Source organism: Streptomyces canus, assembly GCF_041435015.1.
GTDB classification, from domain to species: domain Bacteria; phylum Actinomycetota; class Actinomycetes; order Streptomycetales; family Streptomycetaceae; genus Streptomyces; species Streptomyces canus_G.
Map to the genome: position 1 here is coordinate 287,740 of NZ_CP107989.1, position 55,709 is coordinate 343,448.

At 69.7% G+C, this 55,709-nt stretch carries 56 protein-coding genes and 1 pseudogene; 27 read left to right on the forward strand and 30 right to left on the reverse strand.

What is annotated here, in order from left to right:
* Positions 1–314: 314 nt before the first annotated feature.
* The 12 genes from OG841_RS01370 to OG841_RS01425 form a co-directional block, all read right to left on the reverse strand.
* Positions 315–1,334, reverse strand: coding sequence for a dihydrodipicolinate synthase family protein (locus tag OG841_RS01370; protein ID WP_371562692.1), 1,020 nt, complete (start codon positions 1,332–1,334; stop codon positions 315–317).
* Between the two features lie 19 nt (positions 1,335–1,353).
* A complete protein-coding gene (locus OG841_RS01375; protein ID WP_442759705.1) occupies positions 1,354–2,847 on the reverse strand; it encodes an NAD-dependent succinate-semialdehyde dehydrogenase in 1,494 nt (497 codons plus the stop codon).
* Positions 2,848–2,867: 20 nt separating this feature from the next.
* Entirely contained in the window at positions 2,868–3,848 is a 981-nt protein-coding gene (locus tag OG841_RS01380) for an ornithine cyclodeaminase family protein (protein WP_371562697.1), read from the reverse strand.
* Positions 3,849–3,884: 36 nt separating this feature from the next.
* A complete protein-coding gene (locus OG841_RS01385; RefSeq protein ID WP_371570517.1) occupies positions 3,885–4,535 on the reverse strand; it encodes a CoA transferase subunit B in 651 nt (216 codons plus the stop codon).
* Positions 4,536–4,543: 8 nt separating this feature from the next.
* Entirely contained in the window at positions 4,544–5,299 is a 756-nt protein-coding gene (locus OG841_RS01390; RefSeq protein WP_371562700.1) for a CoA transferase subunit A, read from the reverse strand.
* Between the two features lie 46 nt (positions 5,300–5,345).
* Positions 5,346–6,098: an SDR family NAD(P)-dependent oxidoreductase gene (locus tag OG841_RS01395; RefSeq protein WP_371562703.1), complete on the reverse strand. Its 753-nt coding sequence runs from the start codon at positions 6,096–6,098 to the stop codon at positions 5,346–5,348.
* Entirely contained in the window at positions 6,095–7,054 is a 960-nt protein-coding gene (locus OG841_RS01400) for a fumarylacetoacetate hydrolase family protein (RefSeq protein ID WP_328643208.1), read from the reverse strand. Before OG841_RS01400 ends, OG841_RS01395 begins: the two co-directional genes overlap by 4 nt.
* Positions 7,055–7,165: 111 nt before the next feature.
* On the reverse strand, positions 7,166–8,104 hold the full coding sequence (locus OG841_RS01405; RefSeq protein WP_371562706.1) for a VOC family protein: 939 nt from the start codon (positions 8,102–8,104) through the stop codon (positions 7,166–7,168).
* A gap of 22 nt (positions 8,105–8,126) precedes the next feature.
* Positions 8,127–9,176 carry an amidohydrolase family protein gene (locus OG841_RS01410; RefSeq protein ID WP_328643206.1) on the reverse strand — a complete coding sequence of 350 codons (1,050 nt, stop codon included), beginning with the start codon at positions 9,174–9,176 and terminating at the stop codon, positions 8,127–8,129.
* Positions 9,173–10,303 (reverse strand): FAD-dependent oxidoreductase, encoded by a 1,131-nt coding sequence (locus tag OG841_RS01415; RefSeq protein ID WP_371562711.1) that lies wholly within the window; start codon positions 10,301–10,303, stop codon positions 9,173–9,175. Before OG841_RS01415 ends, OG841_RS01410 begins: the two co-directional genes overlap by 4 nt.
* A 67-nt stretch (positions 10,304–10,370) precedes the next feature.
* On the reverse strand, positions 10,371–11,327 hold the full coding sequence (locus OG841_RS01420; protein WP_365115823.1) for a cyclase family protein: 957 nt from the start codon (positions 11,325–11,327) through the stop codon (positions 10,371–10,373).
* Positions 11,324–12,322: a fumarylacetoacetate hydrolase family protein gene (locus OG841_RS01425; RefSeq protein ID WP_328643203.1), complete on the reverse strand. Its 999-nt coding sequence runs from the start codon at positions 12,320–12,322 to the stop codon at positions 11,324–11,326. The genes OG841_RS01420 and OG841_RS01425 overlap by 4 nt, the downstream gene beginning before the upstream one ends.
* A 129-nt stretch (positions 12,323–12,451) precedes the next feature.
* Between OG841_RS01425 and OG841_RS01430 the strand changes: the two genes are divergently transcribed.
* Positions 12,452–13,396: a LysR family transcriptional regulator gene (locus OG841_RS01430; RefSeq protein WP_328643202.1), complete on the forward strand. Its 945-nt coding sequence runs from the start codon at positions 12,452–12,454 to the stop codon at positions 13,394–13,396.
* Between the two features lie 162 nt (positions 13,397–13,558).
* A complete protein-coding gene (locus tag OG841_RS01435) occupies positions 13,559–14,764 on the forward strand; it encodes an MFS transporter (protein WP_371562717.1) in 1,206 nt (401 codons plus the stop codon).
* Positions 14,765–15,180: 416 nt separating this feature from the next.
* Here the strand turns inward: OG841_RS01435 and OG841_RS01440 are convergent, their stop codons facing one another.
* On the reverse strand, positions 15,181–15,789 hold the full coding sequence (locus tag OG841_RS01440) for a TetR/AcrR family transcriptional regulator (protein WP_371562720.1): 609 nt from the start codon (positions 15,787–15,789) through the stop codon (positions 15,181–15,183).
* A gap of 57 nt (positions 15,790–15,846) precedes the next feature.
* On the opposite strand from OG841_RS01440, the gene OG841_RS01445 reads away from it, so the two are divergent.
* Positions 15,847–16,746, forward strand: coding sequence for an alpha/beta fold hydrolase (locus OG841_RS01445; protein ID WP_371562723.1), 900 nt, complete (start codon positions 15,847–15,849; stop codon positions 16,744–16,746).
* A gap of 55 nt (positions 16,747–16,801) precedes the next feature.
* Here OG841_RS01445 and OG841_RS01450 read toward each other — a convergent pair whose 3' ends face one another.
* Together OG841_RS01450 and OG841_RS01455 are read right to left on the reverse strand one after the other, a co-directional pair.
* On the reverse strand, positions 16,802–17,368 hold the full coding sequence (locus OG841_RS01450) for a dihydrofolate reductase family protein (RefSeq protein WP_371562726.1): 567 nt from the start codon (positions 17,366–17,368) through the stop codon (positions 16,802–16,804).
* Positions 17,369–17,621: 253 nt separating this feature from the next.
* Positions 17,622–18,587 carry a helix-turn-helix transcriptional regulator gene (locus tag OG841_RS01455; RefSeq protein ID WP_328643197.1) on the reverse strand — a complete coding sequence of 322 codons (966 nt, stop codon included), beginning with the start codon at positions 18,585–18,587 and terminating at the stop codon, positions 17,622–17,624.
* A gap of 63 nt (positions 18,588–18,650) precedes the next feature.
* Between OG841_RS01455 and OG841_RS01460 the strand changes: the two genes are divergently transcribed.
* Positions 18,651–19,037 carry a VOC family protein gene (locus OG841_RS01460; RefSeq protein WP_365115834.1) on the forward strand — a complete coding sequence of 129 codons (387 nt, stop codon included), beginning with the start codon at positions 18,651–18,653 and terminating at the stop codon, positions 19,035–19,037.
* A 366-nt stretch (positions 19,038–19,403) separates the two neighbouring features.
* On the opposite strand, the gene OG841_RS01465 is transcribed toward OG841_RS01460, so the two are convergent.
* A complete protein-coding gene (locus OG841_RS01465; protein WP_328643196.1) occupies positions 19,404–19,619 on the reverse strand; it encodes a hypothetical protein in 216 nt (71 codons plus the stop codon).
* A 465-nt stretch (positions 19,620–20,084) separates the two neighbouring features.
* Here OG841_RS01465 and OG841_RS01470 point away from each other — a divergent pair, with 465 nt between their 5' ends.
* Together OG841_RS01470 and OG841_RS01475 are read left to right on the forward strand one after the other, a co-directional pair.
* The gene (locus OG841_RS01470; RefSeq protein WP_328643195.1) at positions 20,085–20,435 is read left to right on the forward strand and encodes a VOC family protein; all 351 of its coding nucleotides are present in this window, start codon (positions 20,085–20,087) and stop codon (positions 20,433–20,435) included.
* A 561-nt stretch (positions 20,436–20,996) separates the two neighbouring features.
* Positions 20,997–21,248, forward strand: coding sequence for a hypothetical protein (locus OG841_RS01475; protein ID WP_328643194.1), 252 nt, complete (start codon positions 20,997–20,999; stop codon positions 21,246–21,248).
* A gap of 625 nt (positions 21,249–21,873) precedes the next feature.
* On the opposite strand, the gene OG841_RS01480 is transcribed toward OG841_RS01475, so the two are convergent.
* Both OG841_RS01480 and OG841_RS01485 read right to left on the reverse strand, forming a co-directional pair.
* Complete coding sequence (locus OG841_RS01480) at positions 21,874–22,734, reverse strand: RNA polymerase sigma-70 factor (protein ID WP_365115837.1); 861 nt, start codon at positions 22,732–22,734, stop codon at positions 21,874–21,876.
* Entirely contained in the window at positions 22,731–23,309 is a 579-nt protein-coding gene (locus OG841_RS01485; protein WP_328643192.1) for a carboxymuconolactone decarboxylase family protein, read from the reverse strand. Before OG841_RS01485 ends, OG841_RS01480 begins: the two co-directional genes overlap by 4 nt.
* 543 nt (positions 23,310–23,852) lie before the next feature.
* Between OG841_RS01485 and OG841_RS01490 the strand changes: the two genes are divergently transcribed.
* Both OG841_RS01490 and OG841_RS01495 read left to right on the forward strand, forming a co-directional pair.
* Complete coding sequence (locus tag OG841_RS01490; RefSeq protein ID WP_328643191.1) at positions 23,853–24,434, forward strand: zinc-binding dehydrogenase; 582 nt, start codon at positions 23,853–23,855, stop codon at positions 24,432–24,434.
* A 116-nt stretch (positions 24,435–24,550) separates the two neighbouring features.
* The gene (locus tag OG841_RS01495; protein WP_328643190.1) at positions 24,551–25,120 is read left to right on the forward strand and encodes a nuclear transport factor 2 family protein; all 570 of its coding nucleotides are present in this window, start codon (positions 24,551–24,553) and stop codon (positions 25,118–25,120) included.
* A 269-nt stretch (positions 25,121–25,389) separates the two neighbouring features.
* Here the strand turns inward: OG841_RS01495 and OG841_RS01500 are convergent, their stop codons facing one another.
* Entirely contained in the window at positions 25,390–26,334 is a 945-nt protein-coding gene (locus OG841_RS01500) for an aldo/keto reductase (RefSeq protein WP_328643189.1), read from the reverse strand.
* Positions 26,335–26,435: 101 nt separating this feature from the next.
* On the opposite strand from OG841_RS01500, the gene OG841_RS01505 reads away from it, so the two are divergent.
* Complete coding sequence (locus OG841_RS01505; protein WP_365115841.1) at positions 26,436–27,038, forward strand: TetR/AcrR family transcriptional regulator; 603 nt, start codon at positions 26,436–26,438, stop codon at positions 27,036–27,038.
* 516 nt (positions 27,039–27,554) lie between these two features.
* On the opposite strand, the gene OG841_RS01510 is transcribed toward OG841_RS01505, so the two are convergent.
* Entirely contained in the window at positions 27,555–28,007 is a 453-nt protein-coding gene (locus tag OG841_RS01510; protein ID WP_328643187.1) for a MarR family winged helix-turn-helix transcriptional regulator, read from the reverse strand.
* Positions 28,008–28,070: 63 nt separating this feature from the next.
* Here OG841_RS01510 and OG841_RS01515 point away from each other — a divergent pair, with 63 nt between their 5' ends.
* The 4 genes and pseudogenes from OG841_RS01515 to OG841_RS01530 form a co-directional block, all read left to right on the forward strand.
* Positions 28,071–28,439 (forward strand): VOC family protein, encoded by a 369-nt coding sequence (locus OG841_RS01515; protein ID WP_328643186.1) that lies wholly within the window; start codon positions 28,071–28,073, stop codon positions 28,437–28,439.
* A gap of 167 nt (positions 28,440–28,606) precedes the next feature.
* Entirely contained in the window at positions 28,607–29,062 is a 456-nt protein-coding gene (locus OG841_RS01520; RefSeq protein WP_371562738.1) for a hypothetical protein, read from the forward strand.
* 21 nt (positions 29,063–29,083) lie between these two features.
* Entirely contained in the window at positions 29,084–29,515 is a 432-nt protein-coding gene (locus OG841_RS01525) for a Fic family protein (RefSeq protein WP_371570520.1), read from the forward strand.
* 91 nt (positions 29,516–29,606) lie between these two features.
* Positions 29,607–29,758, forward strand: a pseudogene (locus tag OG841_RS01530) (VOC family protein); the annotation flags it as partial.
* Between the two features lie 5 nt (positions 29,759–29,763).
* On the opposite strand, the gene OG841_RS01535 reads toward OG841_RS01530, so the two are convergent.
* Complete coding sequence (locus OG841_RS01535; protein WP_371562741.1) at positions 29,764–30,678, reverse strand: GNAT family N-acetyltransferase; 915 nt, start codon at positions 30,676–30,678, stop codon at positions 29,764–29,766.
* Between the two features lie 180 nt (positions 30,679–30,858).
* Between OG841_RS01535 and OG841_RS01540 the strand changes: the two genes are divergently transcribed.
* The 5 genes from OG841_RS01540 to OG841_RS01560 all read left to right on the forward strand — a co-directional run bounded on the left by OG841_RS01540 (position 30,859) and on the right by OG841_RS01560 (position 34,849).
* Positions 30,859–31,623, forward strand: coding sequence for a VOC family protein (locus OG841_RS01540; RefSeq protein ID WP_371562744.1), 765 nt, complete (start codon positions 30,859–30,861; stop codon positions 31,621–31,623).
* Between the two features lie 623 nt (positions 31,624–32,246).
* Entirely contained in the window at positions 32,247–32,852 is a 606-nt protein-coding gene (locus OG841_RS01545) for an ABC transporter ATP-binding protein (protein WP_365115846.1), read from the forward strand.
* Positions 32,849–33,673, forward strand: coding sequence for an ABC transporter permease (locus OG841_RS01550; RefSeq protein ID WP_371562748.1), 825 nt, complete (start codon positions 32,849–32,851; stop codon positions 33,671–33,673). Before OG841_RS01545 ends, OG841_RS01550 begins: the two co-directional genes overlap by 4 nt.
* 441 nt (positions 33,674–34,114) lie before the next feature.
* Complete coding sequence (locus OG841_RS01555) at positions 34,115–34,585, forward strand: cytochrome P450 (protein WP_371562751.1); 471 nt, start codon at positions 34,115–34,117, stop codon at positions 34,583–34,585.
* A 60-nt stretch (positions 34,586–34,645) separates the two neighbouring features.
* Entirely contained in the window at positions 34,646–34,849 is a 204-nt protein-coding gene (locus OG841_RS01560) for a hypothetical protein (protein WP_371562754.1), read from the forward strand.
* A gap of 147 nt (positions 34,850–34,996) precedes the next feature.
* On the opposite strand, the gene OG841_RS01565 is transcribed toward OG841_RS01560, so the two are convergent.
* The gene (locus OG841_RS01565) at positions 34,997–35,620 is read right to left on the reverse strand and encodes a TetR/AcrR family transcriptional regulator (RefSeq protein ID WP_328643178.1); all 624 of its coding nucleotides are present in this window, start codon (positions 35,618–35,620) and stop codon (positions 34,997–34,999) included.
* A 148-nt stretch (positions 35,621–35,768) separates the two neighbouring features.
* Between OG841_RS01565 and OG841_RS01570 the strand changes: the two genes are divergently transcribed.
* The 3 genes from OG841_RS01570 (at position 35,769) to OG841_RS01580 (ending at position 38,728) form a co-directional block, all read left to right on the forward strand.
* A complete protein-coding gene (locus OG841_RS01570) occupies positions 35,769–36,764 on the forward strand; it encodes an NADP-dependent oxidoreductase (RefSeq protein ID WP_371562757.1) in 996 nt (331 codons plus the stop codon).
* A gap of 79 nt (positions 36,765–36,843) precedes the next feature.
* Positions 36,844–37,710: an alpha/beta fold hydrolase gene (locus tag OG841_RS01575; protein ID WP_328643176.1), complete on the forward strand. Its 867-nt coding sequence runs from the start codon at positions 36,844–36,846 to the stop codon at positions 37,708–37,710.
* Positions 37,711–37,897: 187 nt separating this feature from the next.
* Complete coding sequence (locus OG841_RS01580; RefSeq protein ID WP_328643175.1) at positions 37,898–38,728, forward strand: enoyl-CoA hydratase/isomerase family protein; 831 nt, start codon at positions 37,898–37,900, stop codon at positions 38,726–38,728.
* 837 nt (positions 38,729–39,565) lie between these two features.
* On the opposite strand, the gene OG841_RS01585 is transcribed toward OG841_RS01580, so the two are convergent.
* Entirely contained in the window at positions 39,566–40,279 is a 714-nt protein-coding gene (locus OG841_RS01585) for an SDR family oxidoreductase (RefSeq protein ID WP_328643174.1), read from the reverse strand.
* A 167-nt stretch (positions 40,280–40,446) separates the two neighbouring features.
* Here OG841_RS01585 and OG841_RS01590 point away from each other — a divergent pair, with 167 nt between their 5' ends.
* Positions 40,447–41,049 carry a TetR/AcrR family transcriptional regulator gene (locus OG841_RS01590; protein ID WP_365115858.1) on the forward strand — a complete coding sequence of 201 codons (603 nt, stop codon included), beginning with the start codon at positions 40,447–40,449 and terminating at the stop codon, positions 41,047–41,049.
* A gap of 405 nt (positions 41,050–41,454) precedes the next feature.
* Here the strand turns inward: OG841_RS01590 and OG841_RS01595 are convergent, their stop codons facing one another.
* Positions 41,455–41,895: a MarR family winged helix-turn-helix transcriptional regulator gene (locus tag OG841_RS01595; RefSeq protein WP_365115860.1), complete on the reverse strand. Its 441-nt coding sequence runs from the start codon at positions 41,893–41,895 to the stop codon at positions 41,455–41,457.
* Positions 41,896–42,004: 109 nt separating this feature from the next.
* On the opposite strand from OG841_RS01595, the gene OG841_RS01600 reads away from it, so the two are divergent.
* From OG841_RS01600 to OG841_RS01620, 5 genes are all read left to right on the forward strand, one after another.
* Positions 42,005–43,102, forward strand: a complete 1,098-nt coding sequence (locus OG841_RS01600) for a substrate-binding domain-containing protein (RefSeq protein ID WP_328643171.1) — start codon at positions 42,005–42,007, stop codon at positions 43,100–43,102.
* Between the two features lie 104 nt (positions 43,103–43,206).
* On the forward strand, positions 43,207–43,488 hold the full coding sequence (locus OG841_RS01605; RefSeq protein ID WP_328643170.1) for an FmdB family zinc ribbon protein: 282 nt from the start codon (positions 43,207–43,209) through the stop codon (positions 43,486–43,488).
* Positions 43,489–43,530: 42 nt separating this feature from the next.
* Positions 43,531–44,778, forward strand: coding sequence for a formamidase (gene fmdA, locus OG841_RS01610; protein ID WP_328643169.1), 1,248 nt, complete (start codon positions 43,531–43,533; stop codon positions 44,776–44,778).
* Between the two features lie 29 nt (positions 44,779–44,807).
* Complete coding sequence (locus tag OG841_RS01615; RefSeq protein WP_371562768.1) at positions 44,808–45,842, forward strand: alpha/beta fold hydrolase; 1,035 nt, start codon at positions 44,808–44,810, stop codon at positions 45,840–45,842.
* Positions 45,843–45,844: 2 nt separating this feature from the next.
* Complete coding sequence (locus OG841_RS01620; RefSeq protein ID WP_328643167.1) at positions 45,845–46,402, forward strand: DUF1097 domain-containing protein; 558 nt, start codon at positions 45,845–45,847, stop codon at positions 46,400–46,402.
* Positions 46,403–46,518: 116 nt separating this feature from the next.
* On the opposite strand, the gene OG841_RS01625 is transcribed toward OG841_RS01620, so the two are convergent.
* From OG841_RS01625 to OG841_RS01650, 6 genes are all read right to left on the reverse strand, one after another.
* Complete coding sequence (locus OG841_RS01625; RefSeq protein WP_371562772.1) at positions 46,519–46,716, reverse strand: hypothetical protein; 198 nt, start codon at positions 46,714–46,716, stop codon at positions 46,519–46,521.
* Between the two features lie 76 nt (positions 46,717–46,792).
* Entirely contained in the window at positions 46,793–49,567 is a 2,775-nt protein-coding gene (locus OG841_RS01630) for a helix-turn-helix transcriptional regulator (protein WP_371562775.1), read from the reverse strand.
* 91 nt (positions 49,568–49,658) lie between these two features.
* Positions 49,659–52,397 carry an ATP-binding protein gene (locus OG841_RS01635; protein WP_371562778.1) on the reverse strand — a complete coding sequence of 913 codons (2,739 nt, stop codon included), beginning with the start codon at positions 52,395–52,397 and terminating at the stop codon, positions 49,659–49,661.
* A gap of 195 nt (positions 52,398–52,592) precedes the next feature.
* Entirely contained in the window at positions 52,593–52,901 is a 309-nt protein-coding gene (locus OG841_RS01640) for a WhiB family transcriptional regulator (RefSeq protein ID WP_365115869.1), read from the reverse strand.
* A complete protein-coding gene (locus OG841_RS01645; RefSeq protein WP_328643163.1) occupies positions 52,898–54,331 on the reverse strand; it encodes a sugar porter family MFS transporter in 1,434 nt (477 codons plus the stop codon). Before OG841_RS01645 ends, OG841_RS01640 begins: the two co-directional genes overlap by 4 nt.
* 143 nt (positions 54,332–54,474) lie before the next feature.
* Complete coding sequence (locus OG841_RS01650; protein ID WP_371562782.1) at positions 54,475–55,464, reverse strand: ROK family glucokinase; 990 nt, start codon at positions 55,462–55,464, stop codon at positions 54,475–54,477.
* Between the last annotated feature and the right edge of the window lie 245 nt (positions 55,465–55,709).

Below are 55,709 nucleotides of genomic sequence, written 5' to 3' on the forward strand. Positions count from 1 at the left end.
GACCCGGGCGGGGATCTGCGGCGGATCACCGTCGATCGGGTCGCCGGCACGGTCGACGCGGGGGGGCAGATGGTCAGGTGCTCGAGGTGGACGGCTGACAGCCGCGGTCGGCACCTGAACGGCGAGCGGTCCAACGGCTCGCCCCGGGCCGGGTAGTAGTGCCGACCGAGAACGTCACGGTCTCCGTCATCACCGCGGCCTGACCCGTGCGCGCATGAGGAAAGCGGACTCGCCGCCTTGGCTTCGACCGTGCGATCGTCAGGTAGGACTCATGCTCACGCAGATGTGCGGCGCTCCTTCGAACCCCCGGCGGATCAGGCCGGGTTGCGGCCGACGAAGAACTCACGGAACGGGTCCATGCTCGGTTCGAGCCCGGCGTCGACGAGGCCCTTGCGCAGGGCGTTCATCTGGGCGTCGTGGATGCGCTGGGTGGGCATGCGCAGCGGGCCGCCGTTGTAGCCCTGGAGCCAGCCTTGGAACTTCCATGCCTGGCGATTGATGAACGCGCCACCGTGCAGGGCCGGGGCGAGGCCCCCCTTGATCTTGCGGGCCGGGTGGAGCTGCCAGTAGATGTCGGCGGCGTCGTCGTACTTGCCCTCCCGCAGGAGCTGGAAGACGCGCGGGATCATCGGGCCGTAGTACTCGTGGTCGCTGGTGGCGGAGAACTGGATCGGCATGATCTGCAACAGCGGGATCAACTCCCCCTCGATGGGCATCGAGATGACGACCTCGTCACCGAAGTGACGGTGGCACTCGATGACGCTCTGGATGCTGGGGAAGCCGCCCTCGGCCTTGATGGCGACGACGTTGGGGCAGTCGTCGAGCAGGCGCCGGATCAGGCGTACGGGGATGTCGGAGGGGTGGATGCGCGGGCTGAAGCCCCACAGGTACATCGGGAAGAGCATGACGCCGAGGTTCGTCGCGTCGCAGACGGCCTTGGTGTAGTCGTAGATCTCCTGCTCGGACTCGGGGTAGAAGTTCGGCGGGTACGACAGCAGCACCAGCTCGGCGCCCGCCTCCTCCGCGCCCTTCACGGCCTCGATGTTCTGCTCCAGGTCGTTCCAGCTGGCGTGGTGGGTGAGCAGCAGGCGGTCGCCGGCCTCGTCCCTGATGACGCGCAGGAAGTCCAGGTACTCGGGGAGCTGGATGGAGACCTCCGAGACGCCGAGGGTGCCCATGAAGCCGTGCTCGATGGCGAGGCGGGTGTCGTGGCGGATCGCCTTCTCGTTGATCGCCTTCAAATCGGCCGTGAAGGACGGGATCGTGCAGTTGACGACACCGACGAGGTTCTCGCGTGCCCAATCGCGAGCTTCGGCGCGGGTGTAGCGGGCCATGGTGTGCTCCTTGCGGGGGTCAGATGGATTCGGGGGCGGAGGTGGGGGTCTTCGCGCCTTCCCAGGCGAGGTACTTGAGCTCCAGGAACTCGTCGAGGCCGTAGACCGAGCCCTCACGCCCGACGCCGGACTGCTTGACCCCGCCGAAGGGGGCGGTCTCGTTGGAGATCAGGCCGGTGTTGATGCCGACCATGCCCGCCTCCAGGGCGGCGGCGACGCGCCAGATGCGCTCGGCGTCCTTGGCGAACAGGTAGGCGGCGAGACCGAATTCTGTGGCGTTGGCCAGGCGGACCGCGTCGTTCTCGTCGGTGAACCGCACCAGCGGGGTCACCGGGCCGAAGGTCTCCTCGCGGGTGACGGCCATCTCGGCGGTGACGCCGGTCAGCACGGTCGGCTCGTAGAAGAGGCCGCCGCGTGCGTGGCGCTTGCCGCCGGAGACGACCACGGCCCCCTTGGCGACGGCATCGGCGACGTGGGCTTCCACCTTCGCCACCGCGTCCGCGTCGATGAGCGGGCCCTGCTGGACGCCCTCGTCGAAGCCGTCGCCGACAGCCAGGGCGCCGACCCGCTCGGCGAGTCTCTTCGCGAACGCGTCGTGGATCCCGTCCTGTACGTAGACGCGGTTGGCGCTGATGCACGCCTGGCCGGTGTTGCGGTACTTGGTGGCGATCAGGCCCTCGACCGCCTCGTCGAGGTCGGCGTCGTCGAAGACGAGGACGGGCGCGTTGCCGCCCAGTTCCATCGATGTCTTCTTCACGGTCTGCGCCGCTTGGGCCAGCAGGAGCCTGCCGACCTCGGTGGAGCCCGTGAAGGTGATCTTGCGGACCAGTGGGTTGCCCGTCAGCTCGGGCCCGATCTCGCGCGGATCACCGGTGACCACGTTGAACACGCCCGCCGGGATGCCCGCCCGGTCGGCGAGTTCGGCGAGCGCCAGGGCGGTCAGCGGGGTCTGTTCGGCGGGCTTGAGGACCATCGTGCAGCCGGCGGCCAGCGCGGGCCCCGCCTTGCGGGTGATCATCGCGGCGGGGAAGTTCCACGGAGTGATCGCCGCGCACACGCCGACCGGTTCCTTCAGGACGACGATTCTGCGCGAGGCTTCCGGCGCCTCCATGACGTCACCGCGGATGCGCTTGGCCTCCTCGGCGAACCACTCCAGGAACGACGCCGCATACGCGACCTCGCCGAGGGCCTCCGGGTACGGCTTGCCCTCCTCCAGGACGATCAGCCGGGCGAGGTCCTGGGCGTGCTCGGTGACCAGGTCGAACCAGCGCCGCAGGAGCCGGGACCGCTCTTTGGCCGGGCGGGCTCGCCAGGCCGGCAGCGCGGTGTGCGCCGCGTCGATGGCCGCGGTGGTCCGCGCCCGATCCAGGAGCGGCACTTCGGCCAGCAGGTGGCCGGTGGACGGGTTGTGTACGGCGAGGGTGGTGTCGGTGGTGATCCAGGTGCCGTCCACATACGCGGCGCTCTTCAGCAGGGACGGGTCGTCGAGTTCTCTGCGCACGGCGTTGCGCACGGCGTTGCTCACTGTCTTGCTCACTTCGAGACCGGGGAGATGGTGACGGGCAGTTCGGTGCCCAGGGACAGTTCGGCGGCCCGACGGACACACATCGCGGCGACGGCGAGGTCCTGCGCCGCGGAGCCGACGGACTTGTAGATCACGACCGCGTCCGGATCGTTCGCCGGTCGGCCGGGCGTGAGACCGGAGACGACGTCGGCGAGCGGAACCACCTTCCCGGCGAGGTCGACGCCCGCCTTCCTCGCCGCGATCAGGTCTCCCGTGTCCTCGGCGACCTCGTCCGCCATGTCGGCGACGATCACGTCGGCGCGGGCGATCACCTCGGTCGCCAGTTCGCGCTGCTCGGGAAGGGTGGAACCGATCGACACGATGGTGACGCCGGCCGGAGTTTCCCGCAGGGTCGGCTGCTCGTCCCGGGAGCGGGCCGCGCAGATCACCAGGTCGGCGTCGGCGACGGCCGCCTCGGGACTCTCCGCGGTGGCGAGCGGCAGCCCGAGATCGGCGAGTGCGCGGGTGCAGCGGGTACGGCTGGCCGGGTTGGGGCTGAACACGGTGACGGACGACAGCGTCCGTGTCGCCGCCAGTGCGCGGACGTGGTTCTGCGCCTCGAAGCCGGATCCGATCACAGCTACGCGCAGGGGGCCTGTGGGGGCCAGCAGGTCGGCGGCGAGCGCCGAGGTGGCGGCGGTACGGAACCCGGTGATGGAGTGGCCGTCCAGGAGCGCGGTCAGCTCCATGCTCTCCTGGTCGAACAACGAGATCAGATACGAGGCGCGCCGGTGCCGGGGTGAGGCGGCGATCAGTTTGGCCCCCATGGGGCCGCCGTCGCCGGGCACACCGCTGAGCGTGCGCAACCACAGACCGTCTCCGCGAGCCATCGTGCGCGACGGGAAGCTTGCCTCGTCGGGGGGTGCGGCGTAGGCGCTGCGCAGGGCCGCGATGGCGTCGACCCAGTCGAAGGCGGCTTGGACGTCGGCATCGGTGAGGAAGACGGTCATCTCGGGGCTCCGTGCGGGATGAAGGGGCGAGGGGGATCAGCAGGCGGCCGTGACGGCGTCGGTGTGCAGCGGCGCGCCGGTGCGGGCGCGGATCTCCTCGACGGTGACTCCCGGTGACGTCTCGACGAGCACGAGGCCTGCCGGCGTGACGTCCAGGACGCCGAGGTCGGTGATGATGCGGTGGACGCACCGCTCGCCGGTCAATGGCAGGGAGCATTCATCGACGATCTTGGGGATGCCGTCCTTGGCGGTGTGTTCCATCAGGACGATGACGCGCCGGGCGCCGTGGACGAGGTCCATGGCGCCGCCCATGCCCTTGACCATCTTTCCGGGAATCATCCAGTTGGCCAGGTCGCCCGCGGCCGACACCTGCATGGCGCCCAGCACGGCGGTGTCGATGTGCCCGCCGCGGATCATCCCGAAGGACAGCGCGGAGTCGAAGAAGCAGGCGCCGGGCAGCACCGTGACGGTCTCCTTGCCGGCGTTGATCAGGTCGGGGTCGACCTCGTCCTCGGTGGGACAGGGCCCGGTGCCGAGGATGCCGTTCTCGGAGTGCAGCACGACATGGACCCCGGCCGGCAGATGCCCGGGGATCAGGGTCGGCAGGCCGATGCCGAGGTTGACGTAGGAGCCGTCGGTGAGTTCGGCGGCGGCGCGGGCGGCCATCTGGTCGCGGGTCCAGCCCATGGGCCTGGTCATACGCGGACGGTCCTCTTCTCCATGTGCTTGTCGGCGGCTTCTTCGGCGGTGAGCGTGACGACCCGCTGGACGTAGATGCCGGGCAGGTGGATCTCGTCGGGCCTCAACTCGCCCGGCTCCACGAGCTCTTCGACCTCCGCGATCGTCACGCGGCCGGCCATGGCGGCGAGCGGGTTGAAGTTCGCAGCGGCCTGGCGGAAGCGGAGGTTGCCGTGCCGGTCACCGCGCCAGGCCCGTACCAGGGCGAAGTCGGTGGTGATGCCGTGCTCCAGGACGTACCGGCGGCCGGCGAACTCCCGGGTCTCCTTCGGCGGGGAAGCGAGTTCGACCGCACCCTCGGCCGTGTACCGCCAGGGCAGTCCGCCCCGCTCCACCTGCGTGCCGACGCCGGCCGGGGTGTAGAAGGCGGGTATGCCCGCCCCGCCCGCGCGCAGCTGCTCGGCCAGCGTGCCCTGCGGGACCAGTTCCACCTCCAGCTCGCCGGCCAGGTACTGGCGGGCGAACTCCTTGTTCTCGCCGACGTAGGAGCCGGTCACCCGGGCGATGCGGCCCGCGGCCAGGAGAACGCCGAGACCGCGGCCGTCGACTCCGCAGTTGTTGGAGACGACCCTCAGACCGTCCGCGCCCTGTGCGTACAGGGCACGGAGGAGGACTTCGGGTACGCCGCTGAGGCCGAAGCCCCCGACGGCCAGTGAGGCGCCGTCCGTGATGTCGGCGACCGCCTCCGCGGCGCCGGCGCTGACCTTGTTCACTTGCGAAGGTCCTTTCTGGTTGCGGCACGGCCCGGGGTGTCGCCGGTCATGGCGTCTCCGGCCGCAGGGCGTCCGAGACGGACTTGACTCCGCCGTGCGCGGTGAGGCCGCCGTCGACGGCGATCTCCGCGCCGGTGATGAACGACGACTCGTCCGACAGCAGGAAGACGATCAGTGGGGCGACCTCGTCGACGGTGCCGGTGCGGCCCAGCGGGGTCTCGCGGATGTTGGCCTCGCGAAAGGCGGGGGCGGCGGAGGCGGTCATCTCGGTCTCGATGTAGCCGGGGTGGATCGTGTTGACGCGGATTCCGCGCGGTCCGAGTTCCAGCGCGGCCGTCTGGGACAGCCCGCGCAGGCCCCACTTGCTGACGGTGTACGCCACCGGGTAGTGGGCGGTGAGCGCGGCGGAGGAGCCGACGTTGACGATCGAGGCGCCGGGCGGCATCAGCGGGACGAGGTGCTGGATGCCGAGCAGCGGGCCGGTGACGTTGACGGCGTGGACGCGGTCGAAGTCCTCGGGGCGTACGTCGCCGAGCCGGGCCCGCCAGGTGATGCCCGCGTTGTTGACCAGGCCGTGGACCTGCCCGTACGCCTCCTTCAACTCGGCGGCGAGATCGGCCCAGTCCTGCTCGCCGGTGACGTCGAGACGGCGGCAGCCGGGTGCCTCGGTCACGTCGGTGGCGATCACCCGGGCGCCCTCGCGGGTCAGTGCCTCGGCCTCAGCGGCGCCCTGACCGCGAGCCGCGCCGGTGACGACGACGACCTTGCCCAGCAGCCTCTTGGCGTGCAGGTCCGTCATGGCCGCTCCCGGCTGCGGCGCCGGCCGGCCGGCAGGGGCACGGGATCGACGCCGTCTGTGACGGTGTTGGTGAGCGTGCCGATGCCCTCGACGGTGAGCGAGACGGTGTCGCCGGGCTCCAGCGGCGGCGGGGTCCGCTCGCCCCGCCGCCCCCACAGCTCGGCGAGGCAGCCGCCGTTCCCGCAGGTGCCGGAGCCGAGGACGTCACCCGGCACGACCCGGGTGCCGCGGGAGGCGTAGGCGACCATCTCCTCGAAGGTCCAGCTCATGTGGGACAGCAGGTCCTGGCCGACCACCTGCCCGTTGACCTCGGCGGTCAGGGCCAGCCGCAGGAAGCCCTCCGCGTCCCGGTACGGCGCCAGTTCGTCGGCGGTGACCAGGTACGGGCCGAGGGTGGTGGCGGTGTCCTTGCCCTTGCAGGGGCCGAGGCCGACCTTCATCTCGGCGGACTGGAGGTCGCGCGCGGACCAGTCGTTGAAGACCGTGTAGCCGACGATGTGCTCACGGGCCTGCTCGGGGGTGAGGTCGCGGCCCTCGCGGCCGATGACGGCGGCGACTTCGAGCTCGAAGTCCAGCACCTGGGACCCCGGGGGTACGGGAATGTCGTCGTACGGCCCGAACACGGCGTGGGGGTTGGTGAAGTAGAAGGTCGGCGCCGCGTACCAGGCGTCCGGCACGCCGCTCGCCCCGTCGACCGAGCGTCGTACGCCCTCGACGTGTTCCTCGAAGGTGACGAAGTCCCGTATGGAGGCCGGTCGCAGCGGCGGCAGCAGTCGCACCTCGGAGACGTGCGGTCCGGCCGGGGCGTCGAGAGCCCTGGCCCCCGCCTCGGAGAGGGCGCCTGCTGTGATCAGTTCGGTGAGCGTGCGCTCGCCGGGGACCGGGCGGAGGCGGCCGTCCTCGCCGACGACGCCGACCTGGCGCCGGTGTCGGTGCTCGTACGCGGCGAAACGCATGTGCGTGCTCCAGGCTCTGGGATACGGGGTTCTCGGGGGCGGGAGGAACCGGGGGCACGGCGGCCGGTCGGCGCGGGACAGGACGTGCCGCGCCCCCGGATCTGAAGGGGGTCAGACCGGCGGGGCGACGAACACGCCGCGGTCGACGTCGTTGAACGACTCCTTGGCCACGAGTTCGTTCATCGGGTTGGCCGTGCCCCACTGGTCGGCGACCTCGGGCTGGGAGAAGTCGTAGACCTGGGGGTGCCAGGTGTCCTCGTCGACGACCTCCAGCTCGGTCGTGTACTCGACGGTGTTGCCGTGCGGGTCGAGGAAGTAGGTGAAGGTGTTGTCGCCCGCCGTGTGCCGGCCGGGGCCCCAGACCTTGTGGACTCCGGCCCGCAGCAGGCGTCCGGTGCCGCGCAGGTACTCGTCGACGCCGCGCATCTCGAAGGAGACGTGGTGCACGGAGGTGTGCGGGCCCTGCGCGACGGCCATCGAGTGGTGCTGGTTGGAGATCCGCATGAAGTGCATGACCTCGCCCATGTGCGGCGAGCTGAGCGTGTCGGACAGGCGGAAGCCGAGGTGGCGCTCGTACCACTCGCGGGTGCGGTTGAGATCCGGGGAGTTGAGGACGACATGGCTCAGCCTGACCGGGATCGACTCCTTCTCCTCGATCCTGCGGTGCTGCCGGGCCTCGACGTCGGCGGAGACCTCGACGGTGCGGCCGTCGACGTCGAAGCAGCGGAAGCCGTAGCCGCCCCCGGGGGTGTCGACCTTGCCCGGCTGGGAGATCAACTGCACACCGCCCGCGAGGAGTTGCTCGGCGAGCGTGTCCACGTCGGCCGGGCTCGCGGCGCCGTAGGAGACGAGGTCGAGGCGCTTCTCCTCGGCCTTGCGCAGCCGGACGACGTACTGCTCAGGGCTGCCCTCGGCGGCCAGGAAGGAGATGCCCGAGTCCTCGGCGACCTTGGTCAGGCCCCAGACGCCGGCATAGAAGTCGAGCTGTTTGTCGTAGTCGGGTACGGCGAGGTCGACGTGACGCAGGTGGGTCAACAGACGTGCACTCATGATGGTTTCCTCCTGTGGGGGGTCAGGCGAGCCGCAGCAGCGCCGCCGCGTTGCCCCCGCGGACGGCGTGGAAGTCGGCTTCGGGCAGGTGGGCGGCGCGCAGTGCCCCGACGGGGTCCTCGGTGCCCATGTCGAAGGGGAAGTCGGAGCCGAGCAGGACCCGGTCCGCGCCCGCGGCGGCGATGAGCGCGCGCAGGACGTGGGGGTCGTGGACGAGGGAGTCGAAGGAGAGCCGCTTGAGGTAGCTGCTGGGCAGCTGGGCGCAGTCCGTGCCCGCGTCGGAGCGGACGGACCAGGCGTGGTCGGCGCGCCCGATGTGGGTGGGGAGGTAACCGCCGCCGTGCGCCGCGACCAGCTTCAGTCCCGGATGGCGGTCCAGGACCCCGGAGAAGATGAGGTGGGACAGCGCCACGGCGTTCTCGGTGGGCTGGCCGACGGTGTTGGACAGGTACCACCGGTCCAGCCGCTCGTCGAGAGTGCAGCCGAACGGGTGCAGGAAGAGCACCGCGCCGGTTTCCTCGGCCCGCCGCCAGAAGGGCTCGTAGGCCGGGTCGGACAGCTCGCGACCCGGTGCGTGGCTGGAGATCTCCACGCCCAACAGGCCCTGTTCCAGGGCATGTTCAAGGGTCGCGACGGCCAGGTCGGGGTGGTGCAGCGGGACCAGGCCCAGCCCTTTGAGCCGGTCCGGTGCGGCCGAGCAGTGCGCCGCCGTGCCCTCGTTGGCCAGTCGGCACACCTTGTCGGCGGTCGCCTCGTCCGTCCAGTGGTGGTAGTGCGAAGGGGACGGGCTGACCAGCTGCACATCGACGCCCTGGGCGTCCATCGCGGCCAGCCGGACCCCGGCGTCGGTGAGCCGGGGGATCCGTTCGCGCACCATGGGCCCGTTGACGGCGAGCGCGGCCGGTCCGTTGCGGCGGGCGTCGAGCGCCCTCGCCTCGGCGAGGCCCGCCGAGCCGTCCACCAGTGCCTCGATCGCGGGCAGCAGGACGTGGGCGTGCACATCGACCGTTGGCCAGGGGTACGGGTCAGTGCTCGTCGTGGGCTGGTGGCCGGGTGACAGGTCGGAGGTCATGGCAGGTCCCTGAGCATGGTCGACATGCGGTTGACCAGGCCGGGCACATCGGCGTCGCGCACCCCGTCGAGCTGCCACTGGCCGATCTGCACGGAGGCGTCCACCACCGGACGCACCCGCGCGATGCGGCGCTCGTAGTACGTCTGGAACAGCTGGTCGTCCCAGTCGTCGGTGCCGGTGAGCAGCTCGGCGAGGACGAGCGCGTCCTCCAGGGACATCGCGGCGCCCTGAGCCAGGGTGGGTGGGCAACTGTGGGCCGCGTCACCGATCAGCACGACCCGTCCGCGATGCCAGGAGTCTTCCACCAACAGCCGGTGGTACCACGTGTAGTTGACCTTCGCCGGATCGTCGATGTGCTTGACGATCTCGGTCCAGTGGCCGCCGTACCCCTGTACGAGGCCGCGCATCTCGTCGGCGTAGCTCTCGGGGGGTATGGACGCGCGATCGCGGTTGGCCTCGACCGCGTAGGCGTAGATGGTGTCCCGGCTGGTGGGGCAGTAGCCGGCGATGTAGGCGGGGCCGCCGTAGGCGAGGTCGGTGCGCTCCAGGCCCTCGGGACGAGGAGCGGCGATGCGCCAGATGGCCATACCGGTCGGCACGGGACGGTCGGTGATGCCGATCGCGGCTCGTGTGCTCGATCCCATGCCGTCCGCGGCGATCACCAGGTCGTAGCGGCCCTCGCTGCCGTCGGCGAAACGCACGCGCACGCCGTCGGCGTCCTGGTCGAAGCTCTCGGCGCGGGTGCCGAGGCGCACCGAGGCGCCGCTCGCCCGGACGGCGTCGATGAGGATGCACTGCAACTGCGGGCGCTGCATGCCGACGGTGGCGGGCAGGTCGTCACCGCCGGTACGAATGTCCTCGACGACGTGCAGGACGGTGCCGTCCGGGCCGGTGATGCCGAGCGATCCGAAGCCGAACCCGGAGGCCTGCACCTGCTCCCACACGCCCAGTTCGCGCAGGACCCGCAGGGCGTTGCCCTGGACGGTGATGCCGGAACCCGCGGTGGCGTTCCAGTCCTCCCTGGCCTCGATGAGGTCGACGGTCAGTCCGGCCCGGCGGAGCAGGATCGTGACGGCGTTGCCGGCCGATCCGCCGCCGACGACCAGGACGGTGCGGGGTGTTCTCATGAGGGAAGTCCTTTGTTCCTCGAGTTGCTCCGGGTGAGGGTGTTCCTCTGGTTGCTCCGGGCGAGGGCTACTTGACGGCGATCGGGTTGACGGGAGAGCCGACGGCTCCGGTGATCGGGAGGGGGGCGGCGGTGAGCCAGAACTCGTACACGCCGTCGGCCGCGCAGTCCGCGGCGAGCCTGTCGAGGTCCCACATCTCGCCGATCAGCAGCCCCATGTTGGGGATGACGACCTGGTGCAGGGGCTGGAAGGCGTGCGCGAACTCGTTGGGCCGGACCTCGAAGCCCCAGGTGTCGGTGGCGATCGCGGCGATCTCCGTGCGGTGCAGCCAGCCGGCCGCGGTGAACGACAGGCCGGGTGCCGCGCCGCCCGCGTAGTCGCCCCAGCCCTCGCGGCGGACCCGGCTGAGCTGTCCGGTGCGTACGACGACGATGTCCCCGCGGCCCACGAGCACTCCGTGGGCGGCGGCGGCCCGGGTGAGGTGCTCCTCGGTGACGGCGAACCCGTCGGGCAACTCGCCGTTCTGCCCGTGGACTTGGCCGACGTCCAGGAGCACACCGCGCCCGGCGACGTGCGGCGCCATGTGCTCGATGCCGGTGACCAGGTCGCCGTCGGAGGTGACGACCTTCTCGGCCGCCCGGCCGTTCCATGCCTTGCCGTGGTCGAAGATGTGCCCCAGGCCGTCCCACTGGGTGGAGCACTGGAGCGGCATCGCGATCACGTCGTCGGCGCCGCCGATGCCGTGCGGGAAGCCCTGGTTGCCGAGGGCGGCATCGGTGCCGGTGTCGAGCATGGTGTGCACCGGGTTGGTGCGGCGGCGCCAGCCCTTCTGGGGGCCGTCCATGTCGAACCGCTGCGACAGCGAGAAACTGACACCCCGCCGGACGAGGGCGGCACCCTCGCGCCGCTTGCCCTCGTCGAGGAAGTTGAGGGTGCCGAGGACATCGTCCTCGCCCCAGCGGCCCCAGTTGGAGTACTTCCTGGCGGCCTCGGCGATCGCGCCCTCGGGGTCGTTCCGGTTCATGAACCCGTCTCCTCGGACACGCATCGGGTGCGCTGCACGCCGAGACCGGTGATGGACCCCTCCATGACGTCGCCGTCGCGCAGCAGCCGCCCCCAGTGGATGCCGTTGCCGGCCGGGCTGCCGGTCAACACGAGGTCGCCGGGCAGGAGTTGGGAAGTCCGGGAGATGTACGACACCAACCTGGCGACTCCGAAGAGCATGTCCTTGGTTGACTCGTCCTGCATGGTGTCGCCGTTGAGTTTGAGCGTGACCCGCAGATCGCCGGGGTCGGCGACCGACTCGGCGGGCACGATCCACGGGCCGAGGGGGGTGAAACCGGGGGCGTTCTTGCTGCGCAGCCAGTCCGTGCCGATGGCGGGCATGTCCCGGCGGAAGACGGTGGCCCGGTCGGTGAGGTCGTTGGCGATGGTGTAGCCGGCGACGTACTCCAGCGCCTCGTCCGTGGACAGCCGGTAGCCGGGTTTGCCGATGACGGCCGCCAACTCCAGTTCCCAGTCCGGCTTTTCGGCCCAGTCGGGAAGGCGTACGTCGTCGTACGGCCCGGTGATCGCGCTGGGCAGGCCGATGAACACGTACGGCAGGTCCTCGGCCGCCCGTCGGTCCATGAGAGCGGCGATCTCCTCACGGGCCTGCTCGACGGTGCGGGGGTCGTCGGGGGCACGGTGGGCGACCTCCAGGTCGATCACGTGCTGCCGGTAGTTCGCACCCGACTGGAAGACCTGCCGGGGCTCCACCGGAGCGTGCGTCCGCAGGTCCCCGAGAGGCTGCCAGGCGGCCTTGTCGTCTCTGGCGAGGGCGTGCAGACGGGGCGTGGCCTCGTCCCAGCTCTCCAGGAGCGTGCGGGTGGTCAGCTCCCGCTCACCGAAGGCGGCGCGCAGGTCGAGGGCGCGGCCGTCCGGCGTGACGAGAGCGGGGAACGGGACCCCGTCAGGGGCGGAGAGAGTACCGAGGGCAAAAGGTCCGGCGAAAGGGACGGACGTGGCTGCGGGTTTCACGAACGTGTCCTCCTGATTGCGATGGGACTAATCTGGCCGCAGCCCTTGGGATAAGGGAAATCGATTATCTGGATGACCGTCATCCGTCGGACTTATCCTGTCGACGCCCTCGCACGCTGGAGTGCCGCCGTGAACCTGGCAAGCCTTGATCTCAATCTGGTCGTCGCCCTGCGCGCCCTGCTGGAGGAGCGCAACGTCACCAGGGCCGGCCGACGCGTCGGTCTGAGCCAGCCCGCGATGAGCGGCGCGCTCGCCCGGCTGCGCCGGCACTTCGACGACGACCTGCTCGCCCGCGTCGGAGGGCACTACGAACTGACGGCCCTCGGCCAAGTACTGCTCGACCGCACCTCCACCGTCTGCGACCAGCTGGAACGCCTCTTCACCAGCCAGGCCGACTTCGATCCGGCGACGGAGTCCCGCGAATTCACCCTCGGCGTCAGCGACTACTCGGTGGCCGTCTTCGGGGCCGAGCTCACCCGGATCCTCGACCGTGAGGCGCCCGGCGTCCGCGTGCGCTTCGTCCAGATCCCGCCCCGCATCACCGAGGTGGCCGGTGCCGTGCTGAGCAGCCTGGACGGCATGATCATGCCGCACGGCATCATCAGCGACTTCCCCGTCACCGAGCTGTACGAGGACGGCTGGGTCTTCCTCGTCGCCGAGGACAACCCCGAGGTGGGCGACCGCCTCTCCCGCGACGACCTGGCGCGCCTGCCATGGGTGACCTATCTGCGCGCCTACGACACCCCCGCGGTCCGCCAGCTCGGCATGCTCGGCATCGAACCACGGGTGAGCGTCTCCGTCGACAGCTTCACGGTGCTCCCCTTCCTGATCGCCGGCACCCACCGGATCGCCCTCGTCCCGGCACTGCTCGCCGAACGCCTGCGCGGCACCGCACCGGTACGGATCATGGCGCCGCCCTACGAGACGGTCCCCCTGCGCGAGGCGCTCTGGTGGCACCCCGTCCACACCCACGACGCCGGGCACATCTGGCTGCGGAACACGGCCGCCCGCGTGGCGTCGGCCGTGCGGGCAGCCCCCATCCGCGGCATGGATGGCGAGGATCCGGCAGTGTGATCACGTAAGGGGTAGTCGCCGGGAACGGCCTGGCTCATAGTCGGGGCAGTCCCCGACGCCCGCTGTCCCGGGCGTGTCCCCTCCGGTGCGCCGGTGCCCCGCTGCGTGGCCCAACCGCAGCGGTTCTGCGCCGCACCCCAGCCGCCACCCGTGGAGTTCGGCATGTCCAGATCCATTTCTCCGCCCGTCCCCGCCGACAGCCTCCGCCCGAATTCCGAGAACGCGGGGCCGCTGCGCGCCGTGCTCCTGATGGCGGGCAGCTGTCTGCCGGTGCTGGGCGCCGTCCTTCTCGCACCGGTCCTGCCGAAGATGCAGGAACACTTCGCGACCGTGCCCGGAGTGAAGACCCTCGTCCCGGTCGTTCTGACCGTCCCCGCGCTCGCGCTCGCGCTGCTCGCCCCTTTCGCGGGCGTCATCGTGGACCGCCTCGGCCGGGTACGTCTGCTGGTCGCGGCTACGCTTGTGTACGCGCTGCTCGGTACCGCCCCGCTGTGGCTGGACTCGCTCGGCGCCATCGTGATCAGCCGGGTGCTGGTCGGCATCGCCGAGGCGGCCATCATGACCTGCTGCACCACGCTGATCGGCGACTACTACAGCGGACGGACGCGGGAACGCTACCTGGCCCTGCAGACCATGTGCGCCTCCATCTCGGCCACCGCGTTCTTCGTCATCGGCGGTGCCCTGGGGTCGGCGGGCTGGCGCGCGCCCTTCTGGATCTACGCCGTGGGCCTACTGCTGGCCCCCGCCATGGCGCTCACCCTGTCCAGGCCCAGTCCGGCCGGCGCCTCGGAAGCCGAAGAACCCGCGGGCGAGAAGAGGCCGTTCCCCGTGCGCCTGCTGGCGGGCATCTGCGCACTCACCGTGTTCGGCGCGATGGTCTTCTACACGGTGCCCGTCGAGATGTCCTACCTGCTCGACGACCTGGGCGTGAAGTCCACCGGCGTCATCGGCCTCGCCACCGCGGTCGCCAGCGCCGCCACCGTGCTCGGTTCCATCGCCTTCACCAGGCTGTCCGGCAGCCCGGACCGCAGGCTGCCCCTGGTGTTCGCCCTGTGCGCGGCCGGATTCGTGGTGATCGCCCTGGCCAACAGCCCGGTGATCGTGATCGTCGGTGCGGTGCTCAACTGCCTCGGCACCGGCATGCTGTTGCCCTCGCTGCTGACCATCGCGATGTCCAGGCTCAGCTACGCCGACCGGGGCCGCGGCACCGGTCTGTGGACGGCCGCCTTCTTCGCGGGCGAGTTCATCTGCCCACTCGTCGTGATCGGCCTGGAATCGGCCACCGGCAGCATGGCCAACGCCGTCGGCCTCCTCGGTCTCGCCTCGGCCCTGGTCGCCGGCGGGTTGTTGCTCGGCCGTCGCCGGTAACCGTTGTCCGGTCTCCCAAGGGATCCGGCGGGCCCACGCCGACCCACCGTCGCCGCTCTGCAGGTCGAGTTACGCACTGTTCAGCCGCGCATCGAGGGCGGCGTCCTGGACACCTGCCGGGAGCCGGCATCACCGGTCACGGCCTACGCGGCGCGGTGCTCTCCTACGGGCTGCGGAGCGGCAACTGGGCCAGGCGGGGCGCCTTTTGCCGGCGTCGGTTGATGGACCGCCCGCCTCATTCCGTCACCTCAAGTACCCGAAGACCGAGGCGGCTCAGGTCAGCTTTTCCCCCAGTGGGACGATTTCGTCGCCAGGGTCGGCTCAGCCCCTATGAGGGCTGGGCCGAGTCACTTCCTGCCGCGCCGCCGGCTGCCCCAAGACCTCTGCAGATCCATTGGCAACGCACTCGTGCTCGCCTATCGCGGCCCCGACGGTTCGGCCGGCCGGTTCGGCGGACCCTTGGCATTCTTTGCGGCGGCTGCCGCGACGGTTGCCAGGTCTTCGCCCGAGAAACCGGCGCGGCTCAGCACGGCCAGAGATTTGTTCGTCGCCAGCGTGCACAACGCCAGCTCTGCCGCCTCCTGCTCACCGGCCCCCGCCGCCAGCAACGCCTGCTCCAGCCTCGCCCGCAATCCGTCGATCATGGCGCGGACCGTCGCCCGGCCCTCCGCGTCAAGCGCCGGGAACTGCGTTGCCGACACCGTGAGCAGGCAGCCGTCCGGGACTGTCGGGTCGGCGATACGGTTCAGGGCGACTTGCAGGAAGGCGGCCACAACGGCGCTCGGGCTTTGGTGGGGGCCGGACAGTGCCTGCTCGTACAGCGGGTGGTAGGTCTGCGCGTAGCGTTGGAGGCTTTTGCGGAAGAGGGCGCTCTTGTCGCCGAAGGTGCCGTAGAGCGAGCCCCGGCCCAGGCCCGTGCCCTCGGTCAGGCGATCGATCGAGGCCTCCGAATAACCCCAGCGCCAGAAGACGTGCATCGCACGTCGTAGCGCCTCGTCCACGTCGAATTGCTTGCGGCCTGCCATGGTCCGTCAGCCTACACATCTTGTACCGATCGTTCAAAGATGGCTAGGGTCGCCGTCATGACAAGCTTGAGTTCGCTGCGGCTGCCTGACGGATTCCTCGACGTCTTCACCAGCCGGCTCGTGGAGGTGAACGGGCTGCGGCTGCACGCGGTCACCGGTGGGGACGGCCCGGCGCTGCTGCTGATCGGCGGGTGGCCCCAGACCTGGTACGCCTGGCGGGAGGTGATGCCCGCGCTCGCCCGCCGGCACACCGTCGTCGCCGTCGACTCGCGCGGGGCCGGGCTCTCCGACAAGCCCGACGACGGGTACGACGCCGGCACGCTGGCCGCCGATATGGTCGCGTTGATGGCCGCGCTCGGGCACGACCGGTTCGACGTGGTCGGCCACGACATCGGCACATGGACCGGATACGCCCTCGCCGCCGATCACCCCGAGCAGGTGGGCCGGCTCGCCATCCTCGAAGCAGTGATCCCCGGTCTCACGCCGTCCCCGCCGTTCTTCGGCCCGGCCGCGGCCAACCTGAAGCTCTGGCAGTTCGGCTTCAACCGGCTCACCGACCTCAACGAGGAACTGGTCCGGGGACGGGAGCGGCTCTTCTTCGGCTACCAGTTCGCCAAGAAGGCAGCCACCCCGGACGCGATACCCGCGTACGCCGTCGACGTCTACGTCGACGCGATCACCGCGGATCCTCGCGCGCTGCGGGCGAGTTTCGCGTACTACCGGGCGCTGGACGAGACGATCGCGCAGAACGAGCAGCGCAGCAAGACCCGGCTGACGCTGCCGGTGCTCGCCCTCGGCGGCGCGCTGTGGAGCGGCGCGAATGCCGCCCAGACGATGCAGCTGGCGGCCGACGACGTCACAGGGGTCGCCCTCGACGACTGCGGCCATTACCCGGCCGAGGAGCAGCCGGCGCGGTGTGTCGAGATCCTGGAAGACTTCCTCGTGGCCAACCAGTAGCAGGCACGCCACACAAGCTGAATCACCGTGAGACCTGCGCGTGGGGTGCTGCTGCTCAGCGCCTCGTCTCGTATCTGGTCAGGACCACGCCGCCGGGAAGCGTCCGCGTCTCCACCAGGTTCAGGTTCACCCAGCTGTCCAGCGCGGTGAAGAACGGCGTGCCGGCGCCCACCAGGACCGGATGGGTGGCGATCGCGTACTCGTCGATCAACCCGGCGCGCATGGCCGCCCCGGCGAGCGTTGCGCCGCCGATGTTCATTGGGCCGCCGTCCTCGGCCTTGAGCCGGATGATCTCGGCGATCGCGTCGCCGGTGACCAGGCGGGTGTTCCAGTCGACCTTGTCGATCGTCGAGGAGAACACCACCTTCGGCGTCTCCCGCCAGTTCCGCGCGAACTCGATCTGCGCCGGGGTGGCGGTGGGCTGCTGGTCGCCGGTCGGCCAGTAGGAGCTCATCGTCTCCCATAGCTTGCGCCCGTACAGTGACAGGCCACTCGCCTGCTCGTGGTCGAGCCACCACTGGAACAGCTCGTGGCTCGGCGGTCCGCTCCAGCCGATGTCGTCGCCGGGCGCGGCGATGTAGCCGTCCAGGGTCAGGTTCATGCCGTAGATCAGTTTTCGCATGGGCGAGCCTTCCGTCCGTGGGTGTCCGGCGTACAGACCAGCGCGGCGCGGGAAACTCATCGGTGCGCGATCTGGGCTCGCCGGTAGTCCTCGTGCTCGGGGCCGGCGTGGTGTACTCGGCCGGCATGGGCAACCTGCCTGATCTCGACCTCGTCGTCGCGAGGAAGAGGCTGCGAATTGAGGCAGAGTCTCTCCGATCAGTGGCGCCTTGTTCTGGTCATCGGGCCATAGCTCGTTCCTGCGCGACGTCGCTCTACTGGGACTGACCGTTGGCGTTGTCCTCGATGAGTTCCTGGGTACGGCGTAGCAGGGCCTGCCGGACAGCGTCCGGTGAGAGGACTCGCAGGGGTGTGGCCAGGCTGAGGAGGTATCTGGCTAGCCCGTCCGCGTCGGGACCGCCGATGTCGACGATCGTGGTGCCGGGGCTTTCGGGACGGTGGGTGCCGACCGTCGCGGGAATCAGCCGCAGGGCATGGTTCATGGGCACCGGGAGACGGATCGTGACAGAGAGAGGGTAGGGGCCGGTGGCGACGGAGCGGGAGACGAGCATCGCCGGGTCGGGTGGGTCGATGAGTTCCACCGTGTGCCCGGTTGGCTGCAGTCGGTCGACCCTGTCGGCCCGGAACGTTCGCCATTGGTCCCGCGTCACGTCCCGGGCGACGAAGTACCAGCGGCGTCCGGTGTGAACGAGGCGGTACGGGTCGATGTCCCGGACCGTGGCCTTTCCTTCCCAGTCGCGGTACGAGAGTTGGGCACGCTCGCCTCGGCGGCACGCGGCGGCCAGTTCCAGCAGCATGCCGGGCGTGATCTGCGGCTCGTCGGGTCTGGGGGTGTGTACGAAGGCGTCGTCCATCTCGGTCAGCCGGTCCGCGATGCGCCGGGGCAGAACCTGCTGCAGTTTCAGCAGCGCCGACAGCGCGGCCTGGTCGCCGCCGAGAGCACCGCTGAGCGCGGCCTCGCGCAGTCCGACGGCAACGGCGAGTGCTTCTTCGTCATCGAGGATCAGCGGCGGCGTCCGGGCTCCGGCGCGGAGACGGTAACCGCCCCATGGCCCCGGGTCGGACTCGATGGCGTAGCCGAGTTCCCGGAGCTTGGCGATGTCCCGCCGCACCGTGCGGTCGGTGACCGCCATCCGGTCGGCCAGCTCGCCGCAGGTCCACGACGGCTTGGCGGCAAGCAGGGAGACCAGTCGCAGCAGGCGGGCGGATGAGCTGATCACGTTCCCGAGTGTTCCACATGACCAGGACCGAATCTGTCCTGGTCCCGGCCTAGTGTTCCCATCATGACCAAGGAAAGCACCTCCACACCCACGTTCCGCTATTCGGCCGTCACCTTCGACTGCCCGGACCCCGCCGAATTGGCCCGCTTCTACGGCGAGGCACTCGGTCTGCCCGTCGTCTTCTCCACCGACGACTTCGTCCTCCTCGGCCAGGAGGGCGCGGCCGGACTCGGGTTCAACAGGCTGGCCGACTACCGCCGACCCACCTGGCCGGCTTCTTCCCAGGAAAAGCAGGCCCACATCGAACTGGGCGTCGATGACTTGGATGGCGCGCAGGCCCGGCTGCTGTCCCTGGGCGCTGTCAAGCCCGAGTTCCAGCCGGACCCTGACCGGTGGCGGGTCCTGCTGGACCCCGCAGGCCACCCGTTCTGCATATCCACCCTGGTCTGAGCACGACCTGCAAGCCGATGACCACCACCGCGCACCCAGGATGGGGCAGCGAACTCGCCGCTGTCCCGCCGGGGTCGCGGAGAGGTTGCACGGCCTCCCAGGCAGCAGACGTACGTGATCAGACAGCGCGTGCGTCTCCGGTCATGATCGGAGCCAGATGAGGACAGCGGCGGCGATGACGGTGCCCAAGTAGATGTATCGGCGCTTGCCATAGCCGGTGGCGACGGCTCGGGACTGCTTCAGCGCTCGTTGATCGACCGCTCGACGGCGCTTCGCTTCTTGTCATGCCGGCCCAGGTGAGCCCGCAACGGTGCATGGCCATCGTCATGGGTGCATCGTCGCTGGTGGCACCGACGGCCGGCCCGGTCAGTGTTCCCAGACGTCGGGCCCGCCGCCGCGCCATTCGATGAGCGCGGATCGGGCGACGTCCATCTCGTCCCAGTCCTGCAAACCGGCTTCTTGGAGGTAGGCGGCGATGTCGAGGAGCCCGTAGGCGATGCCGACGAAGTGGTCGCCTATCCGGACGCGTCGGCCTCCGTCTTCGGTGGGCGGGTATACGACGACGGGCTGATCGGACGCCATAGGTCCAGCGTGCCGTCGGCGCGGGTGGGGTGCGCGGTGTGGTGCGCCAGTTGGGGGATGCTCCTCGGTGTGGATGTTCGGCTGTGCAGGCGGCTGTCTCGGAGCGTTCCTCAGGCACTCCGGCCGGAGAATTCGTCGAAGGTGTCGGGGTGCACTGCTGTCATGCCCGACAACGACGGAGTCCTACGGGCTCGTTGGCGTACCGAGCCGACGCCGAGCGACCGCGACGGGGCACTTCGTCAGCCTGAGGGGTGAGCGCTCCGACCGGCCTGTCTCAGAGTCGTGGCCGACCGTTCGGCCATCAATCTCACCTCCCCCCAAGACCGTTCATCAGCCGCTTCCTGTCTGTGGTCATGCACGTCGGTCGGCGTGTCATCGCATGCCGCCGAAGGTCTTCCGGCAACTGAGCGTGCCAAGATGCCGAGGGGCACGACCGCGTTTACGTCGACGGGGCAGGAGCCAGCCATGATCAGCGGTGCACACGTCATCCTGTACAGCCAGGACGCCGAAGCGGATCGCGCCTTTCTCCGTGACATCCTCCGCTTCCCCGGCGTCGACGCGGGCGGCGGCTGGCTCATTTTCAAGCTGCCCCCGGCCGAGGTGGCCGTACATCCAACCGACGGCCCGCCGCAGCACGAGTTCTTCCTGATGTGCGACGACCTTGACGCCCAGCTCGGCGAGCTCCGCGCACAGGGGATCGAGATCACCCGCCCGGTCAGCGAGCAGCGCTGGGGCAAACTGACTGCGATCCGGCTCCCCAGCGGCGCCGAACTCCCGCTGTACCAACCGCTGCACCCCACCGGCCACAGCCTGTGACGTCACAGCACCCGGCCCAGCCTGAGGAATCTCACGCCGGCCACACCGCGTCGGCGGCTTCGCCAGAACAATGAGGCCTCCGCACCGCACATCGCGTTCGCAGCGGTTCGCAACACTGCGCCGAGTGCGCGACGCTGGGAGATCATGTCGTCGAACTTAGTCACCGCAGGTCAAAGCACGTGACCCGCGGCTGCGAACCGCTGTCACATGCTGTGGCCCGGGCGGTCATCCTCCCATCGTGACCGGGGTGCAGTGGCTGCCCCCCCCCCACGACAGGACAAGCCGGGCCGCCGCCACCAGCACCGCGCCCTCACGCCTGTTGAGGCGCACGAACCCAAGCGCCCTTCGGCGGTCCCGTTCTCAGGAACCCCCGCCCGGGTCTGCCCTTCTGCCTACGCCCCGGCAGGATCCACACCTGCGACACCAGCCACCGTGACGGTCCGAGCCGCAGAGCCCCCGGACGGCTCCCCCGGTGAGCGCCGCGGGAAATGTCGATCTAGCCTCCGAAATGAGCGCTTAGTGATCTTTGACGGTGCGCTCTACTCGACTCCAGGAGGAAGTATGCGCAAGCTGCACAAGGCCGCTGTCGCGGTCGCCATCATCAGTGGCTTCAGCCTCATGGGCACCGGCCCTGCCACCGCCCAGGCTGCGGGAGGCACGCATGGCGGCGGGTGCAAGTCCCACGACCTGAACATCGACATCCTCGGCGAAGTGGGCATCCTCAACGGCCTCGGCGGCAACCTGCTCAACGGCGAGGGCAGCCCGGGAGCACAGAGCACCGACATCGGTTCCGACTGCGGTCACGGCTGGTAACCCCATCCCGTGACGTACTGAACCGGCTCCTGCAGCCCGGGCCGGAAACCCCTGCACCGGCCCGGCCGTCAGTGCCGCTTGCGTTCATCTCGAGGTGAGACCAGAGGGCCCCGGACCACGATCGGTCCGGGGCCCTCTGCCCGTCGGCCCCGGCCGACTTCGACCGGCGACACCCGCGTCAAAGGGCGTCGGGCCCGCCGGCGCTGCTGCCCTGCTGATCGCCGGCGGATGGCAGCGGCGGCGGACGACCTGGGTGACGCCGGGCCAGTAGCGGGAGCCTGAAGCCGGACAAGACGGACTCCGTTGTCCGAGCATGCTGTTGTCCCCGCACGCTTTCGCTCTCAAGTAAGCCCGGCGGCCCAAGGTTTCCCTCCACGTTCATCCCGACAGCGCCGGGCATACGACGAGGCGCGGCCGGCGTCGACCGCCGGCCGTTCAACGACACGATCATCGATGCCGACACCGACTCCTTCCGGCTCACCTCCACCCGGCCACGAGCCGAGGAAGCCGCCAAGGCCGACTGACCGCTCGAGGCGACTCGACGCCCCGCCCCAGGGGCCCCGGAAGGCAACCAGCCATCCAGGGCCGACCCTGCAGCAACACCTGCAGCAACGGAGCCCGCGGTCTACCTGGTGAGGTCGGCCGGTTGGTCGAGTCGCGTCAGCTTCTGTGGGTTGGATGTCGCATAGATCCGGGTGATGCGCCCGTTCTCGACCACAATGCTGACCGCGGCCCGCCCGCTGTCGGATTCGATCCGGATGGCCGGTGCGCCGTTGAGCCACACTGTCGTGGTCTCGAAGGCGGCCCGGTCGGTGCCGGCGAGCATCGTCGCCACGAGGTCGGCCCCGTGGACGGGGGCCAGTGCGGCGCCGGCAAGCCCGCCGCCGTCGGCGATGAAGACCACGTCCGGCGCCATGATCTCCATCAGGTCCTGGATGCGCCCGGTGTGCAGCGCGGTGACGAACCGGGCCACCACGGCCTTGTGTTCCGACCGGCTCACGCTGACGCGTGACTGCCGAGCGGCGATGTGGCTCCGGGCCCGTCGGGCGATCTGCCGAACCGCGGCGGGGGTCTTGCCCACGGCCTCGGCGACCTCCTCGTACGGGATGTCGAAGACCTCACGGAGCACGAACACGGCCCGCTCAGTGGGGCCGAGCGTCTCCAGGACAGTCAGCATCGCGAGGGAGACGCTTTCCGCGAGTTCGACGTCGTCGGCGACGTCGGGGTGGGTCAGCAGAGGTTCCGGCAGCCACTCCCCCACATAGTCCTCGCGGCGGCGGGAGAGTGCGCGTGTGCGGTTGAGTGCCTGCCGGGTGACGGCCCGGACGAGGTACGCCCGCGGATCACGGACCTGTGTCTGGTCGACGTCGGCCCACCGCAGCCAGGTCTCCTGCAGTACGTCCTCCGCGTCGGCCGCGGAGCCGAGCATCTCGTAGGCGACGGTGAACAGCAGGCTGCGGTGGGCGACGAACGGGTCCACGATCATGCCGTGGACCCGAAGCGGGACGTCGCCGGGCGCTCGGCCAGCGGGATCTCGCAGGCGTCGGAGAAGCCCTGCGAGGTGACCCCGTTCGCCACGTTGGCCCTGGTCGCCAGGTTGACGTAGGCGATGAAGGCGGTCAGCTCCACCATGGCCGACAACCCGAGCCGCCCAAGCAGGGCGGCGTACTGCTCGTCGGTGACGGTCGGCGGGGTGTCGGTCATCGCCTCGGCGTACCCCATGACGTCGCGCTCCAGCGCCGTGAACACATCCGCCTCCCGCCACCGTGGCACCTGGCTCGCCCTGGCCAGGTCCAGGTTCTCGTTCTGGGCCTGGAAATAGCCGACGTCCAGGCACCAACTACAGCCGACCTGCGATGCGACGGCCATGTGGGCGAACGATTTGAGGCCGGGGTCGACCGCGTCCCACGCCCCGACCCTGGCTCCGAACTCCAGGTTGTCCTGGGTCACTCGGGGGCTGTGCCACAGCACCTCGACGTTCTCGGGCACGGCGCCCAGCTGCTTGATCATGTTCTCCTTGAGCTCGGCGGGGAGCTCGGCCTTCGGCAGGCGCAGCGTCATGCTGTCTCTCCTTGCTCTGCGCCCCTTGTGGGGCTGTCCGGCATGAAGACACCGCCCGGCCCACTCATGTGACAACCACCGCCGTCCCGGCGTGCTTCGGCCCGTCCACGTGCAGACCTCCTTCTCCTGCCGGCCTGGCGGCCGGAATCACCCCACAGAGGCGGCTGGGTGCCCCAGGCCCTCGTCCATCGCCAAGACCCTGGAGGCGGACCAGTCCAGATCGACGGCCCGTTGCGCGGTTCGTGCAGCCCGGCCGCAACCTTCGTGGCATGGGCGAGCCGCCACCGCCGGGCGGCGACCTGCTCGGCCGCGGGCCAGTCTGTCGCGGCCACCAGCCGCGCGAGGGTCCGGTGCGTGGTGATGAAGCGCGGCCACAGCGGGGGAACCGGCGGCGTGGACGGGCGGCCGAGGCACGGAGCGCCCGAGCGGCCCGTGCGCCCGCTCAGGAGCCGTCCGGTTCCAGTGACCGGACGGCGTTGTCGATCTCCGAATCGATCAGCCGCTGCGCCTCCAGGGGACGGTTGTCGAAGACGCCGGTGAGGCGTGGGCTCGATCCTGGTCCAGCTCGCCCGGAACGCCGGCGTCCACGCGATCGGCACGGCGAGCCCGCGCCATCACGAGGCGCTGCGCGCACTCGGCGTGGAGCCGATCGACTACCGCGACCCCGACCTGGCCGCCCGCGTCCGCGCACTGGCTCCCGACGGTGTCGATGCCGTGTTCGACCACCTCGGCGGCGCGCGCGTCACCCTCTCCTACCGACTGCTCAACCGCACCGGCACGCTGGTCTCGTACAGCATCGCGGCCGCGCTCGACGACACTCGCCCGATACTGCTCGACTTCCTGCCCCTGCTGGCCAAGCTGGCGTTCTGGAACCACCTGCCCACACGCAGGCACGCGAGCTTCTACGACATCTGGGCGGGCGCCGGCAAGCCGGACTCGGCCAAGCGCGAGGCGTTCCGGGCCCGGACGCGCACGGACCTCACCCACGTGCTCAACTCGCTGCGCGACGGCGTGCTCACCGCTCAGATCGCCGCCCGCTTCCCGCTGACCGAGGCTGCCACAGCGCTGGAACTTGCCGAATCATCCACCCGCACGGCCCCCGGCAAGGTCATCCTCATGCCCTGACGACCGAGCGCGGAAGGCAACTCCAACGGCTTACCCAAGAGCTTGCTCTAATGAGTTAACTTATTAATCTGTAATCTGCGACGGCGATACGCGCCAGTATCCGGGAGGTGACGAGCATGGGCCGACTTGGACCCTGGACGCCGACGACGGTCGAACAGCGGCTCGACCGCATGGAATCGCTGGCCGAGATCCGCCAACTCCCCTACCGATACGCACTGGCACTCGACTCACGGGACATGGACGCCGTCGTGGACCTGTTCGTGCCCGACGTACGGGTGGGACGCGACGCATGCGGCCGCGCGGCACTGCGCCGCTGGTACACCGAGGCCATGCGAGCCTCGAGAACCACGATCCACCAGGTGACCAACCACATCGTGGACTTCGACGACGCCGACCGCGCCAGAGGCGTCGTCTACTGCCGGGACCAGCTCGAACGGCCCTTGACCGGCCAATGGGAGGTCGGGGAACTGCAGTACTGGGACGACTACCTGCGCGTGGACGGCGAGTGGTGCTTCCGGCGGCGGAGGTTCCACCGCTGGTATCTGGCCGACGCACTGTCCAGACCCGCACACGGCACCGGCGTGAACGACGGCAGCGACCCGCTGGGGGCCCGTCAGCTGCCCGAGTCCTTTCCGACCTGGGCGCCGTACTGGGAGTCCACCGACAGCCACTCTCCCTACGCGTGACCGCCCATGCCCCCCCCGAGGCACGGAGGTCCGGCCCCCTTCACGCGAGGGGCGTTGAACCGGGAGTGGCTCAGGAGTTCCCATCGCAGCGGGCTCGCGTTGTCGATCTCGACCACGGTGTCGATGGCGAACTCCACGACGCGCAGGGCCCCGGGATACGCCGCGACACTGACAGGGTCCGCAGCGAGGACGTGACACCGGCGATCCGGGACGAGGAGATCCGGGAGGGCGACGGCGTGACCGGCGGGAGCCTCGATCCGAACGGTCGATCACTGGTTGGGCTCGATGTCTCCGGAACGGGCCGGGAGGGCGTCCAGGGCAGAGAGCGTTGCCTCGTCGAGCGTGACCGCTCCGGCCCTCACGTTGGCTTCCAGGTGTTCCGGGTCGGCCGTGCCGGGGATCAGCAGTACGTTCGGGGCGTGACGGAGCAGCCAGGCCAGTCCGATCTGTGCGGGCGTGACGTTCAACTCACGCGCGGCGGCGATGACGGCCGGCTCGTCGGTCACCTTCGGCATCCCGTCGAATGCGCTGCCCAGGGGGAAGTAGGGAACCCAGGCGATTCCTTCGGCCAAGCACAGGCGGAGCATGTCCTCGTCGTCGCGGGTCAGGAGGTTGTACGCGTTCTGCACACAGGCGATGCCCGCGGGCAGGGCCCTGCGGAGAACATCGAGCGAGACGCTGCTGAGGCCGATCGCACCGATCTTGCCCTCGTCCCGCAGGGCGATCATCACGGCGAGCTGATCGTCGAGGGCGACCAGCTGATCCCCTGCGGCGCGCAGGCCGGGGCCGGTGTCCGTACGGCGGAGGTTGACCAGGGGAATCTGTTCCAGTCCAAGCGTTGCCAGATTGTCCTCGACGCCGGCGCGCAACTGTTCGGGGCGCTGTGCGAGGCGGAGAGGGAGCGGGCCGTGGGGGTCGGGCTCGGCGCCGACCTTGCTGACCACCATCACGTCGTCCTCGGGGCGGACGGCTTCGCGGATCGCCTCGTTGACGAAGCCGTGGCCGTAGAACTGGGCGGTGTCGATGTGGTCCGTTCCCAGCTCGATGCAGCGGCGCAGCATGGTGATCGCTGCCCTGCGATCGGTCCGCAGGCGCTCCAGCTGCATCGCGCCGAAGCCGATCCGCGACACGGTGCGGCCCGCGAGCCGTCCGTTGCCACCAGCGCGCAGCGCGCCGGATGCGGTGAGCTGAGAAATCCGGGCAGGGGCGGCCATGGGCGTTCTCCTTCGATGCGACCATAGACGAAACGGAGTAACTCCGTTTCACCCACCGTAGCACTAACCGGAGGTCCTCCGTTTTGTCTGAGAGTGAACCCATGGCCACAGACCGCAGCGCGGCAGCGGCGCACCGGCCGGCGCGCGCCGACGCACGGCGGAACCGCGACAGACTCCTTGCGGCCGCCCGCGACGCCTTCGCTGCGACGACGGAGGCCGTACCGCTGGACGCGATCGCCCGAGCGGCCGGCGTCGGGATCGGCACGCTCTACCGGCACTTCCCCACTCGTGAGGCACTCGTCGAAGCTGTCTACGCCGCAGAGCTCGACGAGGTCGTGTCCAGTGCGGCGGAGCTCCTCACCGAGTTCGAGCCCGCAGCCGCCCTTCGCGCGTGGATGACTCGGTACGCGGCGTTCTTCAGGATCAAGCGTGGCATGTCCGACACGTTGCGCGCAGGCTGGGCGTCGGGCAGCATCGCCACGCCCGCAACGCGGGAACGCATCACAGCCGTCATCGCCATGATGCTGCGCAGTGGTGCGGAAGCTGGTTCGCTGCGCTCGGACGTCGATCCCGACGACGTCACGATGATGCTCCTCGGCGTGTTCCTCTCGACTGCGGCGATCGACGCGCCGGACAAAGCCGAACAGCTCCTCGACCTGATCGTCGACGCGCTGCGCCCGAGCCTCGAACCGAAGGACCGGTAACGCCCATCGAGGACATGGAAGCGCGGAGCCCAGTAGGACGGGAGCGGGGTGACCGCCATCGAGCGCCTGCTCAGCCCCGACAGGAACGTGCGGACCAGGTCGCCATGTCCTCACCCTGACCCACTGGCGGCCTTCACTGCCTTGACCGATCCACCCATCACGACCTGCCCACCACGGTCACGAGGGCCGCCTCCGGTGGCCGACGAACTCTCAGGTGCCCGGCCGGGTTCGAGGACCATCCCGACTCACCGACAACCTGCGTCACCATGACGCGCGCTTGGGCCTTGCCAATGCTGTTTGTGCTCTGCGGCTCAGTCATTGCGACCGGGCTGATCTTGACTGGGAGCACTGGCGAAGCCGTAGCATTTCTGCTGGTGTTCGTGCTGCTCGCAGGCGTGCATTCGCCTCTGGTTCCCGGAGCCGCCTCCCCCGCCGAAGGTCGAGGGTCGCCCGCACGGACTTTCGCGCTCGGCTGCACTCCCGTCCGAGCGTGACGAGGGGTGCTACGGGGACGAGCTATGCACCATCGTTGCCCTCGCGCAGAGAATGGATCATCCTCTGCAGGATCCGGAACGCGTCTGACTGCTCGGTCTCGGTCATGCCGGACAGCATTCTGACCTCGACGGACCGGACCGCTACGGTCGCCTTCTCAAGGCTCCGTCGTCCGCGAGGCGTGAGCCGCGCGGGAAGAACCTTTCCGACGGGCGCCTCCGCGGGCCTGGTCACGTAGCCCTCCCGTTCCAGGGCCTGGAGCAGCACGTTCATCGACTGCCGTGTCACGAACGCGCCCCGTGCGAGTTCGGAGTTCGACAAGCCCGGTCGTTGAGCCAGCAGTTCGAGGCAGGAGTAGCGCGTTACGTTCATCCCGAGCGGCCGCAGCACCTCCTCCATGGCTGCGCGGAGCGCACTCGACGCCTCTTTCAGCAGGTAGCCCAGTGACGTCTCAAGGTCGACACCGTCTTGATTCATGTCAGCATTCTGACATAGGTTGACCCGTGTCAGAAAGCTGACACGAAGAGAAGGAGCATCGTCATGCCCGCCACCGGTCCCGACTTCATCTCACTCCAAGCGCGCGACCTCGACGCTTCGCAGGCGTTCTACGAGCAGTACCTGGGCCTGGTGCGCTCGCCGGCCGGACCTCCGCACGCCGTCGTCTTCGAGACAAAGCCGATCGCGTTCGCACTCCGCGACGTGATTCCCGGCACCGATCTCACATCCGTTGCTCAGCCCGGCATCGGTGCCGCCATCTGGCTCCACGCCACAGACGTCCAGGCCATTCACGATGCTCTCGTGGCCGACGGTCACACCATCGTCTCCGCACCGATCGACGGCCCGTTCGGTCGGACCTTCACCTTCGCCGACCCCGACGGCTACCAGGTCACACTCCACGACCGCGCCTGATAGGGCCAAACGCCACCGGCCACGAAGTTGTCGGCTCACACCCCAAAGTGCTCTGCCGCGTACAGGTGCACGGGCCCGGGCGGCTGCCGCCGCATCGCGCGGAGCAGACGGCCCGCCGGCGTCACCCCGTGCGCCACGACACGAGGTCGGCCACGCCGGAAACTGGTGTGACAAAGCCGCGAGCCCTTGACACGATCGCTCAGTTGTCCTGCCCTACCTACATCTGGGGGAACGCCACGGCCGTCAATCACGAGCTCGCTCCAGCCTGGTTGCCGTGGTCTGCCGTCGATCCAGATCGGGTTGCCTTCGACTGGGACGATGAGGAGGGCTCTCAGGTCGCCACCGTGATCGCCTCGATGGTTCCTCCTGTCGGTGCCGGGTGGGAAGAGAGACATCGCTTCACCACTGAGGTCACGGCGCTTCTGGCAGCTCGATACGGCCGATGGGCCTGCGGATGGCAATGGGCGGCCGGCGAGGGCGGTGGTGGTGGCGTCGTCACCAGCTGGTGCTGCACCTCCCATTCCGTGGGCGCGTCCGAAGCGACGGCCGCCAAGGTGGTCGCTTCGCTGCTGGAGTGGCGCGACTGGCTGGAGGAACTGGCCGAGCGGTTCACGCAGTTGTAGCGGCCCCTCACCTGCGCGCTACTGGCTGATTGGCAGCGGCTCGTCCTTGGCATGCCTGAGGTTGCGTTCCGACAAGGCGATGCTTTCGCCAAGGGGGGCCGGGAACGCTACGCACTGACGTCGCACACCCAGCGGGACTTCGAGCACTGTCTGCGCGAGAGCGCTGACCCGAGAATCCCTCTGGCCTCCCGTGCGGCCAGGGCCTACCTGGACGTGGCCTTCTTTCATCCCTTCCCGGACGGCAACGCCCGCCTTGCCATGCTCACCCTCGCCTATGTCCTGGAGGTGGAGGGAGTTCGGCTGGATCAGGCCGGCCCCCTGCTGACCACGCGGTACGCGGACGACGCCGCCGGCGCGGCCGACCTGGCTGCCCTGGTCTCCGTCCTCATCCGCTCGACCCATTCCCGGGCGACCAGAGCCGGTCACCGAGAGGGCCCCCTCAGGTTCTCTTGATCAGTCCGGCCAGGAGTTGAGCACGTACATCCGTACGCGCCCGACCGGTCGATCGTGGTTCAGCGCGGAGGGCCGGACAGAGATCGAGGGCGAGGAGCTGCGGGGCAAGGCCGTCGCGATCCTGCGGCCGCCGGTGAAGGAGCCGTGGGGCTGATCGAGATGGGGATCGCGGGTCCGGACGGGACGCGGATCGCGCTGGTCGAGGTGCCGACCGACCATCCCATCCGGTATCGGCCGGGCATGCGATCTCAGCCCGGCCGGTGCTCCCAGCGGCGGTCGGTCCGGGTCAGTTCACGGAAGCCGGCCGAGTTCAGGTGGTCGATCGCCGTCTTGTCGCTCGCGGCTTCGTAGGCGAGGAGACGGTCCGCCCCGCACAGGCGAAGCCAGTCGGCGGCCTGGGCGAGGAGCCAGTGCTCCAGACCCATGCCGTACGCCCCCGGGTCGACGTGCAGGTTGCCGATGTCGGCGAGTCCGGCGGCGCGGGCGTGCCGTTCCGGGCGGGCCAGGGAGGTGTCGACCTCGATGAAGCCGAGGGCGCGCCCGTCGGCGTACGCCGTGAGACGGGTGCCGCACTCCCCCATCGTGCGCTGGACGGTGATGCCTGGGCGGTCCTCACTGGGCGGCAGGTCGGGCACCCGCGCGATCAGGATCACCTCCGTGTCGCCGACATGCGTGAAACCCGCGCGTTCGAAGGCGGCACGGATGTGAGGCCAGGTGCGGGGCAGGCCGTACACCGCCGGAGCGGGCACCTCTCCGCCGGCGTATCGGGCCCGGACGTTCCACCGGGCGAGCTGGGCCAGGCAGGCGCCCATCAGCAGGTCGGCGGCCTCGTCGGCGTCCGGCCGGAAGGAGGCCGGCGGATGGCAGAGAAACCAGTCGATCTCACCGATGTCCCGGTAGGACTCGCCGACCTCCGGGCCGGACCGGTAGCGCAGCAGATGCGCGGCGGCGATCACGTGATCGCGCTGCTCGGCGACGAGGGTGAGGCGTTCGCTCACCCACGGGTCGGTGATGAACTCGTCGGGCTGCCGCTCCAGGGCGCTGAGCACCGTGTTCGTCGAAACGGAGACGCCAGGGACGACGGCGGCGACATGCGCGTTGACCAGGTCGGTGAGCTGGTCGCGGTCGTCGCGGCGGAAAGGGCGCACCATGAGCGCGGGCATGTGGGGACCTCCGGGTCCTGAGGGGTGTGCGCTGGAGGCCGCCATACGGTGCGGTACGGGGCGAGGATACGGCGTTCCGCGCGCCGCGCGCCACCGTGTTGCCGCCGGATGGCCGGGACCTTGGCCCGGGCTTAGCGTGCTGGAGGGGGCCGCAGAGCAGCTCGCTCCGGGAGGAGCACCATGAAGTTCGACAAGCCGGTGACCGGTGGCCCCTGCTGGACGGAACTGGGGACCGACGACATGGAGGCGGCCAAGCGGTTCTACACGGAGCTGTTCGGCTGGCGACCCGAGACGGATCCGCGCACGGAGGCCGGGGGCTACACCGTGGCACACCTCGGCGACGCGGCGGTCGCGGCACTGACCCCGCTGTACCAGGAGTCGCAGCCGGTGGCCTGGAACGTGTCGTTCGCGGTGACGGACGCCGACGCCGCCGCGCGGAAGGTGACCGAGGCCGGCGGCACGGTCCTGGTCGGCCCGATGGAGGTGCTGGACGTGGGTCGTTTCACCGTGGCCCTCGACCCGGCCGGCGCGGTCTTCCAGCTCTGGCAAGCCCGGGCCTTCCCGGGCGCGGGACTGTTCAACGCGCCCGGCTCACTGGGCTGGGTGGAACTGCTGACGCGGGCCCCCGAGCGGGCCGAGGCCTTCTACACGACGGTGTTCGGCTGGAGCGTCAACGCCTCCGAGCACTACACGCAGTGGGGGCTGGACGGCGCCGACTTCGGCGGCATGGTGACCATGGACGACACGTTCCCGCCCGAGGTGCCGCCGCACTGGCTGCCGTACTTCGCCGTCGAGGACGTGGACACCACCACGGCCACCGCGACCTCGGCGGGCGGCACCGTGCTCATGGAACCCACCTCGGTCCCCGACGGCCCGCGGATCGCCGTTCTGCGGGACCCGCAGGGAGCGGTGTTCGGCGTGTACCTCGCGGGGGACGACGGCTGAGAGACGGGAACACGAGGCGACCAGGAAACGGCGGCGACCGATCCGACAGGACGCGACGACCAGCCCGACTGCTTCTTTGCCACGTATACGGCCGCAAGCGTCCCGTTGAGTGGTGCAGGCGCGACCCCGGCGGCGCGGCGGTCCGCGGGCCCAAGGAAGACCTGGACGACGTCGGCTCGCCGTTCGACAGGTCGTGAAGGTGGCCCATCGGCTTTTTCCCGGACAGTCCGACCCGCGCCGCGAGGACGAGGTCGTCCGGCTCCGTGATCGACAGCAGCGCAGACGGCCGCTCGAACGGCACACGGTGGCCGACCGGCTCGGGGTGGGCTGCGTGGAGACGGGCCATCGCGTACCACAGGTCTCCCGGGTAGCCATGGTTTGCCGGCGTCGCTTCCTTCTTCTGCTGCTTGCTGAGCCTCATGGCTGCCGCCGGACGGCCCCGCGCCTGTGGCTGAGCGCGCCGCCCTGTCAGCCCTGAAGCGGCTGGTCTGTGGGGCATCGCAGGCCAGTTTCCGTGAGGACACTCACCCACCGGGATCACCGCGTGTGGCTGCGTGCCCGTGGCCGGTCGCGTTCGTTAAAGCCTTCGGTCGTCCAGGCAAGCAGCGTGGGAGTGTCGCGGCGTGGAAGTCGTGGATGTACACCATCACTATGGCAAGAGGCTGGTGCTGCGGGGTGTCGAATTCACCCTGCCTGCAGGATCGTTGATCGGGGTGGTGGGAGAGAACGGCGCGGGCAAGTCCACGCTGCTGAAGATTCTCGCTGGGGAGTTGCGACCTGCGCGGGGCAGTGTTCGTCACGGTGGCCGGTTCGGGTACTGCCCGCAGCAGGTGGTGGTGAACGATGCACTGACGGTTCGTCAGCATTTGACGTTTTTCCAGGCGGCATTCCGTCTCGACAGCCTTGGCTATGCGAGGGAGGTCATGGATGTGCTCGGTTTCGCCGACTACCTGGACGAGCGGGCCGGCGTGCTCAGCGGAGGGACGCGGCAGAAGCTCAACGTGACGCTGGCATTGATGCACGACCCGCAGGTGCTGCTGCTGGATGAGCCCTATCAGGGCTTCGACTGGGACACCTACCTGCGGTTCTGGGAGCTTGCATCCCGGTTGCGCGAGCGGGGGCGTTCAGTTCTGGTGGTCTCTCATCTCGCCCACGACACCGAGCGCTTGGACGAGTTGTGGCGCCTGGACGGCGGTCGCCTCCAGGCGCAAGGGAGGGAAGCCGCATGAGGGAGCAGGTGATGCTGCTCGTCACGGCCACGCGGTACGCGGTGGCCGAGCACGCCCGTAACCGGTTCGCCGCGGTGCTCATCGCGGTCTTCCTTCCCGCGTGGACCCTTCTGGCATATGTGTCGATGGCGGACAGGCCGGTGCGGCTGCGGCTGCAGGCCACCGGGGAGTTCCTGGAGCCACATGGCAACGAGCTCACCGCCGTCAGCGGGGCGCTGAACGCGGTCACCTTGATCACTGGGTTCTTGATGTTCGCCGCGACGTTCAACGGCAGCCTGTTCGACCGGCGCCTTGTGATGGCCGGCTATCCACGGCCTCATCTGATCGCCGCGAAGTTGGCCGGCCTTGTTCTCGCGTCCGCTCTGGTGGCCGCCTACGCGACAGCGGTCATGTACCTGGCCTGGGCTCCGCGTCAGCCGGCCCTGCTCGCCGCGGCCCTCTTCAGCGCCGGGCTGACCTACGGCGTACTCGGAGTCGGCTTCGGCGCGTTGCTGCGCAAGGAAGTGGAAGGGATGTTCGCCATCGTGATGACCAGTGTCATCGACATCGCGCTACAGAACCCCATCTCCAGTTCCAGCGCAGACAGCGCCATCACGCACTACCTGCCCTCATACGGCGCCATGCAGGCAGCCACCGCAGCAGCCTTCTCCAGCACCTCCGCCCCCGGGTACCTGCTCATCGAGCTGACCTGGTTCGCTGCGGCAGCGCTTTTGTGCCTGCTGACCTTTCAGTGGCGCACCCGCAGCGCCCTGCCTTGGACTCCGGTTCTCGACGCGGCGGAGCCGGGACCTGCCGCGCGGCGCACGCTGCCAGAAAACTGACGCGCCAACAGCCCCTTGATCACCAACGCAACCTCGCTGCTGTGCTCTCGTTGAGATCAGTGTGCACTCCACCACTTCAGGCGGGCAGCGGCCTGCCACCCTGCGAACCGGTCACCGCTCGACGAGGTTGTTAGCGGGGGTGGTCGGTGCCGATGCGGCGCTTCAGGCGGCATACCTGCTCTGCAGGGCCCGAACAAAGCAGCAGGACCCGGCGGAATACGCGCTGATTCAACTGGTGCCTGCGGTGCTCCGTCCGGCCTGCTGGGCGCTGTGGACGGCGGCCAACGCCCTCGACGACCTTGCTGACGACCGCACGGTCGAATCCGGGGAACGAGCCGCGCGGGTCGGGGAATGGATCAGTGCCCTGGACCGTGACCTGGCAACCGGGACAAGCACAGGTGGCCTACGGGGCACAGGGCTTGGAGTGCCTGCCTTCATCTGGTGCGCGAGGAAGTTAGCGCTCCCTATACAGACGCGGTCATCCGGGAAGCGTTCCGTCTGCGACCGCCGGTCACAGCCATCCCCTGGCTGTTGCGCGAGCCGTGCGACATCGGCGGATACGACGTGCCGGCCGGGACGTTCGCCGTAGCGAGCCTATGGGATCTGCATCGAAACCCCGATCTGTATCCCGATCCAGAGGGGTTTCGTCCCGAACGGTTCCTGGGGAACCGGCCCCCTCGCGGCGCCTGGTTGCCCTTCGGGTCCGGCCCGCACGCTTGCATCGGCGGTCAACTGGCCTTCATCCAAGTCACTGTGCTGGTGCACACACTTGTCCGCCGTGGGCAGCTCCTGCCGGCGACGCGACAGGACGAGGGAATCGGCCACCGCGCCAGCACGGAGATCTACCCCGCCGAGGGCTGCCGGGTCACCCTGCGCCCTGTGCGAGGGCGTCATCCGCAGGGCGCTCGATGAATCACAGGGCCTCGCCTACGGGTTGACGGCCGCCTCATCGGTCTTGACGGAAGTGACGACGTGGAAGCGGTCGTCGGGAACGCGCTGCGGGCCCACCCGTGGGAGTGCGTCACCGTCGGCGGCGGCCTGCGGCACTCGGACGACCAAGTTGGACTCCTCGAGCAGGTCATCAACCTGATTCGGCGGTACGCACCCGATGCGGCCATCGCGTTCAACAGAACGCCGGACACCACCTATGAGGCCGCTGCCCGTTGGATCGGGTGACCATGGACTACGCGCCAACGTGGCCGCGCGGCCCGGATCGCGGCGAGGTGCCCGCTGGCGCCGGCGCCAATGACGACGACGCCGTAGGGCGTGCTCATGAGGCGCCCCTCCCTAGGGTGTTCGATGGGTGACTCGTGGAGCGAGTGGTCATGCGGCGCGGCAGTGGGGCGCCAGGGTGGCGTGGATCTGGTCGCGGATGTCGGCGAGGACGACTTCGTCGCTGAGGTGCAGGTACACGGTGGCGGTGGTGCTGATGTGGATGATCGCGGTGATCACCCGCGCCAGCGTCGCCGCGTCGGCGGCACCGATGTACTCGTCGCGGGTGAGCAGACCGGTGATGCCGTCCTCAAGGCGGCCGGCAAGGGCTAGCCCCTCTTGCCGGTAGGGCTCGGCCGGGTCGCCGAAGACGAGTTCGTGCAGGTATGTGCGGCCGTTCTCGACGTGCTCCCTCACGCACTCCATCACGGGACGGATGAGAGCGACGACCGGCTCCAGCACGCCCTGATCGACGGCGGCGTTCGCGGCGGCGAGGCCGACGTCGATGGCGGCGGCGAACTTCTCGTTCTGCACCATGATCAGCAACTCGGCCTTCGTGGACGCGTACAGGTAGAGGGTGCCGATCGCGACGTCGGCCCGGCGGGCGATCTGCTGCGTCGTGACCCCGCTGACGCCGTGTTCGGCGAACAGTTCGCGGGCCGCGGTCATGATGCGCTCGCGCTTGGCCTGTTTGGCTCGCTCGCGGCGCCCGATCTGCATGTGACCGCGTCCCATGGGACCTCCCTTGACAATAATTATGAGCACGCTCATAGTTGAGTTTACTCGGATTGACGGAGTGAGGCGAGACCCCGGATGTCGCGCCGAATTGGCTGGTCCAGTCTCAGAACTGGATAAATGGGATGAAGGCAAGGAGTCGTGCCCCATGAGAGCGTTCGTCGTCACCAAGTACAAGGAGCCGCTGCAGGAGGCGGACGTCCCCGAGCCCATCGTGGGTGAGCACGACGTACTCGTCCGGGTGGAGGCAGCCGGGCTGAACCCGCTGGATGAGAAGATCCGCGCCGGTGAGTTCAAGCAGATCCTGCCCTACAAGCTGCCGCTGATCCTGGGCAACGACGTCGCGGGCACCGTCATCGGCGTCGGGAAGGCGGTTCGCGGCTTCCAGCTCGGAGACGAGGTCTACGGTCGGCCCGACCAGGGCCGCATCGGCACCTTCGCCGAGCGCATCGCCGTAGCGGAGGGAGACCTGGCGCTCAAGCCCGCTTCGATCAGCATGGAAGAGGCGGGCTCGCTGCCGCTGGTGGCACTCACGGCCTGGCAGGCGCTGGTGGAGCGCGGGAAGGTGCGGCCCGGGCAGAAGGTTCTCATCCACGCCGGCGCCGGCGGGGTCGGTTCGATCGCGATCCAGCTCGCCGCGCACCTCGGCGCGAGCGTCGCCGCCACCGCCAGCGGTTCCAACGCGCACTTCGTGCGCGCGCTTGGCGCGGACACGGTGATCGATTACCGCAACCAGGACTTCGAGCAGCTCCTGACCGGCTACGACCTGGTGTTGGACAGCCTCGGTGGTGAGAATCTCGAGAAGTCCCTGCGGGTGCTCAAGCCCGGCGGCAAAGCCTTCGGGATCGCCGGTCCCCCGGACCCCGCGTTCGCCCGCGAGGCCGGTCTCAACCCGCTGCTTCGCCTGGGGGTCGCAGGCCTGAGCCGCAAGATCCGCAAGCAGGCGAAGAAGCTCGGGGTGACGTATGAGTTCCTGCTCATGCGCGCCAGCGGCGACCAGCTCCGCCAGATCACCGCCCTCGTCGACCAGGGCGTGGTGCGCCCGGTCGTGGGCAAGGTGGTCGGCTTCGACCAGACCCCGCAGGCACTGCAGTCCCTGTCCCAGGGTGGCATCCGCGGCAAGGCCGTCATCGGCAACAGCTGACTCGCCGCAACCGTGACGTGCGACACAAGCCACAAGCCACACGACACACACGACACACGACACACGAGGAGAATCCGCCATGAGCAGCACCGATACCCCGAACGAGGCCGTCGTCACCGCCTACGCGAAGGCCCCGGCCCGCACCGTCAGCGTCGGTGGCGTCACCTACGCCTACCGCGAGCTGGGACCGAAGGGCGGCATCCCCGTCGTCTTCTTCGTCCACCTCGCCGCGACCCTGGACAACTGGGACCCCCGCATCATCGACCCCGTCGCGAAGGGCCGTCACGTCATCGCCTTCGACAACCGCGGCGTCGGGGGGTCCACAGGTCAGGTGCCGGACAGTGTCGAGGAGATGGCCGACGACGCCTACACCTTCATCAAGGCGCTCGGGTACGACAAGATCGACGTCTTCTCCTTCTCCCTCGGCGGCATGGTCGCCCAGGCCCTGGTGGTGAAGCACCCCGAGTTCATCCGCAAGCTCGTCCTCACCGGCACCGGGCCCAAGGGCGGCAAGGACATCGACAAGGTCGTCGGCACCACCTACTGGGACATCCTGCGCGCCACCTTGACTCGTTCGGACCCCAAGGAGTTCCTGTTCTTCAACCGCAACGCCGCCGGCAAGCCCGCCGCGCGTGCGTTCGTCAACCGGCTCAAGGAGCGCACCGTCGACCGCGACGCGAAGATCAAGGTCAAGGCGTTCCAGACGCAGCTGAAGGCGATCCAGAAGTGGGGGCGCTCCACCCCCGACGACCTGGCGAAGATCACTCATCCCACGCTGATCGCCAACGGTGACAACGACCGCATGGTCCCCTCGGTCCTGTCCGAGGACCTGCACCGGCGCATCAAGGACAGCGAGCTGATCATCTACCCCGACTCCGGTCACGGCGGGATCTTCCAGTACCACGAGGAGTTCGCCCCGGTCGCGGTCGAGTTCCTCGCCCGATGACCACCGTCTGACAGGAAGAGCCGGCCAGGGAGAGAAGGGCGACACCATGAGCAACCCACCGACCGCCGTGCACCTGGAGTGAAGAAGCACCTCACCACCGCCGGACCTGCTCGGCAATCCATCCCCCGGGCGTCCCGCCCCCTGACGCCTCGCCGACCGACATCCCTCACACATCTGGAGCCAGACCATGAGCGAGCAGAGCACCATCCACTACGAGCGCAGCTCACCCCAGGTCGCGAAGATCACCTTCGCCAACCCGCCCGTCAACCTCATCGTCGGCGAGACCGTCCTGCGCCTCACCGAGATCGTCGAGAAACTGGCCACTGACCCGGACATCCAGGTCGTGGTGTTCGACAGCGCCACCCCCGACTTCTTCTACAACCACTTCGACCTGGCCGCCGCCGCCGACTTCCCCGCCCCCGAGGACGCGAACGCGGTGCCGGCCTGGACGAACCTGGTCCTGGCACTCTCCAAAGCGCCCTACATCACCATCGCGGCCATCCGCGGACGCACCCGCGGCGGCGGGAACGAACTCGCCCTCGCCCTCGATCTGCGATACGCCAGCCGGGAGAAGGCGATCTTCGGGCAGCCGGAGGTCGGCAGTGGACTGCTCCCCGGCGGTGGTGGCACCGAACGCCTTCCCCGCGCCATCGGGCGCGACCGCGCCCTGGAAGCCATCCTCACCAGCGACGACTACGACGCCGACACCGCCGAACGCTGGGGCTGGACCACCCGTGCCCTGCCCGACAGCGAACTCGACGCCTTCGTCGACACGATCGTCCGCCGGCTCGCCTCCTTCGACCGCACCTCACTCGCCTCGGCCAAAGCCCAGATCAACCGGGCATCCCTGCCCCCGGACGCGGATCTGGTCGCCGCCTACCGCGAGTTCGCCCACTCCATCACCCTCCCCGGGTTCCTCGTCCGCGCCGCCGGCGCGCAGGCCATCGTCGAGCAGGCCGGCATCGACTTCGAGTACCGCCTGGGGCAGTACATCGGCATCGCCAACCAGCAGCTCTGACACCCCCTCATGAAACGAACACCGACGCGTCAGATGCCGCGGCGGTGCTCGTTGGAACACTAGCGAGACGTCTTCGCCACCGTGGTCGACTGGCGCACCGGCGTCGCGAGGGGATGCAAGCGCGCCGGCACCCGCGTCGGAGTGCAGGCCGACGGGCCGGGACTCACCACCGCGTGGCGCAGCCGGCCCCGCCGACGCTGCTGCGGGTGGTGTGGGATGAAGTACCTTGGCGGTCACTGGACGAACTGCACCGGATGATGCTCGACGACGTGCTCACGGAGCACGGCCTGACCGGGTTGACCGACACCGACCGGGCCGAACTCGTCAGCGCCTGGCACCGCCTGAGACCATGGCCGACAGCCGCCACGGTCTGTCCCGGCTGCGCGAGACCCCTATCACCGCCACCCTGCCCCTGGGCAGCATCGCGCTTCTCATCCACGTTGCCCGCGCCGGCAGAGTGCCGTTCGACGCCGTCCTGTCCGCCGAACCGGTCCACAGCTGCAAGCCCGACCCAAAGGTGTACCAGATGGCCGCCGACCCTACTCGAAGTCGTACCGCCGCGGGTGCTGAGACGGCCTGCCATCTCGCAGACCTGCGTGCCGCCGACTCCGACCTGCGCACCGCATGCATTCCACGCCCGCTGGAATGGGGCCCGCCATTCGGCTCCACCCGCGCCGGACCGGGTCGACCTCACCGTCACCGACATCCCCGACCTGGCCCGACGACTGGCTCCACGCAGCGGAGTCCACGCCGCCAGGCCAGCGTCATGGAGGGCGGAACTCCGACCTGAAAGGACCACGTCGGGGCCTGGGACCCACGCTTGGAAGCAGGACAAGCTCAGGCGGTCGTGCTGTGCAGGTCCGGGTAGAGCGCCTCGACCGGGCCGCTCAGAGCCGACTTGACCTGGACGGTCAACTCGTCGGCCAGGACCTCGTGTTCACCGGCCTCGACGGCGTCGTAGACCGTCGTCACCAGTTCCGTCGGCAGCAACTTCGGTCCTTCGGCGTGCGCGGCCATCGGGGTGTCGACGTAGCCCATGTGCACCCCCACCACGTGGACGCCCTTGGGCGCGAGCTCCATGCGCAGAGAGTTGGTGGCCGACCACAGCGCGGCCTTGGACGCGCTGTAGACGCCGCCGAAGGCGTACCAACTGGCAACGGAGTGCACATCGACGAGGACCGACCCCGGCTCGGCGGCGAGGATCGATGCGAACGCGCGGGCGAGGAGGACGGGACCGAAGAAGTTCGTCTCCATGTTCGCCCGGATGTCTGCCTCGGTGACGTCGAGCAGGCTCGCGTTCGGCGGGATCGCGCCCGCGTTGTTGACGAGCACGGTGACATCCGGCGCGGCGGCGACGGCCGCGTCGATCGACGCGGGGTCGGTGACATCGAGCGTGAGGGGGACGATGCGCTCATCGTCCCAGGCTCGGGGGGAGCGGGCGGTGGCGTAGACCTTGGCGGCGCCACGCGCCAGGGCGTCATGGACGAAGTGGGTCCCGAGGCCGCCGTTCGCGCCGGTGACAAGGACGACTGCTCCATCGAGGGACGGCATTGGCGTTCCTTCTTTCCAAGGGATGTGAAGTGCGTGGCTGTGCACGGATGGAGCAATGGCTCCTCGCCCGGCCGTGGGAGAATGAGCGGAACCACATTCGAGCCCACGCAGTAATGACTGCCATCATAACTGATTACAGTCAGAATCTATTCCTGGAGGACACCGCCATGTCTGTCGCCCCCCAGCCGGTTGGACGGCGCGAGCGGAACAAGCAGGAAAAGCTCGACCGCATTGTCGCTGCCGCCACTGAGCTGTTCGCCGAACACGGCGTCGACGACGTCACGACCCAGCAGATCGCGGACAAGGCCGACATCGGCACCGGGACCCTGTTCCTTTACGCCAAGACCAAGGGCGAACTCCTCCTGCTTGTACAGAACGCCAAGTACGCCGAGGCGCTCGAGCGGGGCCGGGCGGACGCCGAGACCATCCCAGGCGTGCTGGACGCCGTACTGGCGATCGTCCGGCCGATCGTCGAGTGCAACCGCACCCAGATCGACAACGGACGCACCTACCTCCGCGAGATGGTCTTCGGCGACCCCGAGGAGCCCCGGCACAGCGCAGCACTCACCATCGTCGCGCAGACCGAGGAGGCCATCGCCGCCACGCTGCGCCGAGACGAGCGGGTCACCGCAGGCGCCGCCGAGACGCTGGCACACATCGTGTCCGCCGTGATGTTCCTCAGCATGGCGACTAGCGTGAACATCGCCTTGAGCGTCGAGGAGATCGTGCAGGACATCCGGGGACAGGTCGACGTCCTGCTGCCTCGCTGAAGTGCGGCCCGCCGCAGGCGCAGGCGATCATCATTGGACGGGTGCGCGGGCGTCCGGGTCCTCGTAGGGAAAGGCGGCGGGCACGATCGCCCGTTGCCGCGACCGCGCGCATTGCGGAGCGGCCCCACTCGGCGTCCGCACGCGCGGGATCGGGCCGGACATCAAGGATCAAGCCGACTCCCCCGGTCCTTGCTCGGCGCTTCTCTCCCTGTCGCCGCCGTTTCCACCCCTCCGCCTCCTGCTGCCATCTACTGTGTCGGGCGTGGCGGCCGCGGCCATGACAGCGGTGGCCAGTCCGCAAGCAGTCCCCACTTTCGACGAGTGGGCGCGGGAGGTGCGGTCGGCATGTCCCGCTTCGAGCCGCCGGCCGGAGGACACCGCACCCACGCGGCGCCGCGCGACCGCTCAGCCCAGGCGTCGGGAGGCCCGCTGGAGCAATGCCCTCAGCAAGGCCGTCTCCTCCGCGCCGAGAGCGGACACGATGCCCTCCTGCTCCTCTTCGACCGCCGCTGTCCAGCGGGTGAGCGCCTCGCTGCCCCGTTCGGACGCGAAGACCAGCACGCGCCGCCGGTCCTGGTCGTCGACCCGGCGCAGGACGAGGTTCAGGGAGACCATGCGGTCGACGACCTTGGTCAGGGTGGGCGCGGACAGCAGCGCGAACTCGGCGATCTCGGTCATGGCACGGCCTTCGCCGTCGCCCAGGAACGACAGCACCCGCCACTCCTCGAGCGTGCCGCCCTCGGCCCTCAGCGCCTCACCGAGCCGTAGGACGACGCTGCGCTCGACGAGAGTGAGCGCACGCGCGAGGTCGAGATCGGCTACGGCCGCCGGGGTGGTCGTGGTCATCGCCCTGCCAGAGTCGTCGTGATCTACGGGTGGAGTGATTCCACGATACAGTCCTTTCCTTATCGCTGTGAAATATTCCCGTAGCAAGCAATGGCTAGGGTGAGCGCCTATGATCGAGAAGGCGTCTGTCCGGCTCGGCGCCCCGGCGAACCGGGCCCGTGACGCACTGGATGTCGCCCTGGTGATACCGCTCCAGGGCCCGGCCGGCATCTTCGGCCCCTCCTGCGAGTGCTGCGCCCGGCTCGCGGCAGAGGAGGTCAACGCCGCATCGGGCGTGCTGGGCAGGGAGGTGCGCCTGGTGCTCGTCGACGGCGGCGCGCGGCCCGAGCGGGTGGCCGCGGAGGTCGACGCACTGATCTCCGGAGGCGTCGTCGACGCGGTGGCGGGCTGGCACATCTCCGCTGTCCGCGAGGTCGTCGCCCCGCGCATCGACGGCCGGGTGCCCTACGTCTACACGGCGCTGTACGAGGGCGGCGAGCGCTCCCCGGGCGTGTTCCTCACCGGTGAGACCCCGAACCGTCAACTGCGGCCCGCGCTGCGGTGGTTCGCGAGCGAACTGGACATCCGGCGCTGGACGATCGTCGGCGACGACTACGTCTGGCCCCGCTCGTCGGCCCGCGCCGCTCACCGCTATCTGCGCGAACTGGGCGGCGAGGTCTGTGACGAGATGTATGTGCCGCTGGGCACCCAGGACTTCGGGCCCGTCCTCGCGCGGGTCGCGGCGAGCGGCTGCGAGGCCGTGCTGATGCTGCTGATCGGGCAGGACGCCGTCCTCTTCAACCGTGCCTTCACCGCGGCCGGACTGGACCGCGACCTCATCCGGTTCAGCTCCCTCATCGAGGAGAACGTCCTGCTGGCCACCGGACCGGAGAACACCCGGGGCCTGATGACCTCGGCCGGGTACTTCGAGGACCTGCCGACCGCGTCCGGGCTCGACTTCGCCGCCGCCTACTTCCGCCGGTTCGGCCCCGGCGCGCCGGTGCTCAACAGCCTCGGCGAGTCCTGCTACGAGGGCGTGCGCATGCTCACCGAACTACTGCGCCGGGCGGGCGACACGGATGTGCGGCGCATCCAGGCGACCGCCGAGGGGCTGGAGTACGAGAGCCCCCGTGGCACGGTCCAGATCCGTGACCGCCACCTCGAGCAGCGGGTGTTCCTCGCGGCGGCCGACGGGCTGCAGTGGGACGTGCTGCAGCAACTTCCCTGACCCGCGGGGAGTTCTTTTTTACCTGTGCGCAACACGCGACCCCCTTGCCCAATTGCTTCGGATAGAAATACTTTTTTCTCGAAGCTTTTGGAGGTTGACAGCTCATGGCCACCTATCAGTACCGCTGTGCGGACTGCGGCCCCTTCGACGTGATCCGGCCGATCGGCCGGGCTCTCACCGAGGAGCCGTGCGGGAGCTGCGCAGGCCCGTCCCGCCGGGTCTTCACCGCCCCGCTGCTCGCCCGCACCCCCACTCCCCTGGCCCGTGCGCTGCATGCCCAGGAGGCCGGCGCCCAGGAGCCGCGAGTCGTCACCGACGTACCCCCGGCCCGCCGCCGGCCGACCCCGCCGTCGGATCCCCGGCAGGCCGGGCTTCCCAAGCCCTGATCCCCGCACGCACCGCGAAGTACCGGATTACGGAGGCAGTCCATGCCCGAAGTCGTCTTCAGCGTCGACCAGGCCCTGTCCATGCGTGACCAGAAAGTGCCCGGCCACAATCGCTGGCACCCCGACATTCCGCCCGCCGTCACCGTGCGGCCCGGCTCGGAGTTCCGTATCGAGTGCCGGGACTGGACCGACAACCAGATCGGGAACAACGACTCCGCCAACGACGTCCGCGACGTCGACCTCACCCACGCGCACATGCTCAGCGGCCCCATCGCCGTGGAGGGCGCCGAACCCGGTGACCTGCTCGTCGTGGACATCCTCGACCTGGGCCCCGTGCCGCAGGCGGACGGCGAGGGCTCGGGCCAGGGCTGGGGCTACACCGGCGTCTTCGCCCGCGACAACGGCGGCGGATTCCTCACCGACCACTTCCCCGACTCCTACAAGGCCGTCTGGGACTTCCACGGCCAGCAGGCCACCTCCCGGCACATTCCCGGAGTCCGCTACACCGGGATCACCCATCCCGGCCTCTTCGGCACCGCACCCTCAGCCGAACTGCTGGCCCGCTGGAACGCCCGTGAGCAGGCCCTCATCGACACCGACCCGCACCGGGTGCCGGCCCTCGCGCTGCCGCCACTGGCCGACAACGCCCTGGCCGGCACGGCGAGCGGCGACGTCGGAAGGCGGATCGCCGCCGAGGGCGCCCGAACCGTCCCGGCCAGGGAGAACGGCGGCAACCACGACATCAAGAACTTCACCCGCGGCTCCCGGGTCTTCTACCCCGTCCTCGTCCCCGGTGCCCTGCTCTCCGGCGGCGACCTGCACTTCAGCCAGGGCGACGGCGAGATCACCTTCTGCGGCGCCATCGAGATGGGCGGCTTCATCGACCTGCACGTCGACCTCATCAAGGGCGGCATGGAGAAGTACGGCGTCACGACCAACCCGATCTTCATGCCCGGCAACGTCGCCCCGCAGTACACCGAGTTCATCTCGTTCGTCGGCATCTCCGTCGACCACGAGACCGACACCAACCACTACCTCGACGCGACCATGGCGTACCGCAACGCCTGCCTCAACGCCGTCGAGTACCTGAAGACCTTCGGCTACAGCGGCGAACAGGCCTATCTGCTGCTCGGCTCCGCCCCGATCGAGGGGCGCCTCAGCGGCGTCGTCGACATCCCGAACGCGTGCAGCACCCTCTACCTCCCCACGGCGATCTTCGACTTCGACATCCGGCCGAACGCCGAGGGCCCGAGAAAAGCCGACCGCGGCCAGTGCGCCGTCACCTCCTGAATCACCCGTACGTTCCGAAAGGCAGGCCCATGAGCGACCATCTCACCTTCCAGCTGGGCGACTTCACCACCCAGCACGGCGCCACCCTGCGCGGCGCGCACCTCGCCTACACCACGTACGGCGAACTCAACGCGGACAAGTCCAACGTGATCGTCTACCCCACGTGGTACTCCGGCCGCCACTGGGACAACGAATGGCTCATCGGCCCCGGCATGGCCCTCGACCCGGCCGAGTACTTCATCATCGTCCCGAACATGCTCGGCAACGGCCTGTCCACCTCGCCGAGCAACACACCGCCGCCGTACGACCGCGCCCGCTTCCCGCACATCGCCGTGTACGACCAGATCGAGGCCCAGCACAAGCTGGTCACCGAGGAATTCGGCATCGAAAAGATCCAGTTGGTGACCGGCTGGTCGATGGGCGCCGGGCAGACCTTCCAGTGGGCCGTCAGCCACCCGGAGATGGTCGAGCGGATCGCCCCGTTCTGCGGCTCCCCGCGCACCAGCGCCCACAACAAGGTCTTCCTGGAGGGCGTCAAGGCCGCACTGACCGCAGACGCGGTCTTCAACGGCGGCTGGTACGACGCGGACAAGTGGCCGACCACCGGACTGCGCGCGCTCGCCCGGGTGTACGCGGGGTGGGGGTTCTCGCAGGCGTTCTACTGGGAGAAGGAGTACGAGAAGCTCGGCTACACCTCCCTCGAGGACTTCCTGATCGGCTTCTGGGAGGGCTTCTTCCTCGACGGCCGCGACCCCAACAACCTGCTCGCCATGCTGTGGACCTGGCAGAACGGCGACGTCGGACTCACCCCCGGCTTCGACGGGGACACGGAGGCGGCGCTGGGCTCCATCAAGGCGACCACACTCGACATGCCCGCCGAGAAGGACCTCTACTTCCCGCCGGAGGACGAGGCATGGGCCGTCAGCCACATACCGGGCGCCGAACTCCGCGTCATCCCCGGCATCTGGGGCCACTTCGCCGGCGGCGGCAGCAGCCCCGAGGACACCGCGTTCATCGACACGGGCATCAGGGAACTGCTCGCCAAGCCGGGCGGGTTGGCGTAGCCATGAAGGGCAGACTGCCGCACGAGGTCAGCGCCTCGATCGTCGCCTTCGCCACGGTCCTCCTGCTTCTGAGCCCGCTCCACATGCCGACTTGGGCGATCTTCATCACCTGGGCGGGGACATTCCTCCAAGGCGGCCCGAGCATCGCCAACGCCATCTCCATGATCACCGCCACCACGACGGGCGCGGGGTTCGCGGTGGCGGCCGTGCTCCTCAACCGGGAAACGGGCACGATGTTCGGCACCGGGGAGCTCGCCCGGACCCTGGCGCTGGGCGTGGTGATCTTCTTCGTCAACGGCACCCTGCTGGCAACCGGCCGGCTGAAGCCGTTCGCTCTCATCCCGGGCATGTTCTTCGGCTTCGCGTCGACCTTCGCCACGTACTTCGGCGGATTCGGCTACGACGCGGGGAATCTGGGCGCCGCGTTCATCAGCGCCGCCGCGATGTGCGCCCTCGGCCCGCTCTGCGCCGTCCTGGGACTGCGCCTGATGTTCGCGCCGCCGCCCGCCCCTGAGCCGGAGCGGCACCTGACCGAGGAGGTGGCGCCATCGACCACTTAGCACCGGCCAGGGGTCCCCGGGCCTCACCATTCAAGGCGACCGCCCTTCCCACTCCGCCTCAGTTCCGCCCCGGACGGCCCTCCCCCGAGCCGTCCGGGGCTCTTGCCGCAGTCTGCTCACTCCGGGTCCGTGGTGCCCGTCGTTCCCGTGGTCGCGGAGGTCTCGCCGGCCCAGGACGGAGTATCGACGACGTCATCGTTGTCGGTGGGGTCGTTCTTGACGTCCCCCTCCTTCTGCCGCCTCTTCAGGGCGAGTTCCCTGGCCAACTTCTCGGAGTACAGCCTCATCTCGGCCTCTGTCCGGTGCTCGAACATTTTTGCCTCCCGCCGCTCACACAACCGTTTGAAGGGATGACCGGGCACCCGAAGCTTCTGTGACAGGTCTGGTCACTCAGGCCGATGTCGCCTCGTCGTCGAACTGGATGGCACGGATCTCCCGGCGGGAAGAGATGCTGAGCTTCGAGAACACCTTGCGGAGGTGCCACTCGACCGTGTGGCGGCTGAGGAACAGCTGGGCGCCGATCTCGGGGTTCGTGAGCCCTTTCCCGGCGAGTCGGGCGATCTGCGCCTCCTGCGGGGTGAGGGCCGTGGGCGTCGCGACCGTGTGACTGCGGACCTTGGCCCCCGTGGCCTGCAACTCGCCTCGCGCGCGTTCGGCGAACGCGTCCGCCCCGAACCGGCCGAACATCTCGTGGGCGATGTCCAGTTGGGCACGAGCGTCGACGCGGCGGTTCTCGCGGCGCAACCACTCCCCGTACAGCAGATGCACACGGGCGAGTTCCATGCGGACCCGGGTCCGGTCGAGCCGCTCGATCGCCTCACGGAAGAGCCGCTCCGCGGAGTCTCCCTCGCTGAGCAGCGCCCGCGAGCGCGCTTCCACGCCCAGCGCAAAGTCGGTGCCGCTGGCTCGCGTCGCCTCCGAGAGCTGTTCCAGCGCGTCGGCGGCCGACTCGGACGAGCCGCTCCGTACGGCCGCCTCGATCAGTTCGACCAGGCTCCATCGCGGCCAGGTGAACTCCCGCTGCTCGGCTGCTGCCTCCCGGGCCGCGGCCAGCGCCTGCGCGTACTGACCGAGGCCGTTGCAGAGCACCGCCTCGTACCAGCGTGTGACGGTGACTATGGATCCCTGGCCCCGCGGCACCGCCCCGACCCGGACCGCGTCGATCAACGTACGGGCCTCGCCCTCTCGACCACGCCAGACGGCCAGGCCGAGGGGGCCGAGACGTGGCGTGCTGCTGTTGCCGGTTGCCGCGCACACCGCCGCGGTCTCCTCGACCAGCGACTCGGCCGCCGCCAGTTCCCCGGCGATGAGGTGCAGGAACACGCGGGAGTCGAGTGCGTCGGGGAGAGCGCTGAGCGCTCCGGCCGCGCGGGTGACCGTCACATGACGCGTCGCGGCGGCGTGCCAGTGCTCGTCGTCCCACAGATCCGAGGCGATGAAGGACCCGAACCAGAGCCGACGCAGTTGCTCCTGTACGGAGAGTCGCTCGTCGCAGAGCGCTTCGAGTGCCCGCTCCATCATCGCCGCAGAGGCCTGGTAGCCGTCAGCGAGTCGCACCGTGAGGGCGTCCAGCACCATGTCGGACACCTGTGGCTGCCGTGCCGGCGGTGCCTCACGGGCGGCCTCGCCCACCTCCAGCAGTCCTGGGCCGCGCGCCAGGCTGCCGGCGAAAATCGCCGCCTCGATGGCGTCCAGGTAGGTCCCACGAGCGAGTGCGACATCGTCGAGCCGGCCGAACCGGCGAGCGGCGGCGAGCAGCAACTGCGGGGCCTCGCCGCCGCGGTTCTGGGCGAACGCGATCCCTGCGCGCAGCACCTCGATCCGCGCGCGGCCCAGTTCGTCGAGGGGTCCGGCCGCCGCCGTGGCGAGGAGAGTGGCAGCCGGCTCGAACGCCCCGGCATGGAGTTTGGCCTGTGCCGCGTCCACCGCGCGCTGCGCGCGTCGCCCGGGATTCTGTGTCAGCGCGGTCGCGCGCTGGAGGAACGCGGCGGCCTCGGCTATACCGCCGCGTGCGTGGGCCCGGCCCGCGGAGCGCTCCAGTTCGGCTGCCACCGTCTCGTCGGGGCCCGAGGCGGCCTCGCCCAGGTGCCAGGCCCGGCGGTCGGGGTCGAGCCGGGCATCGGTGGCGTCGGCCAGCGCTTTGTGCACGTCTCGGCGTTCACTCGGGTCCGCCGCTCGATAGGCCGCCGAGCGCACCAGCGGGTGCCGGAACCGCACCCGGGTGCCGAGTGTGATCAGGTCCGCCGCGCCTGCGTGCGACACGGCCGTGTCGGCGTCGATCCCGAGGTGCCCGGCCGCACGCCTCAGCAGCGTCACGTCGCCCAGCGGTTCCGCGGCGGCGACGAACAGCAGACGCCGGGTCTCGGACGGCAGCGCCTGAACACGGCGTAGAAACCCCTGCTCGATCTGGCTCGACAACGGCCGTGCGTCCGGACGCTCGAACCCTCCGGCCATCTCCGCCGCGGTCAACCCGCGCGGCAACTCGAGCAGGGCCAGCGGGTTGCCGTGTGACTCGGCGACGATGCGGTCGCGCACCCGTTCGTCCAGCGGACCGGTGACGACCGAGTCGAGCAGTGCCCGGGAGTCGCGCTCGGTCAGTCCCGTGAGGGACAGCTCGGGAAGGCTGCCGAGAGTATGGCCGGTAGTGGGTTCACGGACGGCGAAGACGAGCACAACCGATTCTGCGAGCAGTCGGCGGGCCACGAACTCCAACGTCAGCGCGGATGCCTTGTCCAGCCACTGTGCGTCGTCGACGACGCAGACCAGCGGCTGGTCACCTCCGGCGTCCGCGAGGAGACTCAGCGTGGCCAGACCCACGAGGAACCGGTCGGGCGCGGCGCCGGCGCGCAGACCGAAGGACGTGCCGAGCGCATCGCGCTGAGGCTCGGGCAGCTGGTCGAGCCCGGTGAGCAAAGGAGCGCAGAGCTGGTGCAGGCCGGCGTAGGAGAGTTCCATCTCGGACTGGACGCCGGCCGCTCTGATGGTGCGACATCCGGTGGCACGACCGAGGAGATGTCCCAGCAGCTCGGTCTTGCCGATCCCGGGCTCACCGCGCAGGACCAGGACCCCGCTGCGCCCGGCTCTGGCGCCTGCCACGAGATCGTCGAGAGCCTTGCATTCGTTCTCCCTGCCGAGGAGCCTGGCCCGTGAAACGCGCCTCGCCATGGCAGCTCCCTTGTCAGGAATGTTCGCTGGGTATGTTATCCGTCCGCTGATCGCCGCGCCCATGGTCGGTGCCTGTCCGGGCAGCGGCGTGTCAGCTGTCGTCGGCGCCTGACGAGTCGCTCCCCGGGTGTCCGTCCTGGAGTGCGGCGAGGGCGGCGGCGAGCTTGCCCCGGCTGGTGATGCCGAGGCGGGGATAGATGCGGTACAGGTGGGCTCCGACGGTGCGGTGTGAGATGAACAGGCGCTGGCCGATCTCCCGGTTGCTCAGTCCCCGCGACGCGAGCACCGCGATCTGCATCTCCTGGGCCGACAGCCGGTCGCTGGTGTTCGCGTGCCGCCGGCCGCTCGACTCGCCGGCGGCACGCAACTGCTCGCGAGCCATCTCGGCCCAGGGCCGCGCGCCGACCCGGTCGAACTCGTCGCGGGCGCTGCGCAACGGATTCCGGGCATCGACGTTGTGCCGTTGCCGTCGCAGTCGGCGGCCGTGGTGCAGATGCAGCCGGGCCCGCGCCAGGGCCCAGCTGGCGGGCAACGCGGTCAGGGCCGCGGTGTAGAGCTCTTCCGCCGTGTCGTCCGGGGCCAGCACCGCCTCGGTGTAGACGTGGGCCACCACCATCATTTCCGAGGGCAGTCGGGCGGCCAGCTCGGGGAGTCCCTCGAGTAGTTCCCGGGCCCGCTGCACGGTGCCCGCGGCCACTGCGGCGTCCGCCAGGTCGGGTGCGAGCAGCCAGCGGCTGACCGAGTGGTAGTGCGGGTCCGCCGGATCGAACGCGCGCGCGAGTGCGTCGTACGCCTCGGCCGCGCGGCCGTCGAAGAGCGCGAGCTGGCCCTCGACCTGCTGCGCCATGACGGCGGCGAAAGGCATGCCGGGGAACAACCGGTGGGCGCGCAGTTCGCCCAGCATCCGCTCCGCGTCCTCGGTCTCCCCGCGCAGCGCCGCCACCAGGCTCCCTGTCGCCTTCACCCCCAGCCAGACGATCCACTCCCCCGTCTCCTCGGCCAGCGCGAGTCCCTCGCCGGACTCCTCGCGGGCCTGATCGAGCTGACCGAGGTACACCCGCGGCCAACCGCCCGCAAGAGACCGCGCGAGCAGCCCGAGTCTGCCCTGCGACCGCCACGCCGAGGCAGCCAGTGACAGATAGCGGGCGGCGAGGGTGGCGTCGCCCAGGACCATCGCGCCGCTGCCGAGGAAATGCATGATCCGGCCGTCCAGGCGGTCCGGCCGGAGGCTGCCGAGCCGTGCGATCACCTCGGCGCCGTACCGAAAGGGTTCGGTGTACGCCCGTACCGTCAGCACGACGGGAGCGTCCGGATCGGGGTTCCATCGGTCCAGCTCGGCCGCGGCCAGCGTGCGCACCCGCGCGTCGCCGTCCTGGAAGAAGCAGCGGGCGGCCGCCCGCCACAGCAGGTTCTCGGCGACCTGCACGCCGCCCGCGTCGAACGCGCCGGCCGCTGTGGTCACCATGTCCTCGATCCGGCGGTGCGGCTCGTCGGGTTCGAACGCCGCCTTGTCGGAGACGACCATGAGGCGGGACCGCTCCAGGGGGCCGAGTTCGCTCATGTCGGCCCGGTCCAGCAACAGCTGGGTGTGCACCCGGTCGTTGATCTCGCTGGCCGACTCGACCGCCCGGACCAGGATTTCGGTCCTGCGGCGCGGGTCCTGGACGAGCTCGGCCGCCTGGCGCAGGGCCGGGACGGCGGAGGCCACCTTGCCCCGGGCCAGCGCGGTGTCGGCGAAACGTTCCAGCTGGGTGGCGAGTTCCTCGTCCGGGCCGAGTGTCGCGGCCGCCAGGTGGAGGAGCCGGCGCTCGGGGGTGTCGGCCATGGCCGCGGCGATGGCCCGGTGGGTGGCCAGCCGGTCGGCGACCGTGGCGCGGGTGTAGATCGCCGAGCGCATCAGCGGATGCCGGAACTGGAGGACACGGCCGACCAGACCGACGAGGCCCGCGTCGACCGCCTCCTGCACCGCGTCCACGGAAACCGCCGTGCCCGCCAGACGGCTCGACACCTCCAGCAGCCGGTTCAGTGGTGCGTTGGGTTCGGCGGCCAGGGCCAGGAGGAGCTTTCGGCACTCCGGGCTCGCCGAGTCCGTACGCGCGGCGAACGCGTCCTCCAGCCGCTGGGTCAGCGGCAGATCGTCCAGCTGCGGTGCGCTGTCCTGCACCGTCTTGGGCAGCTCGACCAGGGCCAGCGGGTTGCCCGCGGCGCGCTCCAGGATGAGGGCCCGCAGCGGCGCGGACAGGTCCGGTGCGCCCGCGTCGAGCAGTTCGGCGGAGGCAGACTGGCCGAGCGGTTGCAGATGCAGGTCCGGCTGCCCGCTGGGGGCGTAGGAGTCGGGAGCCCGGGACGCCGCCACGATCAGTACGGGAAGGTCGCGGGTGCGCCGGGCGACGAATCTGAGGACGTCCCGGCTCGACGCATCGATCCACTGCAGATCGTCGACGAGCAGCAGGAGCGGTTGCCGGTCGGCCTCGTCGGCGAGCAGCTCGAGCACAGCGAGCGCGACCCGGAAGATATGTGGCTCGGTCTCAGTGGCGCTGAAGGCGTCGACAAGCGCGGTGCGGTGCGGGGACGGCAGCTTCCCGATGCCGTCGGCGGCCGGTTGCAGCAGCAGCTGCAGGGCCGCGAACGGCAGCCACAGCTCGGTCTCCACGCCGGCTGCGCTCAACACCTTGAAACCGTCCTCGGTGCCCTCGGCGCCTACCGTGCGCAGCAGAGCCGACTTGCCGAGGCCGGCGGTGCCGTGGATCAACAGGGCACCGCCGCGGCCGTCCGCCGCGTCCGCCAGAAGCCCGCGCAGTTTTCGCAGCTCCGCGTCCCGGCCGATCATCGCGTGGGGGCTCTGTTCGGCCTGAGGAGGGCCCCGGCTGCTGTGCTGAGCATGTGCGGCTTCCTCCGTGCAGGGAGTCACGTCGCACCACATCCTAGCCGTGGGCCCCTTTACACCCTCGGTGCGATCGCACCATCGGTAGGACGACTCCGGTTTCGTCTGCGCCGCGGAGCCGAGGCCCGGATCCCAAGGCGGTCACCCGACGGAACCTGAACTCATGGCCGACGGCGGCCCGATGCGGATGAGCGTCTCCCGTGTCTCCTCGGTCAGACCTCCCCAGATCCCATACCGCTCCCGGTTGTCGAGCGCGTACCGGCGACACGGAATCCGCACGGGGCACCGATCGCAGATCATCAGCGCCCGTCGGACGGTCGCCAGGTCGTCCGGAGCGGGAAAGAAGGTCTTCATGTCGGCACCTCGGCACGCTGGGGCCGGCCACTCTCCCCCCGCCGGGCGGACGGGCAGGACACGGTTGTCCATCACGGGGGTACGAGGCGCTGTCATCCCATCTCCTCCAGCTTCTTGCCGTTGGTCTCGCGCACTCTGACGGCGACGAAGACGAAGGAGAGCACGGCGAAGCCCGCGTAGACGGCGTAGGTGGACGACAGGTTCCAGTCCGACATGCGGGGGAAGCTCTCGGTGACGGCCCAGTTGGCGATCCAGTTCGCGGCGGTCGCCACCGACATCGCGGCGGCGCGGATCCGCAGCGGGAACATCTCGCCGACCATCACCCAGAGCACCACACCCCAGGAGACCGCGAAGAAGAACACGAAGGCGTGGGCGGCGACCAGCGCCACGGCACCCTGGGCGTCCGGGATGGACAGTCTGCCGCCGCTGCCCGTCTTGTACGAGAAGGCCCAGGACGCGAAGGCCAGCGACACGGCCATGCCGGCCGATCCGGTCAGCGCGAGCGGTTTCCGGCCGACCCGGTCGATCAGCAGCATCGCCACGACGGTTCCGACGATGTTGACGATCGATGTGGACAGGCTGATCAGAAGGGAGTTGGCCTGGTCGATACCCACCGACTGCCACAGCAGCGACGAGTAGTAGAAGATGACGTTGATGCCGACGAGTTGCTGGAAGACGGCCAGCCCGATGCCGACCCACACGATCGGCAACAGTCCGAAGCGGCCGTCGAGCAGATCTCGTACCCGCGGCTTGTGATCGGTCTTGAGAGCGTGCTGGATCTCGGCGATCCGCTCCTCCGAGCCCGCGTACGTGCCCTGCAGCTCGCGCACCACGGCGAGGGCCTGGACCTCACGGCCCCTCGCGACGAGGAAGTGCGGCGACTCCGGGATGCGCAAGGTCAGGAACAGGTAGGCGAGCGCCGGTACGACCGCGGCCATGAGCATCCACTGCCAGGCATGCAGGGCACCCAGCGGGTTCTCGCTCTTGCCGTCGGCCCCTTGGGCGATGCCCCAGTTGACAAGCTGGGAGGCGGTGATGCCGAGCACGATGGCCGCCTGCTGGAACGAGGCCAGCCGCCCGCGGTGGTCGGGCGGCGCGACCTCGGCGATGTAGGTGGGCCCGATCAGCGAGGCGAGGCCGATCGCCATACCTCCGACGATGCGCCAGGCGCCCAGGTCCCAGACGGAGAAGGGCATGGACGAGCCGAGTGCGCTGATCGCGAAGAGGACCGCAGCGAGGTGCATCACGCGCCGACGGCCGATGCGGTCGGCGAGACGTCCGGCGACGGCCGCTCCGAAGGCGGAACCGAGCAGAGCGGAGGCGACGATGGTGCCCGTCTGGCTGGAGGTGACATCGAACCGGTGCTGGATTCCGGTGACGGCGCCGTTGATGACGGCACTGTCGTAGCCGAACAGGAAGCCGCCGGTCGACGCGGCCGCCGAGATGTAGGTGACGCGCCGTAGGTTGGTCGGGCGGAGCGCGGCCCTCGAGTGGGCCCGCCCCGCGGAAGAGGCGTTCGCGGTCATGGACAAGGACTCCTTCACAGGACCCGGTACGCACCGGCACAGGCGGGAGCTCCCGGCCAGGCGGGCGTACCCGTCGTAGCGGACGTGGATCGGATGGACGACTGCGCTGATGACCGGGCACCGGTCGGCGAGCATGTCGCCGCTCAGACGGCGGCCGCCGGGGCCGAGAGCAGTTCGTGCAGGCGGGCGAGGTTCGCCGCGCCGACAAGACCGGCGTCCGATCCCACGGTGGCGGTGCGGACCTCGGCGTAGACGCGGTGCTCGCCGCCGCCGAGGGCCCGACGGTAGGACATCTCGGCCGGACGTCTGATCAGCTCACCGGTGTCGCCGAGGCCACCGCCGATGACGAGGACGGACGGGTCGAGGATGGAGGCGAGGTCGGCGAGGGCCTGGCCCAGCCAGCGACCCGACCGCGCGAACACCTCGAGGGCGAAGGGGTCGCCGCTGAGGGCGGCCTCGGTCACATGGTGCCCGTCCAGGCCATCGGGGGTGCCGTCGCCCAGCGCGAGCACCACGGCGGCCCGTGCCGGATCGCCCATCGCCATCTCGCGGGCGCGGCGGGTGTGGGCCGCTCCGCTGGCGTACTGCTCCATACAGCCGTGCTGGCCGCAGGGGCAGGGGAGCCCGTCGGGGACCGTCCGGTAGTGGCCGATCTCGCCCGCCATGCCGAAGCGGCCGCGGAAGAGCCGGCCCCTGCTGATGATGCCACCGCCCAGGCCGGTGCCCGCCATGACCATCACCATGTCGTCGTGCCCGGCACCGGCTCCGTGGATGAACTCGCCCCAAGCGGCGGCGTTCGCGTCGTTCTCGACGACGACCGGAAGCCCGGTGGCCTCTTGGACGATCTCCCGGATCTCCTTGTCGTGCCAGCCCAGGTTGGGTGCGAAGCGCACCGTCGAGCGGTCCGCGTCCACGTATCCGGCTGCTCCGACGCCGACCGCCCGGACGTCGTCCCAGCCCGTGCGGACCCGCTGGACCGCCTCGGCGATCGCCCCGGCGATCCGGTCCGGGTCGTGCGGGGTGGGGACGCGCACCCGGGAGACGACCTCCCCGCCGGGGTCGACCGTCCCGGCGGCGATCTTCGTGCCGCCGAGATCGACACCGACGGTCAGACCGCCGTTCTGCTCGTTCATGCGGCACCGCCCCCGCCGTCGAACCGACGGTGCGCGTGCCGACGTCCGTGTCCGCCTGATCGCTGCGGACGGACGGGACCGTGAGACATGGTGTGGCTCCTGACGTTGTGATTACGTGTGAAGGAGGGGGGAAGTCGGCTCGTCACCAGCCGGAACAACGGGCATGGCGGCTTCGGCGCCCCCGGAGGCGGCCGTTCATCGCCGGTCCGCCTACCGGCTCAGCTTCCGTAATCCGGTGGCGAGTT

Bases quoted from the DNA above. Each gene is read 5' to 3' on its own strand.
- OG841_RS01370 (WP_371562692.1), bottom strand. From the start codon at position 1,334: ATGGCCCGCTACACCCGCGCCGAAGCTCGCGATTGGGCACGCGAGAAC.
- OG841_RS01380 (WP_371562697.1), bottom strand. From the start codon at position 3,848: ATGACCGTCTTCCTCACCGATGCCGACGTCCAAGCCGCCTTCGACTGG.
- OG841_RS01385 (WP_371570517.1), bottom strand. From the start codon at position 4,535: ATGGGCTGGACCCGCGACCAGATGGCCGCCCGCGCCGCCGCCGAACTC.
- OG841_RS01395 (WP_371562703.1), bottom strand. From the start codon at position 6,098: ATGACGGACCTGCACGCCAAGAGGCTGCTGGGCAAGGTCGTCGTCGTC.
- OG841_RS01400 (WP_328643208.1), bottom strand. From the start codon at position 7,054: ATGCGTTTCGCCGCGTACGAGCACCGACACCGGCGCCAGGTCGGCGTC.
- OG841_RS01405 (WP_371562706.1), bottom strand. From the start codon at position 8,104: ATGAGTGCACGTCTGTTGACCCACCTGCGTCACGTCGACCTCGCCGTA.
- OG841_RS01410 (WP_328643206.1), bottom strand. From the start codon at position 9,176: ATGACCTCCGACCTGTCACCCGGCCACCAGCCCACGACGAGCACTGAC.
- OG841_RS01415 (WP_371562711.1), bottom strand. From the start codon at position 10,303: ATGAGAACACCCCGCACCGTCCTGGTCGTCGGCGGCGGATCGGCCGGC.
- OG841_RS01420 (WP_365115823.1), bottom strand. From the start codon at position 11,327: ATGAACCGGAACGACCCCGAGGGCGCGATCGCCGAGGCCGCCAGGAAG.
- OG841_RS01435 (WP_371562717.1), top strand. From the start codon at position 13,559: ATGTCCAGATCCATTTCTCCGCCCGTCCCCGCCGACAGCCTCCGCCCG.
- OG841_RS01440 (WP_371562720.1), bottom strand. From the start codon at position 15,789: ATGGCAGGCCGCAAGCAATTCGACGTGGACGAGGCGCTACGACGTGCG.
- OG841_RS01445 (WP_371562723.1), top strand. From the start codon at position 15,847: ATGACAAGCTTGAGTTCGCTGCGGCTGCCTGACGGATTCCTCGACGTC.
- OG841_RS01450 (WP_371562726.1), bottom strand. From the start codon at position 17,368: ATGCGAAAACTGATCTACGGCATGAACCTGACCCTGGACGGCTACATC.
- OG841_RS01460 (WP_365115834.1), top strand. From the start codon at position 18,651: ATGACCAAGGAAAGCACCTCCACACCCACGTTCCGCTATTCGGCCGTC.
- OG841_RS01465 (WP_328643196.1), bottom strand. From the start codon at position 19,619: ATGGCGTCCGATCAGCCCGTCGTCGTATACCCGCCCACCGAAGACGGA.
- OG841_RS01470 (WP_328643195.1), top strand. From the start codon at position 20,085: ATGATCAGCGGTGCACACGTCATCCTGTACAGCCAGGACGCCGAAGCG.
- OG841_RS01475 (WP_328643194.1), top strand. From the start codon at position 20,997: ATGCGCAAGCTGCACAAGGCCGCTGTCGCGGTCGCCATCATCAGTGGC.
- OG841_RS01480 (WP_365115837.1), bottom strand. From the start codon at position 22,734: ATGATCGTGGACCCGTTCGTCGCCCACCGCAGCCTGCTGTTCACCGTC.
- OG841_RS01485 (WP_328643192.1), bottom strand. From the start codon at position 23,309: ATGACGCTGCGCCTGCCGAAGGCCGAGCTCCCCGCCGAGCTCAAGGAG.
- OG841_RS01495 (WP_328643190.1), top strand. From the start codon at position 24,551: ATGGGCCGACTTGGACCCTGGACGCCGACGACGGTCGAACAGCGGCTC.
- OG841_RS01500 (WP_328643189.1), bottom strand. From the start codon at position 26,334: ATGGCCGCCCCTGCCCGGATTTCTCAGCTCACCGCATCCGGCGCGCTG.
- OG841_RS01505 (WP_365115841.1), top strand. From the start codon at position 26,436: ATGGCCACAGACCGCAGCGCGGCAGCGGCGCACCGGCCGGCGCGCGCC.
- OG841_RS01510 (WP_328643187.1), bottom strand. From the start codon at position 28,007: ATGAATCAAGACGGTGTCGACCTTGAGACGTCACTGGGCTACCTGCTG.
- OG841_RS01515 (WP_328643186.1), top strand. From the start codon at position 28,071: ATGCCCGCCACCGGTCCCGACTTCATCTCACTCCAAGCGCGCGACCTC.
- OG841_RS01535 (WP_371562741.1), bottom strand. From the start codon at position 30,678: ATGCCCGCGCTCATGGTGCGCCCTTTCCGCCGCGACGACCGCGACCAG.
- OG841_RS01540 (WP_371562744.1), top strand. From the start codon at position 30,859: ATGAAGTTCGACAAGCCGGTGACCGGTGGCCCCTGCTGGACGGAACTG.
- OG841_RS01550 (WP_371562748.1), top strand. From the start codon at position 32,849: ATGAGGGAGCAGGTGATGCTGCTCGTCACGGCCACGCGGTACGCGGTG.
- OG841_RS01565 (WP_328643178.1), bottom strand. From the start codon at position 35,620: ATGGGACGCGGTCACATGCAGATCGGGCGCCGCGAGCGAGCCAAACAG.
- OG841_RS01570 (WP_371562757.1), top strand. From the start codon at position 35,769: ATGAGAGCGTTCGTCGTCACCAAGTACAAGGAGCCGCTGCAGGAGGCG.
- OG841_RS01575 (WP_328643176.1), top strand. From the start codon at position 36,844: ATGAGCAGCACCGATACCCCGAACGAGGCCGTCGTCACCGCCTACGCG.
- OG841_RS01580 (WP_328643175.1), top strand. From the start codon at position 37,898: ATGAGCGAGCAGAGCACCATCCACTACGAGCGCAGCTCACCCCAGGTC.
- OG841_RS01585 (WP_328643174.1), bottom strand. From the start codon at position 40,279: ATGCCGTCCCTCGATGGAGCAGTCGTCCTTGTCACCGGCGCGAACGGC.
- OG841_RS01590 (WP_365115858.1), top strand. From the start codon at position 40,447: ATGTCTGTCGCCCCCCAGCCGGTTGGACGGCGCGAGCGGAACAAGCAG.
- OG841_RS01595 (WP_365115860.1), bottom strand. From the start codon at position 41,895: ATGACCACGACCACCCCGGCGGCCGTAGCCGATCTCGACCTCGCGCGT.
- OG841_RS01600 (WP_328643171.1), top strand. From the start codon at position 42,005: ATGATCGAGAAGGCGTCTGTCCGGCTCGGCGCCCCGGCGAACCGGGCC.
- OG841_RS01605 (WP_328643170.1), top strand. From the start codon at position 43,207: ATGGCCACCTATCAGTACCGCTGTGCGGACTGCGGCCCCTTCGACGTG.
- fmdA (WP_328643169.1), top strand. From the start codon at position 43,531: ATGCCCGAAGTCGTCTTCAGCGTCGACCAGGCCCTGTCCATGCGTGAC.
- OG841_RS01615 (WP_371562768.1), top strand. From the start codon at position 44,808: ATGAGCGACCATCTCACCTTCCAGCTGGGCGACTTCACCACCCAGCAC.
- OG841_RS01620 (WP_328643167.1), top strand. From the start codon at position 45,845: ATGAAGGGCAGACTGCCGCACGAGGTCAGCGCCTCGATCGTCGCCTTC.
- OG841_RS01625 (WP_371562772.1), bottom strand. From the start codon at position 46,716: ATGTTCGAGCACCGGACAGAGGCCGAGATGAGGCTGTACTCCGAGAAG.
- OG841_RS01630 (WP_371562775.1), bottom strand. From the start codon at position 49,567: ATGGCGAGGCGCGTTTCACGGGCCAGGCTCCTCGGCAGGGAGAACGAA.
- OG841_RS01635 (WP_371562778.1), bottom strand. From the start codon at position 52,397: ATGATCGGCCGGGACGCGGAGCTGCGAAAACTGCGCGGGCTTCTGGCG.
- OG841_RS01640 (WP_365115869.1), bottom strand. From the start codon at position 52,901: ATGACAGCGCCTCGTACCCCCGTGATGGACAACCGTGTCCTGCCCGTC.
- OG841_RS01645 (WP_328643163.1), bottom strand. From the start codon at position 54,331: ATGACCGCGAACGCCTCTTCCGCGGGGCGGGCCCACTCGAGGGCCGCG.
- OG841_RS01650 (WP_371562782.1), bottom strand. From the start codon at position 55,464: ATGAACGAGCAGAACGGCGGTCTGACCGTCGGTGTCGATCTCGGCGGC.